Origin of the sequence: Pseudonocardia sp. (assembly GCF_025465255.1) — a bacterium.
Lineage (GTDB): Bacteria > Actinomycetota > Actinomycetes > Mycobacteriales > Pseudonocardiaceae > Pseudonocardia.
Genome location: NZ_JAODNI010000225.1, coordinates 1 through 43,188 on the forward strand (window position 1 = coordinate 1; position 43,188 = coordinate 43,188).

At 72.5% G+C, this 43,188-nt stretch carries 35 protein-coding genes, 1 tRNA gene and 3 pseudogenes; 18 read left to right on the forward strand and 21 right to left on the reverse strand.

Going from position 1 to position 43,188, the window contains the following annotated elements; translation table 11 throughout:
• Positions 1-153 precede the first annotated feature (153 nt).
• The 4 genes from fmt to metK form a co-directional block, all read right to left on the reverse strand.
• Complete coding sequence (gene fmt / locus JWP64_RS28125) at positions 154-1,086, reverse strand: methionyl-tRNA formyltransferase (RefSeq protein WP_297502991.1); 933 nt, start codon at positions 1,084-1,086, stop codon at positions 154-156.
• A complete protein-coding gene (def, locus tag JWP64_RS28130) occupies positions 1,083-1,631 on the reverse strand; it encodes a peptide deformylase (RefSeq protein WP_297502993.1) in 549 nt (182 codons plus the stop codon). The genes fmt and def overlap by 4 nt, the downstream gene beginning before the upstream one ends.
• A gap of 80 nt (positions 1,632-1,711) precedes the next feature.
• Positions 1,712-3,763, reverse strand: a complete 2,052-nt coding sequence (locus tag JWP64_RS28135; RefSeq protein WP_297502995.1) for a primosomal protein N' — start codon at positions 3,761-3,763, stop codon at positions 1,712-1,714.
• Between the two features lie 68 nt (positions 3,764-3,831).
• A complete protein-coding gene (gene metK, locus JWP64_RS28140; RefSeq protein ID WP_297502997.1) occupies positions 3,832-5,034 on the reverse strand; it encodes a methionine adenosyltransferase in 1,203 nt (400 codons plus the stop codon).
• A gap of 292 nt (positions 5,035-5,326) precedes the next feature.
• Between metK and JWP64_RS28145 the strand changes: the two genes are divergently transcribed.
• Positions 5,327-5,800, forward strand: a complete 474-nt coding sequence (locus JWP64_RS28145; protein WP_297502999.1) for an SH3 domain-containing protein — start codon at positions 5,327-5,329, stop codon at positions 5,798-5,800.
• 132 nt (positions 5,801-5,932) lie between these two features.
• Here JWP64_RS28145 and coaBC read toward each other — a convergent pair whose 3' ends face one another.
• The 10 genes from coaBC to pyrR all read right to left on the reverse strand — a co-directional run bounded on the left by coaBC (position 5,933) and on the right by pyrR (position 17,730).
• Positions 5,933-7,150: a bifunctional phosphopantothenoylcysteine decarboxylase/phosphopantothenate--cysteine ligase CoaBC gene (coaBC, locus tag JWP64_RS28150; protein ID WP_297503001.1), complete on the reverse strand. Its 1,218-nt coding sequence runs from the start codon at positions 7,148-7,150 to the stop codon at positions 5,933-5,935.
• Positions 7,151-7,155: 5 nt separating this feature from the next.
• On the reverse strand, positions 7,156-7,431 hold the full coding sequence (gene rpoZ / locus JWP64_RS28155; RefSeq protein ID WP_297503058.1) for a DNA-directed RNA polymerase subunit omega: 276 nt from the start codon (positions 7,429-7,431) through the stop codon (positions 7,156-7,158).
• Between the two features lie 121 nt (positions 7,432-7,552).
• Positions 7,553-8,182 (reverse strand): guanylate kinase, encoded by a 630-nt coding sequence (gene gmk, locus JWP64_RS28160; RefSeq protein WP_297503003.1) that lies wholly within the window; start codon positions 8,180-8,182, stop codon positions 7,553-7,555.
• Between the two features lie 2 nt (positions 8,183-8,184).
• Positions 8,185-8,499 (reverse strand): integration host factor, actinobacterial type, encoded by a 315-nt coding sequence (mihF, locus tag JWP64_RS28165; protein WP_297503005.1) that lies wholly within the window; start codon positions 8,497-8,499, stop codon positions 8,185-8,187.
• Positions 8,500-9,311: 812 nt separating this feature from the next.
• Entirely contained in the window at positions 9,312-10,145 is an 834-nt protein-coding gene (gene pyrF, locus JWP64_RS28170) for an orotidine-5'-phosphate decarboxylase (RefSeq protein WP_297503007.1), read from the reverse strand.
• On the reverse strand, positions 10,142-13,543 hold the full coding sequence (gene carB, locus JWP64_RS28175) for a carbamoyl-phosphate synthase large subunit (RefSeq protein WP_297503009.1): 3,402 nt from the start codon (positions 13,541-13,543) through the stop codon (positions 10,142-10,144). Before carB ends, pyrF begins: the two co-directional genes overlap by 4 nt.
• Positions 13,543-14,847 (reverse strand): glutamine-hydrolyzing carbamoyl-phosphate synthase small subunit, encoded by a 1,305-nt coding sequence (gene carA, locus JWP64_RS28180; RefSeq protein WP_297503011.1) that lies wholly within the window; start codon positions 14,845-14,847, stop codon positions 13,543-13,545. The genes carB and carA overlap by 1 nt, the downstream gene beginning before the upstream one ends.
• Entirely contained in the window at positions 14,844-16,148 is a 1,305-nt protein-coding gene (locus JWP64_RS28185) for a dihydroorotase (protein ID WP_297503013.1), read from the reverse strand. The genes carA and JWP64_RS28185 overlap by 4 nt, the downstream gene beginning before the upstream one ends.
• Entirely contained in the window at positions 16,145-17,089 is a 945-nt protein-coding gene (locus JWP64_RS28190) for an aspartate carbamoyltransferase catalytic subunit (RefSeq protein WP_297503015.1), read from the reverse strand. Before JWP64_RS28190 ends, JWP64_RS28185 begins: the two co-directional genes overlap by 4 nt.
• Positions 17,086-17,730 carry a bifunctional pyr operon transcriptional regulator/uracil phosphoribosyltransferase PyrR gene (gene pyrR / locus JWP64_RS28195; protein WP_297503017.1) on the reverse strand — a complete coding sequence of 215 codons (645 nt, stop codon included), beginning with the start codon at positions 17,728-17,730 and terminating at the stop codon, positions 17,086-17,088. The genes JWP64_RS28190 and pyrR overlap by 4 nt, the downstream gene beginning before the upstream one ends.
• Before the next feature lie 577 nt (positions 17,731-18,307).
• On the opposite strand from pyrR, the gene JWP64_RS28200 reads away from it, so the two are divergent.
• Positions 18,308-18,799, forward strand: a complete 492-nt coding sequence (locus JWP64_RS28200; protein ID WP_297503019.1) for a transcriptional regulator — start codon at positions 18,308-18,310, stop codon at positions 18,797-18,799.
• Between the two features lie 96 nt (positions 18,800-18,895).
• Here the strand turns inward: JWP64_RS28200 and JWP64_RS28205 are convergent, their stop codons facing one another.
• Together JWP64_RS28205 and JWP64_RS28210 are read right to left on the reverse strand one after the other, a co-directional pair.
• A complete protein-coding gene (locus tag JWP64_RS28205) occupies positions 18,896-19,708 on the reverse strand; it encodes an acyl-CoA thioesterase domain-containing protein (RefSeq protein WP_297503021.1) in 813 nt (270 codons plus the stop codon).
• Positions 19,708-20,604 (reverse strand): alpha/beta hydrolase, encoded by an 897-nt coding sequence (locus JWP64_RS28210; RefSeq protein ID WP_297503023.1) that lies wholly within the window; start codon positions 20,602-20,604, stop codon positions 19,708-19,710. The genes JWP64_RS28205 and JWP64_RS28210 overlap by 1 nt, the downstream gene beginning before the upstream one ends.
• Before the next feature lie 189 nt (positions 20,605-20,793).
• Here JWP64_RS28210 and JWP64_RS28215 point away from each other — a divergent pair, with 189 nt between their 5' ends.
• The 8 genes from JWP64_RS28215 (at position 20,794) to JWP64_RS28250 (ending at position 31,527) form a co-directional block, all read left to right on the forward strand.
• A complete protein-coding gene (locus tag JWP64_RS28215; protein ID WP_297503025.1) occupies positions 20,794-21,747 on the forward strand; it encodes an ATP-dependent DNA ligase in 954 nt (317 codons plus the stop codon).
• 247 nt (positions 21,748-21,994) lie between these two features.
• A complete protein-coding gene (locus JWP64_RS28220) occupies positions 21,995-23,917 on the forward strand; it encodes a hypothetical protein (RefSeq protein ID WP_297503027.1) in 1,923 nt (640 codons plus the stop codon).
• 193 nt (positions 23,918-24,110) lie between these two features.
• Positions 24,111-25,937: an NAD(P)/FAD-dependent oxidoreductase gene (locus JWP64_RS28225; RefSeq protein ID WP_297503029.1), complete on the forward strand. Its 1,827-nt coding sequence runs from the start codon at positions 24,111-24,113 to the stop codon at positions 25,935-25,937.
• 147 nt (positions 25,938-26,084) lie between these two features.
• A complete protein-coding gene (locus JWP64_RS28230; protein ID WP_297503031.1) occupies positions 26,085-26,345 on the forward strand; it encodes a DUF3311 domain-containing protein in 261 nt (86 codons plus the stop codon).
• A complete protein-coding gene (locus JWP64_RS28235; protein WP_297503032.1) occupies positions 26,342-27,817 on the forward strand; it encodes a sodium:solute symporter in 1,476 nt (491 codons plus the stop codon). The genes JWP64_RS28230 and JWP64_RS28235 overlap by 4 nt, the downstream gene beginning before the upstream one ends.
• Before the next feature lie 13 nt (positions 27,818-27,830).
• On the forward strand, positions 27,831-29,210 hold the full coding sequence (locus tag JWP64_RS28240; RefSeq protein WP_297503034.1) for an amidase: 1,380 nt from the start codon (positions 27,831-27,833) through the stop codon (positions 29,208-29,210).
• A 227-nt stretch (positions 29,211-29,437) separates the two neighbouring features.
• Positions 29,438-29,511, forward strand: a tRNA-Pro gene (locus tag JWP64_RS28245).
• A gap of 1,062 nt (positions 29,512-30,573) precedes the next feature.
• Positions 30,574-31,527: an MEDS domain-containing protein gene (locus JWP64_RS28250; protein ID WP_297503036.1), complete on the forward strand. Its 954-nt coding sequence runs from the start codon at positions 30,574-30,576 to the stop codon at positions 31,525-31,527.
• Between the two features lie 173 nt (positions 31,528-31,700).
• On the opposite strand, the pseudogene JWP64_RS28255 reads toward JWP64_RS28250, so the two are convergent.
• Both JWP64_RS28255 and JWP64_RS31725 read right to left on the reverse strand, forming a co-directional pair.
• Positions 31,701-31,856 (reverse strand): annotated as a pseudogene (locus JWP64_RS28255) (IS110 family transposase); the annotation flags it as partial.
• 31 nt (positions 31,857-31,887) lie between these two features.
• A pseudogene (locus tag JWP64_RS31725) lies at positions 31,888-32,208 on the reverse strand (transposase); the annotation flags it as partial.
• A 259-nt stretch (positions 32,209-32,467) separates the two neighbouring features.
• Between JWP64_RS31725 and JWP64_RS28260 the strand changes: the two are divergent.
• Both JWP64_RS28260 and JWP64_RS28265 read left to right on the forward strand, forming a co-directional pair.
• A complete protein-coding gene (locus JWP64_RS28260) occupies positions 32,468-33,541 on the forward strand; it encodes a class 1 fructose-bisphosphatase (RefSeq protein ID WP_297503038.1) in 1,074 nt (357 codons plus the stop codon).
• 14 nt (positions 33,542-33,555) lie between these two features.
• A complete protein-coding gene (locus JWP64_RS28265; protein WP_297503040.1) occupies positions 33,556-34,440 on the forward strand; it encodes a phosphoribulokinase in 885 nt (294 codons plus the stop codon).
• 467 nt (positions 34,441-34,907) lie between these two features.
• Here the strand turns inward: JWP64_RS28265 and JWP64_RS31730 are convergent.
• Positions 34,908-35,367: pseudogene (locus tag JWP64_RS31730) on the reverse strand (hypothetical protein).
• Between the two features lie 255 nt (positions 35,368-35,622).
• Here JWP64_RS31730 and JWP64_RS28275 point away from each other — a divergent pair.
• Together JWP64_RS28275 and JWP64_RS28280 are read left to right on the forward strand one after the other, a co-directional pair.
• Positions 35,623-36,291 (forward strand): response regulator transcription factor, encoded by a 669-nt coding sequence (locus tag JWP64_RS28275; protein WP_297503044.1) that lies wholly within the window; start codon positions 35,623-35,625, stop codon positions 36,289-36,291.
• Entirely contained in the window at positions 36,288-37,499 is a 1,212-nt protein-coding gene (locus JWP64_RS28280; RefSeq protein WP_297503045.1) for a GAF domain-containing sensor histidine kinase, read from the forward strand. The genes JWP64_RS28275 and JWP64_RS28280 overlap by 4 nt, the downstream gene beginning before the upstream one ends.
• A 4-nt stretch (positions 37,500-37,503) precedes the next feature.
• Here JWP64_RS28280 and JWP64_RS28285 read toward each other — a convergent pair whose 3' ends face one another.
• Positions 37,504-38,496 carry a class I fructose-bisphosphate aldolase gene (locus tag JWP64_RS28285; RefSeq protein WP_297503047.1) on the reverse strand — a complete coding sequence of 331 codons (993 nt, stop codon included), beginning with the start codon at positions 38,494-38,496 and terminating at the stop codon, positions 37,504-37,506.
• 147 nt (positions 38,497-38,643) lie between these two features.
• Between JWP64_RS28285 and JWP64_RS28290 the strand changes: the two genes are divergently transcribed.
• The 4 genes from JWP64_RS28290 to JWP64_RS28305 are packed head-to-tail and all read left to right on the forward strand — an operon-like array spanning position 38,644 to position 42,392.
• Entirely contained in the window at positions 38,644-40,074 is a 1,431-nt protein-coding gene (locus tag JWP64_RS28290; RefSeq protein ID WP_297503049.1) for a form I ribulose bisphosphate carboxylase large subunit, read from the forward strand.
• 8 nt (positions 40,075-40,082) lie between these two features.
• Positions 40,083-40,499, forward strand: a complete 417-nt coding sequence (locus JWP64_RS28295) for a ribulose bisphosphate carboxylase small subunit (protein WP_297503051.1) — start codon at positions 40,083-40,085, stop codon at positions 40,497-40,499.
• A gap of 1 nt (position 40,500) precedes the next feature.
• The gene (gene cbbX, locus JWP64_RS28300) at positions 40,501-41,511 is read left to right on the forward strand and encodes a CbbX protein (RefSeq protein ID WP_297503053.1); all 1,011 of its coding nucleotides are present in this window, start codon (positions 40,501-40,503) and stop codon (positions 41,509-41,511) included.
• Positions 41,508-42,392, forward strand: a complete 885-nt coding sequence (locus tag JWP64_RS28305; RefSeq protein WP_297503054.1) for a LysR substrate-binding domain-containing protein — start codon at positions 41,508-41,510, stop codon at positions 42,390-42,392. Before cbbX ends, JWP64_RS28305 begins: the two co-directional genes overlap by 4 nt.
• A 332-nt stretch (positions 42,393-42,724) precedes the next feature.
• Here JWP64_RS28305 and shbA read toward each other — a convergent pair.
• Positions 42,725-43,188, reverse strand: a 464-nt coding sequence (gene shbA, locus JWP64_RS28310; RefSeq protein ID WP_297503056.1) for an RNA polymerase sigma factor ShbA, incomplete at its 5' end; no start/stop codon positions are given.

The window sequence follows — 43,188 nt, forward strand, 5'->3', positions numbered from 1 at the left end:
CGGCCCCGCCGCCACGGCCTCCGCCGCTGCCGCCCCGGCGGCCGCCGGCCCCGCCTCCGGGTCCGCCCCCGCTGCTGTCGCCGCGGTTCCGGTCCGGTCGTTCGTCCGCGCTCACGCGGTGTGTCCCTTCGTAGGTCGTGCAGAGGGGGACGCTCAGGCGAGCGTCTCACCCGTCTCGATCCGCATCCCGCGAGCCCAGTCCGCCGCGGGCATCGCGCGCTTCCCGACGGGCCGCACCTCGCCGAGCTCGACGGGCACGGTCGCCGTGCCGGCGAGCACCCGCTTCTTCTCGACGTGCAGGACGCCGGGCTTGAGGTCGAGCTCCCCGGTCCGCACCGGCGTGACCGGCCCGATCCCGAGCCGCGCCTCACGGAAGGTGCACCACGCGCCGGGCTCGGGCGTCACCGCCCGGACCAGCCGATCCAGGGCGACGGCGTTCGCGGACCAGTCCAGCCGCGCGTCGTCGACGGTGATCTTGGGGGCGTGCGAGACGCCGTCCGCCGGCTGCGGGACGGCGCGCAGGGTGCCGTCCTCGATGCCGTCCATGGTCGCCGTGAGCAGCTGCGCCCCGGAGCGCGCGAGCCGCTCCAGCAGCGCGCCCGCGATGTCCCGGGCGCCGATCGGCTCCGTGACGACCCCGTAGGTCGGGCCGGTGTCCAGGCCCTCCTCCAGCAGGAACGTCGTGGCGCCGGTGACGTCGTCGCCGTGCAGGATCGCGGCCTGCACCGGCGCCGCCCCGCGCCAGGCGGGGAGCAGCGAGAAGTGCAGGTTGACCCAGCCGTGCGTGGGAATGTCCAGCGCGACCCGCGGGATCAGCGCCCCGTACGCGACGACGGGCGCGCAGTCCGGCGCCAGCTCCCGCAGCGCGTCGAGGAACTCCGGCTCCTCCGGCCGCCGCGGGGTGAACACCGGGATCCCGGCCTCGGCCGCGAGGGCGCCGACCGGTGAGCGGGCGAGCTTGCGGCCACGCCCGGACGGGGCGTCCGGCCTGGTCAGGACCCCGACGACCTCGTGCCGTGGCGAGTCGAGCAGCGCCTGCAGCGCGGGTACCGCCGGCGCTGGGGTCCCGGCGAAGAGCAGCCTCACCGGGCCTTCCCGAACATGGGGTGCGGGCTGGCCTTGACGATCGGCTCCGGCCGGCCGAACCACTCCGCGGCCCGGATCTCGGCCATCGCCAGCTTGCGGGTCTCGACGTCGAGCCGGTCCACGAACAGCACGCCGTCCAGGTGGTCCGTCTCGTGCTGGATGCAGCGGGCCACCCGCTCGGTGCCCTCGATCGTGACCGGCTCGCCGTGCATGTCCCAGCCGCGCCCGACGACGGCCAGCTTGCGCCGGCAGTCCCAGCCGAGGCCGGGGATGGACAGGCAGCCCTCGGGGCCGAACTGGTCCTCGTCCCCCACCGGCTCCCAGGAGGGGTTGATCAGGTGCCCGGCGGCGCCGTCGACGTCGTAGGTGAAGACCCGCAGGCCCACGCCGATCTGCGGGGCCGCGAGCCCGGCACCGCCCTCGTCGTGCATGGTGTCGGTGAGGTCGGCGACCAGCTTGCGCAGCTCGGCGTCGAACGTGGTGACCTCGGTGGCACGGCTGCGCAGCACCGGGTCTCCGAAGAGCCGGACGGGCTGGACGGACACGGATCTCCCTGGAGCAGTACGGACGGGGACGACCGTCGATTGTGCCACGCGGGTGCCGGGCCTCCCGAGGCGCCGATCCCTCAGCCGATTTCCGAGGGGTCCAGCCGCACGCGCACGGGATCCGGGGCCTTCCGGGACGCCCGCGTGGCCTGTGCCGCCGCGAGGGCGGCGGCAAGCGCGCGGCCCCCGGTGCGCGGCACCCGGAGCAGCGCGCGTTCCTTGACCTCCTTCCCGTCCTCCCCCGGTCCGGGTTCCACCTCCACCGGTCCCAGCAGCTCGACGGCCGACGCGACCCGCTCGTCCGCGAGCACCGCCTCGTACACGTCCGCGACCGCCCCGGGGCTGCCCTCGACCGCCGCCATCCGCACCGCGGGCGGGAACCCGACCTCGGTGCGGGAGGCCAGCTCGTCTGCGGCGAAACCGGCCGGATCCCACCGGACCAGCGCCTGGACCACGGGGATCGCCGAGTCCGCGACGACGACCACGCGCCCGCCGTCGGTGTGCGGCACGACGAGCCCGGCCGCGCCGAGCCAGCGGCGGAAGGCCTCCTCCATCACGCGCAGGTCCGGCCGGGACAGCATCGCCCAGCCGTCGAGCAGCAGTGCCGCGCCGTAGCCGCCCTCCGCGGGGGGTTCGGCGCCCGGCGTGGCGACGACGATCTCCGGTTTGCCGGGCACGGACGCCAGCACCGGCGCTCCCCCGCCGGAGGTCCGCACCGTCGTCCCGGGGAAGGCCCGGCCCAGCTCCTCCGCGGTGCGCCGGGACCCGACGACCCCGGCCCGCAGCCGGCGGGATCCGCAGGCGCCGCAGCGGAACGCCGTCTCCGCACGGCCGCACCACCGGCACGTCGGCAGGCCCGGGTCGTGCTCGGTGCCGCCGCGGGGCAGGCCGAGGGGGCCCGCGCAGTGCCGGCAGCGCGCGGTGTCCCGGCAGGTGGCGCAGGAGAGCCACGGCAGGTAGCCGGACCGCGGCACCTGCACCAGCACCGGTCTGCCCGCGGTCAGCGCGCCCCGGGCGGCCTCGAACGCGACGCCCGGGACGCGGGCGGCGCGGGCGTTCGGGTCCCGGGCCAGTTGGGTGTCCGTCTCCCCGATCGCCGTGACGCGGGGCGCGGCCTCGCGCACGGTCGCCCGTTCGGCCACGATCGCCGCCGCCCAGCGGGACTCGACGAGCAGGTGCGCCTCCGCCGTCCGCGCGTACCCGCCGATCAGCAGCGCCGCCCCGGCGGCGTGCGCCCGGAGCACCAGCACGTCCCGGACCTGCGGATACGGGGAGCGGGGCTCGGAGTGGAGGTCGTCCCCGTCGTCCCAGACCGCGAGCAGGCCGAGATCGGCGACGGGAGCGAAGGACGCCGACCGCGTCCCGACGACCACGGGGACCTGGCCGCGCCGGACCGCCAGCCAGCGCCGGTATCGCTCGGCGGGCCCGAGATCCGCGCTGAGCGCCACGACCGCGTCCGCCCCGAGCCGCCCGACACAGGCCGCGTGCAGGGCGTCGACGTCGCGCTGGTCCGGCAGCACGAGCAGGGCACCGCGGCCCGCGGCGACCGTGGCGGCGGCCGCCTCGGCGAGGCGCTCCGGCCAGTCCTCCCCCGGCAGGGCCTGCCAGACGGCGTGCGCGGCCCGACCGGCCCGCAGCGCCTCCAGGTAGGCGCCGCCGCGGGTGTAGCGCTCCCAGCCGGTGTGCGCGGGCACCTCGGGCGGGACGATCTCGCGGGGCTTCGGTTCCTCGGCCTCGACGCGGGCGTGCCGGCCGGGGATCGCGAGGCGCAGGACGTCCGCCATCACCCCGGCGTAGCGGTCCGCGACCGTCCGGCACAACGTCGCGACCTCGGGGGTGAGGACGGGCTCGGCGGAGACGACCTTCTCGATCCAGGCCAGCTTCCCCACGTGCGCGGTCTCGTCCACGCGCTCGAGGAGATAGCCGTCGACGAGCCGGCCGGCGAAGCGGACGCGCACCCGCACGCCCGGCGCCGCCTGCTCGTCCAGCTGGGCGGGGACGCGATAGTCGAAGGGCCGGTCCAGGTGCGCCAACGGCACGTCGACGGCGACCCGCGCCACCGAGAGCGCGGGCGCCGCCTGCCACTCCCCGCGGGCACCACCGCCCTTCGGGACCGACCTGGACGTCGTCACGCTCTCGTCCTACCAGTCCGCACCGACACTCCCCCGAGCCCCGTGGCCGGGGTGGTCAAAGGTAGGGGTCAGGCGCCGGCGGCGGACTTCAGGTCGGCGGCGCGGGAGGTGTCCTCCCACGGCAGCGTGATGTCCCGGCGGCCGAAGTGGCCGTAGGCCGCGGTCGGCGCGTAGATCGGGCGCAGCAGGTCCAGGTCCCGGATGATCGCGGCCGGGCGCAGGTCGAAGACCTCGGTGATCGCGGTCTGGATCTTGGCCGGGTCCACGTGCTCGGTGCCGAAGGTCTCGACGAACAGGCCGACGGGGGCAGCCTTGCCGATCGCGTACGCGACCTGGACCTCGATGCGCTCGGCCAGGCCGGCGGCGACGGCGGTCTTGGCGACCCACCGCATCGCGTAGGCGGCGGAGCGGTCGACCTTCGACGGGTCCTTGCCGGAGAACGCGCCGCCACCGTGCCGGGCGAAGCCGCCGTAGGTGTCGACGATGATCTTGCGGCCGGTGAGGCCGGCGTCGCCCATCGGGCCGCCGACGACGAAGCGGCCGGTCGGGTTGACCAGCAGGCGCATGTCCGAGGTGTCGATGCCCAGGCCCGCGACCTCGGGCTTCACGACCATCTCGAGCAGGTCCGGGGACAGCATGCCGTCCAGGTCCACGTCCGCCGCGTGCTGCGACGACACCACGACGGTGTCCAGGCGGACCGCCTTGTCCCCGTCGTACTCGATGGTGACCTGGGTCTTGCCGTCCGGACGCAGGTACGGCAGCACGCCGGTCTTGCGGACCTCGGTGAGCCTGCGGGCGAGCCGGTGCGCGAGCGCGATCGGCAGCGGCATCAGCTCGTCGGTGTCCGTGTTCGCGTAGCCGAACATCAGGCCCTGGTCACCGGCACCCTGGCGGGCGATCTCGTCCTCGCTGAGCTCGACCCGGCTCTCGTAGGCGGTGTCCACGCCCTGCGCGATGTCCGCGGACTGCGCCCCGATCGCGACGTTCACGCCGCAGGAGTTGCCGTCGAAGCCCTTGGCCGACGAGTCGTAGCCGATCTCGAGGATCTTCTCCCGCACCAGGGTGGGGATGTCCGCGTACGCGGACGTCGTCACCTCACCGGCGACGTGGACCTGACCGGTGGTGACCATGGTCTCCACCGCGACCCGACTCCGGGGGTCCTGCGCCAGCAGGGCGTCCAGCACGGAGTCGCTGATGGCGTCGCACATCTTGTCCGGGTGACCCTCGGTCACAGACTCGCTGGTGAACAACCGCCGACCCACGTTCGACACGCAGTGCTCCGTCCGCTCTCGGATCCCACGGCCGGCTCGGCGCGAGGGACGTCCCCGGGTGATTGCTGACTTCCGAGACTAGTCGACCAGCAGGTTCGGTCCGTTAGCACGGTGGCGCCGGACCGCATTCTCACGCTCCGTGACGGATTGGAGCGACGCACCGTGTCGCGTCACCGCTTCGGCTGACATTCGCCAGGATTGCGAATCGGTCACGGAACGACTCGTTGGGCCCCATGACGTCCCGCTCACCGCGAGGACCCGAAGAGAGACGTTCCCCACGGAGGTAGCACCCATGACGACGTTGCAACGACCTGGCCGCGCGGCCGCGGTGGTCGGCGGGATGGTCGCGGTCGGCGCGGCCACGATGATGGCCCTGCTGTCCGGCACCGCATCGGCCGCCACCGCCGGTACCTGCACCGACAACGTGAACGTCCGCTCCGAGCCGAGCACCACCTCCGAGATCGTGGCGGTCTGCGACCGCGGCACGACGGTGCAGATGGGCCAGACCCAGAACGGGTTCGTCAAGCTGGAGAACCTCGACGGCTGGGCGTCCGCGGAGTACGTCAAGGCCAACGCGGACGAGGGCACGACCTCGTCCGGCACGGACCGACGCACGCCGTCCACCACCACCAAGCCCGCCCCGGCCGCCGCCGGGGACGAGGACACCGCCGCGACGGCGACGACCACGGCGAAGCCGAGCAACACCGCCGGGGACGAGTCCGGCGCCCCGGCCGAGGAGCCGCAGCCGCGCGGTCTGCTGGGCTGATCGCCGCGCACGCGGGACGCCCCGTGGGGCGCGGACCGCTCCGGGTTCCCCGAGACCCGTCGAGCGCCGGTCCCACGGAGTGAGGAAAGAAGCGAGGGGGACGTGCCACCCGGCACGTCCCCCTCGTGTTTCCTAGAGCCGTTCGGCGACGGCGTCCCAGACGCGGGAGGCGAGCAGCGCCTTGGAGCCGTTCGCCAGCTCCGTCTCGCCGCCGTCCGCGCCGAGCAGCCAGCCCGCGTTGTCCGGGACCTCGAAGGCCTTGCCCTCCCCGACCGCGTTGACGACGAGCAGGTCGCAGCCCTTGCGGGCGAGCTTCTGCCGGCCGAACTCCAGGGCGTCCGTGTGCTCGTCGCCCGTCTCCGCGGCGAACCCGACGACCAGCTGCCCGGGTTTCCGCGCCCCGACGAGCTCGACGAGGATGTCCGGGTTCGTGGTGAGCCGCACCGGCTCGGGCTCGTTCCCGCCCTTCTTGATCTTGTGGGCGGCCAGCGACACGGGGCGGAAGTCCGCCACGGCGGCCGCCATCACCACGGCGTCCGCGTCCGCGACGGCGGTGTGCATCGCGTCCCGCATCTCCAGGGCGGACCCGACCTTCACCACGTCCACGGCGGCGGGGTCCGCCAGGTCCGCGGTGTGCCCGGCGACGAGCGTCACCCGCGCCCCGCGCTGCGCGGCGACCCGGGCGAGCGCATACCCCTGCCGGCCCGACGAACGGTTGCCGAGGTACCGGACGGGGTCCAGCGGCTCCCGGGTCCCGCCCGCGGAGACGACGACCCGGCGTCCCTCGAGGTCCCGGGGCAGCGCGTCCGGCCGTTCGAGCAGGAGCCGGGCGAACTCCGCGATCTCCGCGGGGTCCGGCAGGCGGCCGGGACCGGTGTCCTTGCCGGTGAGCCGCCCGGAGGCGGGTTCGAGCACGACGACGCCGCGGGAGCGCAGCAGCGCCACGTTGTCCCGGGTGGCAGGGTGCTCCCACATCTCGGTGTGCATCGCCGGGGCGAAGAGCACCGGGCACCGCGCCGTGAGCAGCGAGCCGGTGAGCAGGTCGTCCGCCCGGCCCTGGACCGCGCGGGCCAGGAGGTCCGCGGTGGCCGGGGCGACGACGACGAGGTCCGCCTCCTGGCCGAGCTTCACGTGCTGGACCGACGGGACGTCGCTGAACACGCCGACGTTCACCGGCTGCCCGGACAGCGCCTCGAAGGTCGCGGCCCCGACGAAGTTGAGCGCGGAGGCCGTCGGCAGGACCCGGACCGAATGACCGGTCTCGGTGAGCCTGCGCAACAGCTCCGCGCTCTTGTAGGCCGCGATCCCGCCGGCCACTCCCAGCAGGACCTTGGGCCCGGCTGCGTTCATGAGGACTACTGCTCGCCCTCGGTGTGCTCCAGCAGGCCCGCCTGGATCTCGCGCATGGCGATCGAGAGGGGCTTCTCCCGCGGGCCCGGCTCGACCAGCGGCCCGACGTACTCGAGCAGGCCCTCGCCGAGCTGCGAGTAGTAGTCGTTGATCTGCCGTGCGCGCTTGGCGGCGTAGATCACCAGCGCGTACTTGGAACTGACCTTGTCCAGCAGGTCGTCGATGGGCGGGTTGGTGATGCCCTCGGGGATAGATCCGGCGACCGCGCCGGTCAGCGGCATGCTCACTCAGGTACTCCAGTACAGGGTTCGGGGTCCCGCAGTTCGTCGGTGCGGCTCCGGGCCGGCCAGTACGTCAGGGCGTACCAGGGGCTTCAGGGCGTACCAGGTACTCCAGGACGTACTAGGCGCCGGCGGTCACGCCGCGGTCGACACTGCGATCCACCAGCAACTCTACCAACCGCTCGACGGCGGCGTTCACCTCGTCGTTGACCACGGCCACGTCGAACTCGTCGCGAGCCGCCATCTCCTCGACGGCGGTGCGCAGCCGGCGTTCGCGCTGCTCGACCGACTCGGTGCCCCGGTTCGTGAGCCGGCGGACCAGCTCCTCGAACGACGGGGGCTCCAGGAACACGGTGGTCGACTCCGGCATGACGCGCTTGACCTCGCGCGCGCCCTGCAGGTCCACCTCCACGAGCACCGGCCGCCCGAGGGCCAGCGCGTGCTCGACGGGTTCGCGCGGGGTGCCCGACCGTTGCAGGCCGCCGTGCACCTCCGCCCACTCCAGCAGCTCGCCGCGCCCGATCAGCGCGTCGAACTCCGCCGGGGTGACGAAGTGGTAGTCCCGGCCCTCAACCTCGCCCACGCGCGGGGCACGGGTGGTGGCCGAGACGCTGAAGTGGAGCTCGGGGAGCACCTCGCGGAGCCGCTCGACCACCTTGCTCTTGCCCACCCCGGACGGGCCGGCCAGCACGAGCAGCCGGCCGCGGCCGCGATGGCGCGGGGCCGGGGTCGTTCCCCGGCCGCCGCTCATCGTCACGCCTCGAAGTCGGCGAGCAGAGCCTTGCGCTGCCGCTCACCGAGGCCGCGAAGACGCCGGCTCGGGGCGATCTCCAGGCGCTCCATGATCTGGGCGGCGCGAACCTTGCCGACGCCCGGCATGGCCTCGAGCAGCGCCGAGACCTTCATCTTGCCCAGGATCTCGTCGGTGTCCGACTGCTTCAGCACCTCGCCGATCGTCGTACCACCGCGCTTGAGCCGGTCCTTCAGCTCTGCCCGGACCCGGCGGGCGGCCGCGGCCTTCTCCAACGCGGCAGCACGCTGTTCCTCGGTCAGCTGGGGAAGGGCCACGGTCGTCCTCCGTCTTTCTTTTTCTGCAGTTCCGGCAGCGCGCGCGACGTGTGCGAACGCCGTCCCGCGGGCTTGCCCGCGGGGTCGGAAGCGAACGTACCCACGACCGGGTCACGCATGCCAACGGGGGTACCACCTGTGGGTTTGATGCCACAGGCCCTCGACGCGCCACCCGTCCGGGCGATATCACGGACGGCCGCGCGAATGCGTGACCGAACCGCCCGTTCGGCGACGAGTCCTGGCCTGTCGCCCCAATCCGGGCGGGCCCGACGTCCGGCGCGCGGCCGATCGGCGACGGGTGAACGGCCGGTGACGCTCCGCGGTCGGAGCGGCGACGCGACCGAGATCACGGGGGGATCTCCCGGCCGCCGTGCTGATGCCGCAGGTGCGTCGTCCGGGGACGCGAGGGCCCGCAGCCGCGCAGGCGTCAGGTCCTTCCTTGTGGATGTAGGCGGCCGCGCCGCAGTCCGTGGCGTCCGCCGGCAGGTCGTCGACCGCGTAGGTGGACAGCACGACGACCGTGGTGCCCGGTTCGGCGGCGACGCGCTACCCGGCCACCAGCCCGACGACGGTGCGCGGCACCGTCCGGAAGGGGCGCTGGTCGTCCACGATCAGGACGTCCACCACCGGCTCACCTCCCCGACTTCCCGCGGGGCGCCCCCACGGCCGTGCCGTTCAGCGCGCCGGGCCCGGCGCGGGCGACCAGCGTCGCCGCCGGCCGATCCCGTCGCCAGGTGCCACCATCCCCACCGTTCGCGTGAGCGTCCGCGGCCCCGGCGTTGCGCTGAACGGCTCAACGACTCGGGCAGGGCTCAGCGGGCGGCGGAGAAGGCCTGGTCCAGGTCGTCGCGGGTCACGGCCGCGGCCGCCCGGATCGCCGAGGGCTGCGGGCCCGCCTTCAGCAGCGAACGCGAGGCCGCGGGCAGGACGAGCCCGGAGACGCCCGCGAAACACCGCGCGACGTCCTCCGCGGTGGCACCCTGGGCCCCGAGGCCCGGGGCCAGCACCGCGCCGTTCAGGGCCTGCAGGGACAGCCCGTGGTCCGCCGTCGCACCGACCACCACCCCCACGTCGCCGAGCGGCTCGGCACCGGCGTTGCGGGCCGACGCGCCGTCGACCACGGCCTGGGCCACCGAGCGCTCCGCGAGGGTCGCCTGCTGGACCTCCGCGCCCTCGGGGTTCGAGGTGCGGGCGAGCACGAAGACCCCGCGTCCGGCGTCCCGGGCCCGGCGCAGCGCCGGGTCCAGGGAGCCGAAGCCGAGGTACGGCGACAGCGTCACCGCGTCCGCGCCGAGCGGCGCACCGATGCCCAGGTACGCGTCCGCGTAGCCGTCCATCGTCGAGCCGATGTCCCCGCGCTTGACGTCCAGCAGGCTCAGCGTGCGGGTCCCGGCCAGGTCCGCGAGCAGTCGCTCGAGGACCGCGATCCCCCGCGAGCCGTGCCGTTCGAAGAACGCCGACTGCGGCTTCACGATCGCGACGTGCCCGGCGAACGCCTCGACGCAGGCGTCGGCGAAGCGGGCGAGCCCGTCCGCGTCGTCGGTGAGCCCCCACTCGGCCAGCAGGCCGGGGTGCGGGTCGATACCCGCACAGAGGGGCCCGAGCTCCCGGACGGCGGCGGCCAGCCGGGTCCCGAAGGAGCTCACGGCCGGTCCTTCCCGCCCACCGGCGCCGTCCGGCTCTTCTTGGCCACCGGCGACGTCCGGCTCTTCTCGGCCACCGGCGACGTCCGGCTCTTCTGGGCCACCGGCGACGTCCGGCTCTTCTGCAGCGCCGCGTGGGCGTCCTGCAGCGACCGGACCCCGATCGAGCCCTTGATCATCGCCTCGATGCCCTGCACGGCCGCGGCCGCGCCCTGCACCGTCGTGATGCACGGGACACCCCGGGACACCGCGGCGGCGCGGATCTCGTAGCCGTCCACGCGCGGGCCGGAGTTGCCGTACGGGGTGTTCACGATGATGTCGACGTCGCCCGCGAGGATCCGGTCCACGATCGTCGGGCCCTCGCCCCTCTCGCTGTGCTTGCGCACCACCGTCGTCGTGATCCCGTGCCGGCGCAGGACGTCCGCGGTGCCGGCGGTGGCCAGCACCTCGAAGCCGAGGTCCGCGAGCCGGCGCACGGGGAAGACCATGGCCCGCTTGTCCCGGTCCGCCATGGACACGAAGACGCGCCCCTCCTTCGGCAGCGAGCCGTAGGCGGCGGCCTGGGACTTGGCGAAGGCCGGGCCGAACGAGGCGTCGATGCCCATGACCTCGCCGGTGGACTTCATCTCCGGGCCGAGCAGCGGGTCCACGCCGAGGCCGCTCGTGGTGCGGAACCGGTTGAACGGCAGCACCGCCTCCTTGACGGCGACGGGCGCGTCGGTCGGGAACTCCCCGCCGTCCCCGGAGGCGGGCAGCATGCCCTCCTCGCGGAGCTCGGAGATGCTGGTGCCCAACATGATCCGTGCCGCAGCCTTGGCCAGCGGCACCGCCGTCGCCTTGGACACGAACGGCACGGTGCGCGACGCCCGGGGGTTCGCCTCGAGCACGTAGAGCGTCTCGCCGTGCAGGGCGTACTGGACGTTGAGCAGCCCGCGCACCCCGACTCCGTGCGCGATGGCCTCGGTGGACCGCCGCACCTCCTCGAGGACGCTGCGCCCCAACGTGATCGGCGGCAGCGTGCAGGACGAGTCGCCGGAGTGGACGCCCGCCTCCTCGATGTGCTCCATCACACCGCCGAGGTAGACCTCGGTGCCGTCACACAGGGCGTCGACGTCGATCTCGATGGCGTCGTCGAGGAACCGGTCGACGAGCACCGGGCGCTCCTGGCTGATCGCGGTGGCCCGGGCGATGTAGCCGGCCAGCGTCGCGTCGTCGTAGACGATCTCCATACCGCGGCCGCCGAGCACGTAGGACGGCCGGACGAGGACCGGGTAGCCGATCCGCGCGGCGATGTCGCGCGCCTGGTCGAACGACGTGGCCATGCCGAACGCGGGGGCCGGCAGCTTGGCCCTGCGCAGCACCTCGCCGAACGCCCCGCGGTCCTCCGCGAGGTCGATCGCCGCCGCGCTCGTCCCGACGACCGGGACGCCGGCCGCGGTGAGCCGCTGCGCGAGCCCGAGCGGCGTCTGCCCGCCGAGCTGCACGATGACGCCCGCGATGGTGCCGGACTGCTGCTCCGCGTGCACGACCTCGAGGACGTCCTCGAAGGTCAGCGGCTCGAAGTAGAGCCGATCCGCCGTGTCGTAGTCCGTGGAGACCGTCTCCGGGTTGCAGTTGACCATGACGGTCTCGAACCCGGCCTCGCGCAGCGCCATGACGGCGTGCACGCAGGAGTAGTCGAACTCGATGCCCTGCCCGATGCGGTTCGGCCCTGAGCCGAGGATGAGCACCTTCGGCTTCTCGGTCTGCGGGGCGATCTCGGACTCCGCGGCGGGATCGGTCTCGTAGGCGCTGTAGTGGTACGGCGTCCGCGCGGCGAACTCCGCGGCGCAGGTGTCGACGGTCTTGTAGACCGGCCGGATCCCGAGCCGGTGCCGCAGCGCGCGGATGCCGTCCTCGCCGGCGAACTCCGAGCGGATCGCGGCGAGCTGCCGGTCCGACAGGCCCGCCCGCTTCGCCTTGCGCAGCAACGCCGCGTCGAGCACGGGGGCCGCCTCGATCTCGGCGCGCAGCTCGACCAGCGCCTGGATCTGGTCCAGGAACCACGGGTCGATCCCGGACTTCGCCGCGACGTCCTCGATCGAAGCCCCGCGCCGCAGCGCCCGCTCGACGGCCAGGATGCGGCCGTCCGTCGGGGTCGCGACGTCCGGCTCGCCGGCCGGGTCGGGGGTCGTCCAGAAGCCCGTGGAGGTGGTCTCCATGGAGCGCAGCGCCTTGCCGAAGGCCTCGGAGAACGAGCGGCCCATCGCCATGGCCTCGCCGACGCTCTTCATCGTCGTCGTCAGCTCGGTGTCCGCGCCGGGGAACTTCTCGAACGCGAACCGCGGGACCTTGACGACGACGTAGTCCAGCGTCGGCTCGAAGGCCGCCGGGGTCTCGCCGGTGATGTCGTTGCGGATCTCGTCGAGGGTGTAGCCGATGGCGAGCTTCGCCGCGATCTTCGCGATCGGGAAGCCGGTGGCCTTCGACGCCAGCGCCGACGACCGGGAGACGCGCGGGTTCATCTCGATCACGACGAGCCGCCCGGTCTCCGGGTGGATCGCGAACTGGATGTTGCAGCCGCCGGTGTCCACGCCGACCGCGCGGAGCACGGCGATGCCGACGTCCCGCATGTTCTGGTACTCGCGGTCCGTCAACGTCATCGCCGGCGCGACGGTGATCGAGTCCCCGGTGTGCACGCCCATCGGGTCGAGGTTCTCGATGGAGCAGACGACCACGACGTTGTCGTGGTTGTCCCGCATCAACTCGAGCTCGTACTCCTTCCAGCCGAGCACGGACTCCTCGATGAGCACCTCGGTGACCGGGGACGCGGCGAGGCCGGCGCCCGCGAGCCGCTCGAGGTCCTCCGGGTTGTGCGCAATGCCCGAACCGAGTCCGCCCATGGTGAACGACGGCCGGATGACGACCGGGAGCCCGAGCTCGCCGGCGGCGGCCCGGACCTCCTCCATGGAGTGGCACACCGCGCTGCGCGGCACGTCGCCGCCGAGGCCCAGCACGATCTCCTTGAACTTCAGCCGGTCCTCGCCGCGCTGGATGGCGTCGATGTCCGCGCCGATCAGCTCCACGCCGTAGCGCTCGAGCACACCGTTCTCGTGCAGCGCGACCGCCGTGTTGAGGGCGGTCTGCCCGCCGAGGGTGGCCAGGATCGCGTCCGGCCGCTCCGCGGCGATGACCTGCTCGACGTACTCCGGCGTCACCGGCTCGATGTAGGTGGCGTCCGCGAACTCCGGGTCGGTCATGATCGTCGCCGGGTTGGAGTTCACCAGCGAGACGCGCAGGCCCTCGGCCCGCAGCACGCGGCAGGCCTGCGTGCCGGAGTAGTCGAACTCGGCGGCCTGGCCGATGACGATCGGCCCGGAGCCGATCACCATGACGTGCCGGATGTCCTCGCGGCGCGGCATCAGACGTTCTCCCCGGTGCTGTCGGTGCTGGTGGTCTCGGCGCTGGTGTGGGTGCCGGTGTCGGTGTCGGTGTCGGTGTCGGGGATGCTCGACGGGTTCGTGTCGGGCAGCTCGACCACGGCCTCGCCGAGCAGGCGGTGCCGGCCCCCGCCGTCCGGCTCCGGGTCGTGGGTGACCGGGTGGTCCGCCATGAGCTGGACGAACCGGTCGAAGAGGTCCGCGGCGTCGTGCGGGCCCGCGGCGGCCTCGGGGTGGTACTGGACGCTGAACGCCGGGAACTCCAGGCCCGCCAGGCCCTCGACGCAGCCGTCGTTCGGGCAGGTGTGGCTGATCACGGCCCGGCCGTACGGGGTCGCGAACTCCTCCCCCGCCGTGCCCTCGACCGCGAAGCCGTGGTTCTGCGAGGTGATCGCCACCTTGCCGGTGGCGTGCTCGATCACCGGGACGTTGATGCCGCGGTGGCCGTAGCGGAGCTTGTAGGTGCCGCGGCCCAGCGCGCGGCCGAGGATCTGGTTGCCGAAGCAGATGCCGAACAGCGGGATCCGCAGGTTCAGGATCTCCTGGGTCAGCGCGACCGGGACGTCGGCCGTCGCCGGGTCCCCGGGGCCGTTGGAAAGGAACACGCCGTCGGGGCGCACCGCCAGGACGTCGCTCAGCGCGGAGTCCGCGGGCAGCACGTGCACCTCGATGCCGCGGGCCGCGAGCATCCGCGGGGTGTTCGACTTGATCCCGACGTCCAGCGCGGCGACGGTGAACCTCTTGTCCCCCACCGCCTCGATGACGTAGGGCTGCCTCGTGGTGACGGCGCCGTAGAGGTCCGCGCCCTCCATGCCCGGGCTCTCCCGCACCTTCTCGACCAGCACGTCGTCCGCGGCCAGGGCCTCCCCGGAGAACACCCCGGCGCGCATCGCGCCGCGCTCGCGCAGGTGGCGCACCAGCGCGCGGGTGTCGATCCCGGCGACGCCGACCACCCCGTTGTCGCGCAGCGCGTCCTCGAGCGAACCCGTTGCGCGCCAGTTGGAGGAGCGACGGGCGGGGTCCCGCACCGCGTACCCGGCGACCTGGATCCGCCCGGACTCGTCGTCCTCGTCGTTCCAGCCGGTGTTGCCGATCTGCGGCGCCGTCTGCACCACGATCTGGCGGTGGTACGACGGGTCGGTCAGGGTCTCCTGGTATCCGGTCATGCCGGTGGTGAAGACGGCCTCGCCGAGGGTCTCGCCGGTCGCGCCGTACGCCTCGCCCCGGAAGATCCGCCCGTCCTCGAGGACGAGCACCGCCTCGTTGGTCACAGCGTCGCCATTCACAGGGCAACCTTTCCGTCCCGGGCCGTGATCCGGCCACGGAGAATCGTCGCGACCACCGCACCGGGCAGCCGCATTCCTTCGTACGGCGTGTTCGCCGCCTTGCTCGCCAGCGCGGCGCCGCGGACCGTCCACTGCGCGTCCGGGTCCACCAGCGCGAACGTCGCGGGCTCGCCCACCGCGATCGGCCGGCCCTGGTCCGGCAGCGACCCGATCTCCGCGGGCCGCTCGGACAGCACCCGCGCGACGCCGTGCCAGTCCAGCAGGCCCGGCTCGACCATGGTGTGGACCAGGACCGAGAACGCGGTCTGCAGGCCCAGCATGCCCGGCTTGGCCGCGGCCCACTCGGTGTCCTTGTACTGCGACGCGTGCGGCGCGTGGTCCGTGGCGACGACGTCGATCACGCCCTCGGCCAGCGCCTCGCGCATCGCCTGCGTGTCCCCGGCCGTGCGCAGCGGCGGGTTGACCTTGTTGACGGGGTCGTAGCTGGTCAACCGGCCGTCGGTGAGCAGCAGGTGGTGCGGGGTGACCTCGGCGCTGACCCGCACGCCAGCCGCCTTCGCCGCTCGCAGCACCGCGATCGTGTGCGCCGACGAGACGTGGCAGACGTGCAGTGCGGCCCCGGCCTCGCGGGCCAGCGCGCAGTCCCGGGCGACCACGGTCTCCTCGGCGGTCGCGGGCCAGCCGGTCAGGCCCAGCCGGGACGCGACGGCGCCCTCGTGCGCCTGGGCGCCACCGGTCAGCCGGTGGTCCTCGGCGTGCTGCGCGACGACGACGTCCAGCGAGGACGCGTACTCCAACGCGCGCCGCATGATCAGCGGGTCGTTCACGCAGCGGCCGTCGTCGGAGAACATCCGGACCCGGGCGCGGGAGCGGGCCATCGTGCCGAGCTCGGCGAGCTTCTCGCCCTTCAGCCCCACGGTGACGGCGCCGACCGGGTGGACGTCGACGAGGCCGATCTCCTCGCCGCGCCGCCGGACATGCTCGACGACGACCTCGGTGTCCGCCACCGGGTCCGTGTTCGGCATGGCGAAGACGGCGGTGAAACCGCCCAGCGCCGCCGCGTGCGAGCCGGTCTCGATGGTCTCGGACTCCTCGCCGCCCGGCTCGCGCAGGTGCACGTGCAGGTCGACGAAGCCGGGCAGCAGGACGTGCCCGCCGGCGTCGAACGTCTCGGTCCCCGCGGGGGCGGTGAGCCCGGTGCCGATCTCGGTGACGACGCCGTCGGAGACCAGCAGGTCCGTCGCGTCCTCCCCGTACGGCCTGGCATTTCTGATCAACAGGTTGTCGGTGGTCTGGGTCATTCGGGAGCTCCGGCAAGCAGGTGGTAGAGGACGGCCATCCGCACGTGCACGCCGTTGCGCACCTGGGCGAGGACCGCGGAGGACGGCGAGTCCGCCACGGCGGGGGCGATCTCCATGCCGCGCACCATCGGCCCGGGGTGCAGCACGGGGGCGTTCTCCGGCAGCAGCGCCTGGCGCGCCTCGGAGAGCCCGTAGCCCACCGCGTACTCGCGGGCGGAGGGGAAGAAGCCGCCGTGCATGCGCTCGGCCTGCACGCGCAGCATCATCACGGCGTCCAGGGCGGGCAGCTCGGCGTCGAGCTCGTGGGAGACCCGGCAGGGCCATTCGCGCACGCCGACGGGCAGCAGCGTGGGCGGCGCGATCAGCACCACCTCGGCGCCCAGCGTGGCGAGCAGGAGCACGTTGGAGCGGGCGACCCGGCTGTGCAGGACGTCGCCGACGATCCCGATCCGCCGGCCCGCCACCGACCCGAGGCGCTCGCGCAGCGTCGCGGCGTCGAGCAGCGCCTGGGTGGGGTGCTCGTGGGTGCCGTCGCCTGCGTTGACCACCGACGTCGACGTCCCCGTCGTGCCGGCGTCCCGGTCCGCCCAGCCCGCGATCCGGTGCGCCGCACCGGAGGCCGGGTGCCGGACGATCACGCAGTCCGCGCCCATCGAGGACAGGGTGCGGGAGGTGTCCCGCAGCGACTCGCCCTTGGAGACCGACGAGCCCTTGGCGCTGACGTTGATCGTGTCCGCGCTCATCCACTTGCCTGCGATCTCGAAGGAGACGCGGGTGCGGGTGGAGTCCTCGTAGAACAACGTGACGACCGTGCGTCCGCGCAGCGTGGGCAGCTTGCGGACCTCGCGGCCGAGCAGAGCCTGCTTGAGGCGGTCCGCCGTGTCCAGCAGGCCGGTGGCCGCGGCCGCGTCGAGGTCGGCGACGGAGAGCAGATGCCTCACGCCGGGTCGGCTCCTTCCGTGAATTCGGTGTCCCCGACGACCGGGCGCTCCTCGCCCGGGGCCCGCGCGATCTGCACGGCGTCGCGCCCGTCGTGCTCGGCGAGCAGGACGTGGATCGCCTCGGCGCGGGCGGTGGGGACGTTCTTGCCGACGTAGTCCGCCCGGATGGGCAGCTCGCGGTGCCCGCGGTCGACCAGGACGGCGAGCTGGACCGCTCGCGGGCGACCCTCGTCCCGCAGGGCGTCCAGCGCGGCGCGGGTGGTGCGGCCGGACATCAGGACGTCGTCGACGAGCACGACGAGCTTGTCGTCCACCCCGCCCTCGGGCACCGCGGTGTCCTCGAGCGCACGGGCGGGCCGGCGGCGCAGGTCGTCGCGGTAGAGGGTCGCGTCGACGGAGCCGACCGCGGGGGCGGCGCCGCTGAACTCGGTGATCGCTGCCGCGAGACGACGGGCCAGGATGGCGCCGCGGGTGGGGATGCCGAGCAGGACGAGGTCCTCGGCGTTCGCCGGACCGAAGGCCGTCTTCTCGATGATCTGGTGCGCGATCCGCGCGATGGTGCGGGTGACGTCCGCGGCGCTGAGCAGTTCCCGGACGGGAGGCTGCGCGCCCTCGGCGTCCCCGCGGCGGGCTGTCGCCACGAGGTGTGCTCCTTCCCCGCCTCACCGGACGGGCCTTAAAGGATGTGTCTGCCGTGTTTCCGTTCGCGACTCTAGCAAGGCGCCCGACCCGGCCCGGCGCCGGTCCGTGATCACGGGCCCGTCACGATCGGGCAACGCCCGTGCGTCGGTCTGCGGGGGCCCGACGGGGCGGCGAGGCGATGATCACGCCTACGGTGCGGCGTCGGGAGGACGTCCCGGGACTGCGTCACACCCACTCGTGCCCCGTTCGTCACAGCGTTGCCGCAGATAGTCGCGGTTCTCGGCGTAGCGCGTGATCCGTACCGCCGTCGAGGGACAAGGGCTCATCCTTCTGAGTGGAGTACGGCGTGTTGACCCCCGTACGGGGTGGCCCGGCTTGACCTGCGGCGCTGCTGCAGCGGAGGATTACTCTCCGTATTGAAAGCCGGTGACGAGGTGGCCGCGGCAGCGGGGGGCACCGCCTTCGTCGACACCTCTCGCACGGACCGGTCCGCCGCACCGGCGGCCGGTGCCCGCGATTCGCACGACACGGTCCGGTCGGCCCGCGACCGGACGACAAGAATGAGGAGATCGCCAGATGGGCGACTACGCCAAGGCGCTCGGGAGCAAGCTCCGGGCCATCCGGCAGCAGCAGGGGCTGTCGCTGCACGGCGTCGAGCAGAAGTCGGGGGGCCGCTGGAAGGCGGTCGTCGTCGGCTCCTACGAGCGCGGCGACCGGGCAGTCACCGTACAGAAGCTGGCCGAGCTGGCCGACTTCTACGGCGTGCCGGTCGCCGAGCTCCTGCCCGAGGGCCGCGTGCCCTCCGGCTCCGAGCCGGCCACCAAGATCGTGATCAACCTGGAGCGGCTGCAACAGCTCCCCGCCGACAAGGTGGGCCCGCTGGCCCGCTACGCGGCCGCCATCCAGAGCCAGCGCGGCGACTACAACGGCAAGGTCCTGTCCATCAGGGCCGAGGACCTGCGGTCGCTCGCGATCATCTACGACATGACACCCGGTGAGCTTACCGACCAGCTCATCGACTGGGGCGTCCTGCCCCCCGAGGCCCGACCGGTCCACCGGGCCGAGTAGCCACGGAACGGCCGCGCTCCTGGGGAAGGGTGGCGCGACCCGCAGCAGGAATCGACGAACGGCGGTGGTCCCCCGGGACCACCGCCGTTCGTCGTGTCAGCGCTCCTTGCGGAACAACGTCTCCTGGGTGAGGCTCGCGCCGATCCGCCCGCCCCGGTCCCGCACGGTGCCGGTGTACCAGCCGCGGCCCGCGGAGACGGTGTGCGGCACCAGGTCCACCAGCGCCCAGTCGTCGAGCCGGATCGGCCGGTGGAACCAGACGGCGTGGTCCAGGCTCGACCCCGTGCGCCACGTGCCGTCGTGCAGCGGGGCCAGCCCGGTGAGGATGTCCGAGAGGTAGGTCAGCACGCAGGCCTGGGTCAGCGGGTCCGGCGGGAGGTCCTGGGTGCACCGGGCCCAGAACCGCGTCGGCCACTGGACGCCCGGGAACGGCTGCTTCGGCAGCCGGCCCTCCATCGAGAACAGCCGGGGCGGCGTAAAGGCCTGCTGCTCGCGCGGGTCCCCGGCGTCGATCGGGGGGTCGAACTGCCGGTCCAGCCCCTCCTCGGCGACGTGGAACGAGGCGGACATGTTGAAGATGACCTCGCCGTTCTGGATCGCGACCACCCGGCGGGCGGAGAACGACCGGCCGTCCCGGTCCCGGTAGACGCGGAAGAGCGTGGGCCGCGACGCGTCGCCGCCGCGCAGGTAGTAGCCGTGCAGCGAGTGCGGCGACCGGTCCTCGTCGACCGTCCGGCCGGCGGCCAGCAGCGCCTGCGCCGCCACCTGTCCGCCGTAGAGCGCCCACTGCTCCTCGAAGACGGTGGTGGCCCGGAAGAGGTCCCGCTCGAGCGGTTCGAGGGTCAGCAGGTCCAGCAGGGTGGGATCGGCGACCGCCTCCGCGGGCGGGTGCGTCGGTGGGTACGTCATCACCGGGACACCGTCGCATCCGGACGCGCCGCGTGGGAGTGCTGCCAGTCACCCAACAGGGTACGCAGCCCCGTGACCAGCGCGATGGGGTTGTCGATCATCACGTGATGGGCGGCCGTCGGGATCTCCACCACCGGTACCCCGCGGCCCAGCTTGTCCACGATCATCTCGCCCATGTCCGCCGGGACCAGCCCGTGCTCCGCCCGGAAGAGCGCGACCCGGCACCCGGGGACGTCCAGGTCCCCGGGCTCCAGCGGGCGCCGGTTGAAGACCACCGGGTCGAACTTCCAGGCCCAGCCGTCGTCGAGCCGCCGGACGGAGTGCTCGGCGATGTGCGCGGTCACGTACGGCAGCGCGACCTCCTGTGCGGGGACCGCCCGGAACCGCGCGACCGCCTCCTCACGGGTGGCGTACCGCTTCAGCGGACCGAACGCCCGCCGCTCGCGGGCCGCGATGTCCTCGGGCGGCTGGTCCCGCACCGGCGTGTCGATCGCGACCGCACCGGCGAGACGGTCGCCGAACCGCTGTGCGGCGACGAGGGCGACCATCCCGCCCATGCTGTGCCCCACGACCACCGGCCGCGTCCCGGCCCCGGCCGCGTCCGCAGCGGCCAGGGTCTCCTCCGCCCAGACGTCGAGCGTGTAGTGCGGCCGGCGCCCGGAGTCTCCGTGCCCGGTGAGGTCCAGCGCGACGACGCGGCGCCCGGCCGGCTCGGCGAGCAGCGGCGCGACGTGGTCCCACCAGCGTGAATGCGCGGCACCGCCGTGGACCAGCACCAGGCCGTCGCCGGGCGGACCCCACGCGCGGAAGCGCACGGGGGCGCCGGAGACCCGGACCTCGCCGACGTCCGCCTCGGCTTCCAGGGCGGCACGGAACCAGGCGGGGGTGGTGGCCACGGGTGGTGTCCTCCTCGGGAGCGATCACGCGGACGCGTTCGGGCGCGGACGTTACGGCAACGGCGTGCTCCGGCAGGTGCTGACGAACCGTCCTCTCCCGCAGGGTCGGCGTCCGTCCCGCGCGGCGAGAACACGCGGGTCCTTCCGCACGTGTGGCCCACCGGACGGGATCGGTGGTAGGACGTCGCCATGAGCCCCTCGACGGAGTCCCGCGCCGGGGTGCCCCTGAGCAGCCTGGACTCCCCGCTCTTCGACGGCGCGGACGCCACCAAACGGGATCTCGTCAACTATCTGGAGGCGGTCGCGGACCGGATCCTGCCGGGCCTGCGGGACCGCCCGCTGTCGGTGATCCGGGTGCGGCCCGGGCAGCAGCCGTTCATGCAGAAGAACCTGCCGGCGTCCGCGCCGGACTGGATCCGCACGACGACGGTCTGGGCCGAGTCGTCGAAACGGGAGGTCCGCTACGCCCTGTGCGACGACCTGCCGACGCTGCTGTGGTTCGCCAACCAGCGGGCCGTCGAGTACCACCCGGCGCTCGTCCCCCTCGGCCCGCCGCGGGCGACCCAGCTGGTCCTGGACCTCGACCCGCCGGAGGGCGACGCGTTCGGGCACGTGGTGCGCGCCGCCGAACTCGTCCGGCAGGCGCTCGCCGACGCCGGGCTCGCCGGCGCGGTGAAGACCAGCGGCGCGAAGGGCCTCCACGTCGTCGTCCCGCTCGCGGACGGGACCACGATCGAGGACGGGTCCGCCGCGACCCGCGCCCTCGCCGCGCGCGCCGAACGCCTCGGCCCGGACGTCGCCACCACCGCGTTCCTCCGCGACGACCGGGAGGGGAAGGTCTTCCTGGACCCGACCCGGGTGGGCGGCGCGACGATGGCCGCCGTCTACAGCCCGCGGATCCGCCCGGGGGTCCCGGTGTCCTTCCCGGTCTCCTGGGACGAGCTGGACCGGGTGTCGCCCGTGGACTTCACGATCCACACGGCGGTCGGCCTGCTCGGGGACGCCGACCCGTGGCGGGACGCGCTGCCTGCGCCGCAGCGGCTGCCCGCGGACCTGGTCGAGGAGGGGCACGCCATCCCGGTCCCGCGGGTGCAGGCGATGCACGAAGGCAAGCGCCGGGCGCGGGCCCGCCGCGCGCAGTAACGGCGTCCCGCTACCCGGCGGGACGGATCACACCCGTGTGACCGCCCGCGAACGTGCCGTCGGCCGAGACCCGATCGAGTGGCGGCCTCGCTACCAGCGGGCGCGCGCCGAGTGGTCCGTCAGGTCCGGCCAATGGTCGTTGCGCTGTTGGGGTGACGAACGGTGAACGGATGAATGACTCTTGGTGAACGCCCGGTGCCCGGAGTAGGTCTTATGGCTCCACTTCGCACACCGGAGGCGTTCCAACGTGGAACCGATCGATCGCCGTGCCCGAGCAGGCTCCGTCGACGCCGCGACCGCCGCCGGACAGGTCGCCCGCAGCATCCCCTCCCAGCGCGGCAACCCGGCCCGGGGCGCCATCCCGGCCCAACGCGGCCCCGGGGGCCCCCGGCCCGCCCGGCACAGCTCCGCCGAGCCCGGCGGTGGCGAACCGTCCACCGTGGACCGGCAGATGGTGTCGGTCGGAGCCCTGCTGCGCCGCGAGGGTCGCGCCCGGCACGCGGTGGACCGGCCCCTCCGGCCGCGGGCCGCGCACCGGGCGGAGATCGAGGCGGCGCAGGAGGCCGCCGGGGGCGACGCGACCACCTCCGGCGGCGCGCCGCTCGGGGGTGTCCGGCGCAGTGTCGTCGCGGGTGGGGCGTTGCTGATCGCGGGGTCGGTGCTCGGCGTCGCGATCCTCACAAATCCCTCCGGCGGGCCCTCGGACGCCGAGCAGGCTCTCGGCGGCAGCTTCCCCGGGCAGAGCCTCCCCGACGGCGGCCGGGCGTCGCTCGGCGAGGGAGGGACGCTCGACGCGGGACAGGCCGCGCCGTCGTCCTGGATGACGGTCGCGTTCCCGTCCGTGCTGGTCACGGCCGACCCGCATGCCGCCGCCCCGTCGGCCGAGCGGATCCGGTTCGCGTCCACACCGGTCGCCGGCGCGGCCTCGGCCGGGCCGCCGCCCTCCGTGCTGGACCCGACGCCGCCCGCCGGCGCTCCGGGCGGTGTCGTTCCCGGCGGGACGACGCCCGGTGGCCCGATCCCGGTCGTCCCGATCCCGGTCGTCCCGGCCCAGGGAGGCACGGGTACCGGTGGACCGGGGACCGGGACGGGCGGATCCGGCGGGACGTCACCCGTCGTGACCGACCCGGGCAGCGGGGGCGGGATCGGCGGCGGGGGCGTTCTCGCCCAGGTCCTCGAGAACCCCGTGGTCACGCCGATCATGCAACTCCCCGGCGAGGTCGCGCCCGTGCTGGGCCCGGTGCTCGGAACCGTCGTGACCGACGCCTCGACGGTCACCGCGCCGCTGAAGCCGGTCCTCGGGGCGGTCGGGGACACGGTCACCGACACCATCACCCCGCTCGTCCCCGTGACGACCGTCGTGGGTGGCGGGATCACCACCGTGACTGCTCCGCTGGCCCCGGTCGTGGAGGACCTCGGGGACGACGTGACGACGGTGACGGCCCCGCTGGTCCCGCTCGTCGAGCAGGCTGGTGGCGCGGTGTCCGGTGTCGTGACGCCCGTGGTCGACGCCGTCGTCACGCCGGTCGGCGAGGTGGCCACGCCCATCGTCGAGACGGTCGTCCCCCCGGTCACGCAGGGCGTCGTCGGCCCGGTCGCCCGGACCGCCGCCGAGTTCGTGGGCCCGGTTGCGCAGACCGCCGGCGAGGCGCTCGGCGCCGTGGCCGAGCCCGTCGTCGACGACGTGCTGGTCCCCGCCGCGGAGACGATCGTCCCGGCCGTGGGCGCCGTCGCTGCCCCGGTCGTCGAGCCGCTCGCGACCGCGGTCGCGTCGACGGCGGAACCCCTGGTCACCGCGGCCGCGCCCGCCGCCGCGGTCGTCGCGCCGGTCGCGGACGTCGCCGCCCCGGCCCTCGACGTGGCCGGCCCGGTGGTGTCAGCGACCGCCCCGGTCGTCGAGGCGGCCGCGCCGCTGGTGGAGACGGCGGCACCGCTCGTCACGGCGGTGGAGCCCCTCGCGAAGGCGGCGGCACCCGTCGTCGAGGCCGCGAGGCCCGCGGTCGAAGTGGTGGAGCCCGTCGTCGAGGCGGCCGAGCCCGTGGTCTCGGCGGCGGCGCCGGTCGGCGAGAAGGCCGCCGCGCCGGTCCTCGAGGTCGCCGAGCCGGTGCTCGACGTGGCGGTCGCGGACACCACGAGCTCCGCCCTCGGGGGCCTCGTCCGCCGCGGCTGATCCCCGGCCCGGTCACCCGTAGCCCCTCCACACCGGGCGGAGTGCGGTCTGACGACGTTTCCGGGGTGCAACCGTGGTGCAACCCTTCCCGATCGCGCCGGAACCCCGTTGTCTTGTCCCAGGACGCCGTCACCGACGACGGCGTCCCTGTGTTGCCGAGCAAGGCAGGGATCACGGACAGGGAGGTCCTCACATGACCCAGACCCTCGAACCGGTGCCGGGGCAGGAGCGGCCGACGCCGGCGCGCGAGCGGGTCGACACGTGGCTCGCGGACTTCGAGGCGGCGCTGGCCGACCGGGACGCCGAGCGCGCGGCCGGACTGTTCGCGACCACCTCGTTCTGGCGCGATCTCGTGGCGTTCACCTGGAACCTCAAGACCGTGGAGAACCGGGAGGGCGTCGCGGACCTGCTGCGCGCCACCATGGACACGACGGACGCGCGGGGCTTCCACACCACCGAGGAGCCCACCGAGGCGGACGGCGTCGTCGACGCCTGGATCGGGTTCGAGACGGCGGTCGGGCGGGCCCGCGGGCACCTGCGACTCAACGACGAGGGCGCCTGGACCCTCCTCACCACGCTCTACGAGCTCAAGGGGCACGAGGAGCCGCAGGGCGACAACCGCCCGATGGGCGCCGAGCACGGCGCCAACCGCGGCCGGGTGACGTGGAGCGAGGCGCGGGAGGCCGAGCTGACCGAGATGGGCCGGACCCGCCAGCCGTACGTCGTCGTGATCGGCGGCGGCCAGGGCGGCATCGCGCTCGGCGCCCGGCTGAAGCAGCTCGGGGTGCCGCACGTCGTCGTCGACCGGTACGCCCGGCCCGGGGACCAGTGGCGCGGCCGTTACAAGTCGCTGTGCCTGCACGATCCCGTCTGGTACGACCACCTGCCGTACCTGGACTTCCCGCGCAACTGGCCGGTCTTCGCGCCGAAGGACAAGATCGCGGACTGGCTCGAGTTCTACACGAAGGTCATGGAGGTCAACTACTGGCCCTCCACCACCTGCACGTCCGCGACGTACGACGAGACCACCAAGGAGTGGACCGTCGTCCTGGACCGCGACGGCGAGGAGGTCGTCCTCACCCCGAAGCAGCTCGTGCTGGCCACCGGCATGTCCGGCAAGCCGAACGTGCCCGAGCTCCCCGGCCAGGACGTCTTCGAGGGCGAGCAGCACCACAGCTCCGCGCACCCCGGCCCGGACGCCTACAAGGGCAGGAAGGTCGTGGTCGTCGGGTCGAACAACTCGGCGTTCGACATCTGCGGGGCACTCTGGGAGGTGGGCGCGGACGTCACGATGGTGCAGCGCTCGTCGACGCACATCGTGAAGTCGGACTCGCTGATGGACCTCGGGCTCGGCGACCTCTACTCGGAGCGCGCCGTCGCGTCGGGGGTGACGACGCAGAAGGCGGACCTGATCTTCGCGTCGCTGCCGTACCGGATCATGCACACGTTCCAGCAGCCGGTGTACGCGGCGATCAAGGAACGGGACCAGGAGTTCTACGACCGGCTCGAGGGCGCCGGCTTCCGGCACGACTGGGGCGACGACGACTCCGGCCTGTTCATGAAGTACCTGCGCCGCGGCTCGGGCTACTACATCGACGTCGGTGCCGCGGACCTCGTCGCGAACGGGGACGTCCGGCTGATACAGGGTCAGGTCGCCGAGCTGACCCCGCGCACGGTCAGGCTCACCGACGGCACGGAGCTGGAGGCGGACCTCGTCGTCTACGCCACCGGCTACGGGTCCATGAACGGCTGGGCGGCGGACCTGATCAGCCAGGAGGTCGCGGACAAGGTCGGCAAGGTGTGGGGCCTCGGCTCGGACACCACCAAGGACCCGGGCCCCTGGGAGGGCGAACAGCGCAACATGTGGAAGCCCACCCGGCAGGAGGGCCTCTGGTTCCACGGCGGGAACCTGCACCAGTCCCGCCACTACTCGCTCTACCTCGCCCTGCAGCTCAAGGCCCGCGCCGAGGGCATCGACACCCCGGTCTACGGCCTCCAGGAGGTCCACCACACGTCCTGAGGGCACCCGACGCCGCTCACGCACACGTTCGCGGGTCCGCGCACAGGTTCCGACCTGTGCGCCGGCACGTCAGCCCGTGCGTGAGCGGTGGTCCTCGGAGCGGGCACGATTTCCGTGCGCAGGCGCCGAAGGCGCAACCTGGCACGCATGGCAGCCACCCGTGAACGATCCGCGTCGAGACGATCCCTCTGGTGGTTGCTCGGCCCACCCGTGATGTTCTGCGGGCTGCTCCCGTTCACGAACCGCGTCGATCCGGTCGTGCTCGGGATGCCGTTCCTGTTGTTCTGGCTGCTCCTCGCGACGCTGCTGGCGCCGGTGTTCGTCCGGCTGGCGGCGAAGGGCGACCCGGTCTGGGCGGCGGCGCGAAGGCGTGAACAGGGCAGACAGCGGGGGCGGGACGCGCGGTGAACGCCGTTGTCTCCGTCGGGATCCTGGCACTGTTCATGGTCGCCGCCTGCGTGCTCGGCGTCCGGGCCGGCCGCGGCCGGGACAGGAAGGACCTCGCCGAGTGGTCGATCGGCGGCCGGAGCCTCGGGCTCGTCATGACCCTGGTGCTGATGGCCGGCGAGACCTACACGACCTTCAGCTACCTCGGCGCGGCGGGCTGGTCGTATGCGCACGGGGTCTCGGCGCTCTACGTCGTCGCCTACCTGACGATCGGGATGGCGGCGAGCTACGTCGTGGGGCCGCTGCTGTGGAACTACGCGCACCGCCACGGTCTGCACAACATCACCGACATCGTCTCCCACCGGTTCGGCGCGCCCTGGCTGGGCGCGCTGCTCACCGTCGCCGCCACCGTCTTCCTGCTCCCCTACATCCAGCTGCAGATCACCGGCATGGGCACGGTCGTCGCGAGCGTGAGCTACGGAGCCATCGGGCTCGGCGTCGCGTACCTCGTCGCCTTCGTCGTGTCGGAGGTCTTCATCCTGGCCGGCGGGCTGCGCGGGAGCGCCTGGGTGTCCGTGCTCAAGGACGTGACCGTCGGGGTCACGCTCGCCGTCGTCTTCGTCTACGTGCCGCTGCGCTTCTTCGGCGGCTACGGCGGGCTGTTCGCGCGCGTCGCCTCCGAACGCACCGACTGGCTCACGATGCCCGGCCCGAACTCCGCGACCTACGGCCTCGCCTGGTTCATCTCGACCGCGCTCCTCAACGGGGCCGTCTACAGTGTCCTGCCGACGACGGTCGCCGGCTTCCTCGGCGCCCGCTCGGCCCAGACGCTGCGCCGCAACGCCGTCATCCTGCCCGTCTACCAGGTGCTGCTGTTCGTGCCGGTGCTGTTGGGCCTGGCCGCGACGTTCGTCGTCCCGGGCCTGAGGGATTCCAATCTCGCGATGTTCGAGATGATCCGGACGACGATGCCGGCGTGGCTGCTGGGGATCGTCGGGGCCGCCGGCGCGCTGTCCGCGATCGTGCCGATGGCGGTGTTCATGCTGGTGATCGGCACCATGTGGGGCCGCTCGGTGTTCAGCCTGCACCACCGCACCGCGAGCCGGCCCCGGCAGCTCTCGCAGGTCGTCACGCTCGTCGCGGGCGGTCTGGCGCTCGGCATGACCTACCTCTTCCCGAACGCACTGGTCCGCTTGTCGGTGATCTCCTACGAGGGGCTCGCGCAGCTGCTCCCCCTCGTCGTGATTGCACTGGTGTGGCGGCGGATGTCGCTGGTGGGCGGGGTCGCCGGGATGGCCGTCGGGATCCTCGTCGTGGTGGTACTGATGGTCACGGGGAACGACCCGTGGAACGGGATCAACGCCGGAGCGCTCGCGCTGGCGGTGAACCTCGCGCTCACGGGCGTGGTCTCGCTGGCGCGGCCCGGGGACGCCCCGCCGGATCGTCTGGCCGTCTCGGAGCTCGCCGAGCCCGAACCCGTCGCAGCCCGTTGAGCAGGAGGTACCGGTGTCCGTAGCCGCCGATCTCACCGCTCGCGAACTGCTCGACGGCTACCGTGCCCGCACGCTGTCCCCCACCGAGGTGCTCGACTCGGTCCTCGAGCGGATGGCCGCCGACGAGCCGAGGCTGCGCGCGACCTACGCCCCGGATCCGGAGGGTGCCCGAACCGCCGCGCGGGAGTCCGAGAAGCGCTGGGCGGACGGTGCACCGATCGGCGCCCTCGACGGCGTGCCCGTGACGATCAAGGAGAACATCGCCACCCGCGGCACGCCGTCCCCGCTCGGAACCGCCGCCACCGTCCTGCAGCCGGCCGCAGCCGACGCCCCGGCGGCCGCCCGGCTCCGCGAGGCGGGTGCCGTGATCGTGACCAAGACGACCATGCCGGACTACGGCATGCTCGGCTCCAGCCAGTCGTCCTTCCACCCGGTCACCCGCAACCCCTGGGACCTCACCCGCACGCCCGGCGGCTCCAGCTCCGGGGCCGCCGCGGCCGCGGCGGGGTATGGACCGCTGCACCTCGGCACAGACCTCGGCGGCTCGGTCCGGCAGCCGTCAGGATGGAACGGGATCGTCGGGCTGAAGCCGACGTTCGGCCGGGTGCCCGTCGATCCGCCCTACATCGGCCGCGTGATCGGCCCGATGTGCCGGACGGCGGCGGACGCGTCGCTGCTGATGTCCGTGATCGGGGTGCCGGACCCGCGCGACCACACCGCGCTGCCCGCCGCCGAGATCGACTGGCCGGACTCCCCCGGCGACGTCCGCGGCCTGCGGATCGGGCTGCTCTCGTCCGTGGGGACGGCGTTGGACACCGACCCCGAGATTCGCGCCGCCGTCGAGGCCGCCGCCCGCGTGTTCGAGGCCGCGGGCGCCGTCGTCACCCCGGCGGAGCCGTTCATGACCCGCGACATGCTCGACGGGATCGACCGCTTCTGGCGCGCCCGCGCCTTCGCCGACCTGGCGAAGCTCCCCGAGCGCTGCCGCGCCGTCCTGCCCGCGATCACCGAATGGGCCGCGAGCGGCGAGACGATGACCGGCGCCGAGGTCTTCCACGGCTTCGGCCAGATCGACGCGATGGCCGTCGCCGCGAACCGCGCCCTGGCGGAGCTGGATCACCTGCTCCTGCCCACGGCCCCCATCCCGCCGTTCCCGGTGGAGTACGGGTCCGTCTTCGACGACCCGCAGCGCCCCTTCGAGCACATCGCCACCAGCCTGCCGTTCAACATGTCCGGGCAGCCCGCCGTCTCGGTGAACTGTGGCTACACCGCGGGCGGCCTCCCGATCGGCCTGCAGATCGTCGGAAGGCGCTTCGACGACGCCGGCGTGCTGGCTGCCGCCCTGGCCTACGAGAAGCTGCGCCCGGCCCAGCGCGCCTGGCCCTCGGTGTGACACGGGTTACCCGCGGGTACCCACGAAAGTCGCCTCGCGTCGGGCGACCGAGGGTGGTGGCCGCAGACGATCTCCCCCGCGACACTGGGTACGGCCTTCACGGCGGTGCCACGCCGTGATCGCCGCCGGCAGTGCGCTCGCCGACGAGGTGGGGGGCGGCACGAACGGGCCGATGCGGAGCCCGATCAGCAGTGCGGTAAGCTGATCGAGCCCCGCTGGGGGCGGCTCGGGACGTGGCGCAGCTTGGTAGCGCACTTGACTGGGGGTCAAGGGGTCGCAGGTTCAAATCCTGTCGTCCCGACGCAAGTCGGAGGCCGGTACCGTTCGACGGGGTACCGGCCTCCGGCGTTTCTACCAGCGGATACGCCCCGAGCATGCTCCACGGCCAACGATCGAAGTCGATCAAGCCATGATCACGCGCAGAGATCATTTGGGACCGCTTTGGGACCACAACGATCTTCACCTGCCGCCGACGCTCGACCTTCGGATCCAGCGTCGGCACTCGGGCTCAGCCCAGCTGCCCCTCCCCTCAGCTGACGAACACCATCACCGATCGTGGCAAAAGCACTCCCCATCGAGGAGCTCGGAGCGACGCGTTCCCTGTTGTGCAGCACGGCAGGGAACGAACAAGGCGCAAGGATCATCCCCACCCGCCAGCTCAAACCATGGGCGGTGTGGCACAGATGCTCAGCCCTCGCCGCCCTCGAACTCGTCGATCTGAGATGGCGTCCTGCACGGGCCGGCTGGGCGTAGGAACGACCCCGCACCAGAGGTCGCGATCCTGGGATCGAACCAGTGACCGCTTCGGTGTGAACTATGGGCGGCGAGGTTGATGGAGGTATATCAGCAGGTTAGAAGGCTGATCGAGGTTGGTGACGGTAGTCAACAGCAGCTGGCGTAGCTGTACTTCCGAGCTGTACAGCCGCCGAGGGCGCACACCCTGGTCGGTGCGGGTGCCGCCGAGGGCGCGATCGACGCGGCGTCGACCCTGAAGCCGATGCTGGCCCGCGGCGAGCTGCAGACCATCGGCGCGGGCTCGTCCCTGCCGGGCCGAGGGGTGGGGTGCAAGGTACGTCTTCCCGCCTTGTGCCCCACCCCTCGGGCTGGCAGCCGTCTCGGCGCGCGTGAGGAGATCACCACCCACCGCACTCCCCCTGATCTCTGAGCGGTTCCGGGTTCGGGCGGAGCCCGGTTCCTGTTCGGGGCGTTGAGTGGAGGCGCTCCGGAAATCCTGCCGCCCGAGGCTGCAGGGCGCGATGTCTCGCATGGCTGTGGACACGCGGCAGCTGGTGCTGCGGCATCTACGGTTGTGAAGCCGGGGGGACGGCGGACTGTGGCCCGGCGCAATGGAGGGGACGAGCGCATGGCGGATCACGTCAGGTCCGGTGCGGTGTTGCGGGTTGAATCCGGCGACCACATCTGCGCGCTGGTGGACGGCCGAACTCAACGCGATGCCGTGTTGCGGGCCTTCCTCGGCGAGGGGCTGGCCGCCGGCCACAACTGCCTGGTCGGTATGGAGGAGCAAGAGCCCTGGGCGGCTGTGCGTTCGATCCTCCCGACGCTAGATCTGGAGCGCGTGCAGGCGGGGGGCCAGCTGACCGTCCTCGGGGCGGGTGATCCGCAGTTTTCCCCGGACTACTTCTCCGTCCCGGCCATGCTGACGTTCTGGTCCGATGTCATCGCCGAAGCGCACGACCGGGGATACGACTTCTCGCGGCTCGCCGCGGAGGCCCGCTGGTGGAGCCCCCAGCTACCGGGCAGTGACGCGCTGGTCGAGTACGAGATCTCACTCAACGCTTACGCCGAGAGGCGACCTGCGGCGATCTTGTGTGTCTACGACTTCGAGGAGTACGGCTGGATGTTGGTCGACCTCGTGAAGACCCACCCGCGTGTTCTGATCGACGACGTCGAGTTCACCAACCAGTACCCCATCGGCCCGGATAGGGCGGCAACCGACGCTGAGCCCCGGGGACGTACCGACCCAGATGGCGGCACGTTCTCGGGTGTTCGGCCACAGGGGCCTGATGGAGGGACCGGGCTCGCGTCGCGGCCGGACGCCTACATTCAGCGTTGGCTGGGCCCGCTGATCGCCCATGACGTCGAGTATGGTGGGGAGCTGGTGCGCACCCTCGCGACCTACCTGCGCAGCGCCGACGACATGAACATGACCGCGCAGAGGCTCAGTATTCATCCCAGCAGCCTCCGGTACCGGCTCTACAACATCCGTCGGCTCACCGGACTGGACCTGCGCGACCCGGGCAGCCGTCTCGGCTTGATGAGAGCCACCGCGCTGTGGCTGCGCCGTGCCGGCTCCTGAGTTTCGGCGGCATCTGCAGAGGTCTGACGTACGCTCGTGGATCGGCGTCGATCTAGGGTGGCGGCCGGGTAGCTCGACGCCGGCCGCACGCGGGCCGGAGGCAGGAGCGGGCGAGCCGAGCGGGGCCGGCGTGGCCGGCCCGCGCCGCCGGAGGCGGCAGCCCGATGCTCGTGTCAAGCCGCGGCAGCGTGTTCGGAGTCGTTGGGTTGTCGGGTGCGCAGGATGGCGTGCAGGACGTTGATCCGCCGTCGAGCCAGAGCAAAGACGGCCTGGTGGTGGCTCTTCCCCTCGCTGCGTTTGCGCTTGTAGAACGCCTTGCTGGTCGGGTCGAGACGATGACTCGCAGGTCATCACGCATCCGATCTGGTCGGCGATCACCCGCGCATCGCGTGGATCGCTCTTGTTCTCCCCGCCACGTGTCGCCCGCCGGGCCCGGTTGACCGCCAGCCCCGGCACAGGCACGCACCGGAAGCCGGCCGAGGTCAGCATCGCGGTGATTAAGCCTGCGATGCCGCCCAGCACGTCGATCCCGACCGTCACGGCACCATGAACCCTCAACGCCTCCAGCTCCCAGATCAGCTCGGCGATCGCCGGTGCGGAGTTGTCCAGCTTCCGGTTCAGCACGGTGATCCCGTCGGCAGTGCGCGCCACCACCCAGTGCACCTGCTTCGCCAGATCGATACCGTCGCCGGGGCGTGTGCCTCTCCCGTAGACGGGTCGAGCGACTGATGCGCGAGGCCGGGCTGCAGGGCGCGTTCCTGCGCAAGAAGTGGCGGACCTCCTCGACCAGGCAGAACGTGGCCGCAACCCCGGCGCCGGACCTGGTCAACCGGGACTGAGGAACCCCCTCCGGCCCACCCTCCGGGGGGATGGGCCGCGTCCCCCGCGGCGCCAGGCTGGCGGCACGACCCCCCGATGCTCCGACTGCAGGGAGAACGTCATGCTGGCCGACCGGACGACGCTCACACGGTTCCTCATCGAGGAGCGCCGCCGATACCCCTCCATGTGCGGCGACCTGAACTCGCTGATCCTCAACGTGGCGTTGGCCTGTAAGGCAATCGCCCGGCGGGTGTCGTACGGCGCGCTCGACGGCGTGCTCGGCGCCGAGGCGAGCACCAACGTGCAGGGCGAGACCCAGCAGCGGCTCGATGTCATCGCGAACGACCTGTTCTTGCGCGCCAACGAGTGGGGAGGGATGGTCGCGGGGCTGGTCAGCGAGGAGCTGGAGGCCCCGCACCCGATTCCCGCCCGCTTCTCGCGCGGCAAGTACCTGCTGGCCTTCGACCCGCTCGATGGCTCGTCCAACATCGACGTCAATGTCTCGGTCGGCAGCATCTTCTCGATCCTGCGCGCGCCGGATCTCGCCGGGGCGGACCCGACGGAGAAGGCGTTCCTGCAGCCCGGTACCGAGCAGGTCTGCGCCGGGTACGCGATCTACGGCCCGTCGACGATGCTCGTGCTCACCGTGGGTACGGGGGTGCACGGGTTCACCCTCGACCCGCAGCTGGGCGAATTCGTCCTGACCCGGCAGCAGATCCGCATTCCGCCGACAGCGACCGAGTTCGCCATCAACGCATCGAACCGGCGCTTCTGGGAGCCGGCGGTGCGGCGCTACGTCGACGAGTGCCTCGCCGGGCGAGCCGGCCCGCGTGGCACGGACTTCAACATGCGGGGGGTCGCCTCGCTCGTCGCCGAGGCGCACCGCATCCTCACCCGCGGTGGGGTGTTTCTGTACCCGCGGGACTCCGAGGACCCGGCACGGCCCGGCCGGCTGCGACTGCTCTACGAGGCCAACCCGGTGGCGTTGCTGGTCGAGCAGGCCGGTGGGCGTGCCAGCACCGGGCGGGACCGCCTCCTGAAGGTCGTGCCGACCGGCCTTCACCAGCGCGTCCCGTTCATCTTCGGGGCGGCCGACGAGGTCGGACGGATCGAGACCTACCACCGCGAACCGCTCGACGGCGGGCTCGACGCGCCGCTGTACGGCACCCGCGGGCTCTTCCGCGTGTCCGCCTGAGGAGAGGGCCCACGATGTCGACCCAGCACCCGATCATCGCCGTGACCGGTGCCTCCGGCGCCGGGACGACCTCCGTCATGCGCGCCTTCGAGCAGATCTTCCGCCGTGAGAAGATCAACGCCGCGACCGTCGAGGGCGACAGCTTCCACCGCTTCGACCGCATCGAGATGAAGGCCCGCATGGCCGAGGCGGAGGAGCGGGGGGACCATAGCTTCAGCCACTTCGGCCCGGACTCGAACCTGTTCGAGGAGCTCGAGGACCTCTTCCGGACCTACGGCGGGGCCGGTAGCGGACGCGTCCGCAGCTACCTGCACGACGACGCCGAAGCAGCGCCACACGGGCAGCCCGCCGGCACGTTCACCCCGTGGACCGACCTGCCAGCGGGCTCGCACCTGCTGTTTTACGAGGGCCTGCACGGCGCGATCGTCACCGACAAGGTCGACGTCGCCCAGCACGCCGACCTGCTCATCGGCGTCGTCCCGGTGATCAACCTCGAGTGGATCCAGAAGCTGCGCAGGGACCACGCCGAACGGGGGTACAGCCCGGAGGCGGTGACCGAGACCATCCTGCGGCGCATGCCCGACTACGTGAACTACATCTGCCCGCAGTTCTCCCGCACCCATGTCAACTTCCAGCGGGTGCCGATGGTCGACACGTCCAACCCGTTCATAGCCCGCACGATCCCGACCGCTGACGAGTCGATGCTCATCATCCGGTTCGCCGATCCGCGCGGGATCGACTTCTCCTACCTCCTCGCGATGCTGCATGACTCGTTCATGTCCCGGGCGAACACGATCGTGTGCCCCGGCGGCAAGATGGACCTCGCGATGCAGCTGATCTTCACGCCGATGATCTGGCGGTTGATGGAGCGCCGCACGCAGGGCGTCGGCGCCGCCTGACGACCCACATCTGTCCCCGTGAGGACGCTGCCCGGCCTACCGCCTGGTCGGTCGGTCCCAGAATCGCGGCGCCCGGCCACCGATGGCGTCACCGACCCCCGCGACGACGCGGCGGCCGATCCCGTCCGTGGTCAGGTCGGACGTGTCCCACGACGTCATGCGCCAGCGCGGGTCGCCCGTGCGACGGGTCGTGGCGTAGGTGGCGCGACCACAGCACCCGCGCGGCCGGGGCGGCACCCGAGCGGCAGTCCCGAGCGGCAGTCCCGGGTGGCCCCTGTTGGCCGCCTGCACGGCGTCGGCGGCGAGGAAGCGCAGGGGGTGGTGTCAGCAAGCTGGTCGAGGTCGCTGTCGGAGCTCGGCTGCGACGGCGGGCGCGGCGCTCATGCCGCCCTCGGGGTCGCGGCGGCACGCAGTGCCGCGGTCCGGTCGCGCATCGAGCCCGGTCCGGTAAACAGGGCCGAACCCGCTCAGAACACCGTTGCACCGGCCCAGGCGGCCGCCCTGATCGTGGCGGTACCGATTCCGCCGTCGACGTCGAGGCCTCGGCGGTCGATCTCCGCGCGGGGCCGCGATCTTGGGCTGCATGCTCGCGAGGTAGCGCTGCCCACCGAAGCCCGGTCGACCGTCATCACCAGCAGCAGGTCCACGAGGTCCCAGACGTGCTCGATGGCGCAGAGCGGGGTCGCCGTGTTCAGCGGCACCCCGGCACGTACCCCGGCCCCCGGATCCGGTCCAGCGTGCGGTGCAGGTGAGTCGTGGCCTCGGCGTGCACGATGACGATCCCGCAGCCTGCCTCGACCCACCAGGGCAGCACCGGGTCCGGGCGGCGGCCGTCAGGTGCGCCTCGAACCGCATGTCGACCAGCCCGCGGGTGGCGGCGATGATGTCCGGGCCGAAGGTCAGGTTCGGGACGAACCGGCCGTCCATCACGTCCCACTGGACGCGGTCGACCCCGGCCTACTCCGGCTCCTGGACCTGCCTTCCGAGGGCGGCGAAATCAGCGGGCTGCATCGATGCGACCAGCGTCGGATGCGTGGCGACGGGCGGGGGAACGACCACGGCACCTCCTCGACGGATGGTCCGCGACGGTAGGAGCCGGACCCGCGGGTGCGTTCCCCCGCGACGGAGGAAAGAGGGGGTGATCTCCGGGTCGAGGAGGCGTTGCAGCTATATCGTCGGGGCATGACCTCGACGGCTGCGGGACCGATCCGCCTCGTGCTGGTCGATGACCACGAGATGGTGGTCGCGGGGCTCAAGGCCATGCTCGCGCAGTTCCGCGGGCGGGTCCGGGTGGTCGGGGAGGCGATCGGCGCCGAGGAGGCGATGGTGGTGGTCGCCGGGCTCGACCCGGACATCGTGCTCTGCGACATCCGGATGCAGGGCGCCAGCGGGCTGGACCTGTGCCGGGCGCTGCGCGAGCGCCACCCCGCGTGCAAGGTCGTGCTGCTCTCGGTCTATGACGACGAGCAGTACCTGTTCCAGTCGCTACGGGCAGGAGCCTCGGGATACCTGCTGAAGAAGATCAGCGGGGAGCATCTGGTCCGCCAGCTGGAGCTCGCGCAGACCGGGGTGATCGTGATCGACGCGGGGCTGGCGGGGCGGGCCGTGGACACCGCGGCCAGGTTGCAGAGCGACGAGTTCTGGCCCGGTGCCCGCCAGGGCCTCACCCAGCGGGAGAGCGAGGTGCTGTCGCTGATGGTCACCGGCCTGTCGAACCGCGGGATCGCCGGGCGGCTCGTCGTCAGCGACGAGACGGTGAAGAGCCATCTGCGGGCGATCTACCGTAAGCTCGGGGTCAACGACCGGACCGGTGCCGTCGCGACCGCGTTGCGCGAGGGGATCTTCCAGTGACCGAGCGCCAGCCGGTGCTGGAGCCCGCCGACCCGGCGCGGGAGAACGCGTTGCTGCTCGACATCATCGAGGCAGCTTCCAGCGGTCCGTCCGTGGAGCCGCTCGCCGCGGCGGTGGCCCGGCTGATCACCGACTCCACTGCGACGGACGTCTGCTTCGTGCACGTGCTCGACGACACCGAACGCTCGCTCACCCTCGCCGGCGCGACGCCGCCCTTCGACCGGCAGGTCGGGCGTATCCAGCTTCCGATGGGCTCGGGGGTGACCGGCTGGGTCGCCCGCCACCGCGAGCCCGCGGTGATCGTCGAGCACAAGGAGTCCGATCCGCGCTACGTGCAGATCCCGGCACTGCGCGGTATCGACTTCACGTCGATGGCCTCCGTGCCGATGGCGTCGGCGGCCTCGGGGCTGGTCGGCGTGCTCAACGTGCACACCGTCGAGCGGCGTGAGTTCACCGAGCGCGACATCCGGCTGCTCATGGTGATCGGCGGGCTGGTGGCGGGCGCCTTGCACCAGGCCCGTATGCACCGCAGGCTGGCCGCCCGCGAACGCGCCCACGAGCGCTTCGCCGAGCAGGTGATCGGCGCGCAGGAGGCCGAGCGGCGGCGGCTCGCCGGGGACATCCACGACGGCATATCGCAGCGCCTGGTGACGCTGTCCTACCACCTGGACACGGTCGGGAACGTGCTGCGCGCGGACCCCGGCGAGGCGGCCCACCAGCTCGGGCTCGCCCGCGCGCTGGTCGACCTGACCCTGGACGAGGCGCGCGCCGCGATCGGCGGGCTGCGCCCGCCCGTGCTCGACGACCTGGGCCTGGCCGGTGGGCTGGCGAGCCTGGCCAGGTCCGTCCCCCAGCTGGAAATCGAGCTCGATCTGGCCGGCCTCCGGCTGCCCGAGCACATCGAGATCGCCCTCTACCGCATCGCGCAGGAGTGCCTGCAGAACATCATCAAACACGCACGCGCGAGCACGGCGAGCCTGCGGTTCGACCTGCACGGCGCGGCCGCGCGCCTGGAGGTCGCGGACGACGGCGTGGGCTTCGACCCCACGGGGACGGGTGACGAGCAGCCCGGCTACGGCATGCAGTCGATGACTGAGCGGGCCGAGTTGGTCGGCGGGTCGCTGCAGGTGCGGTCGCAGCCGGGTGCGGGCACCACCATCGTCGCGACCGTGCCGGTGCTGGACGCTGCGGCCGCAGGCAACGGTTGACCCTTCACAGCGGCTGCAGCCGCCTGCGGACCGCGTCGGCGTTCGCGGTCACCCGGTGGGCCAGCGCGGCCTGCCCGTCGGCGACGCGCTCCGGGTGGCCCGCCCACGCGAAGAGAGCCGGCTCGACCAGCGCGCGGCCGAACGAGAACGTCAGAGGCCACGGGGTGCGGTGGTCCTGCATCGCGGCCAGGTTCGCGGTGGCCCGTTCGGGGGCCTGCCCACCGGAGAGGAACGCGACTCCGGCGAGGTCGTCCGGCAGCGCGCGCAGCATGTCGGTCGTTGCGGTCGCCACCTCCTCCGGTGGGGACTGCGCCGGGTACTCGGTCCCCTCGATCACCATGTTCGGCTTGAGCACCATCCCGGCCGGGTCGACGGAGAACGCCGCGAGCTCGGCGATCACGGCAGCGTGCACCCGGGCGGTCACCTCCGCGCAGCGCTGCAGCGGGTGTGGACCGTCCATCAGAACCTCGGGCTCGACGATCGGGACGATCCCCGCCTCCTGGCAGGCCGCGGCGTACCGGGCGAGCGCGTGCGCGTTCGCCCGGATCCCCGCCGCGGTGGGCGCGTCGTCTGCGATCCGGAAGACCGCCCGCCATTTCGCGAACGCCGCGCCCATCCCGGCGTAGCCAGCCAGCCGGTCGGCCAGCCCGTCCAGCCCCTCGGTGATCTTCTCTCCGGGGAGACCGGGACAGTCCCGCGCACCCGTGTCGACCTTGATGCCGGGCAGGATGCCCAGCGCCAGCACGGCCTCGGGGAACGGGCGGCCGTCGGCGAACCGCTGGTTCAGCGTCTCGTCGCAGAAGATGATCCCGGACACCCCGGCCGCGAGGTCCGGGGTCGTGGCGAGCAGCTCGCGGTAGGTCCGGCGGTTCTCCGCGGTCGACTCCACTCCCGCCGTCACCAGCCGCGCGGACATCGTCGTGATGCTCTCGTCGGCCGCGAGAACGCCCTTGCCCGGCGCCACCGTCCGCGCCGCGATCTGCCTGCACGTGTTCATGGGCGCCACGCTAGGAAGGGCATCCGGCCGGCCGCCTCACCCGCATGGTGGATCGTCCGGGGGGCTATCGATACTTGGGAAATCTCCCAAGTGAATCCGCATAACTCTTGATAGACATGTTCATTGTTGCGCTGCACGATTGGGCTCATGACCGATCGCTGGAACGCTGGCGTCATCCCCTACGCCGAGATGGGCTACTGGCAGCCGGACTACGTCCCGAAGGACACCGACGTGCTGTGCGCCTTTCGGATCACGCCACAGGACGGGGTCCCGCCCGAGGAGGCGGGTGCCGCGGTCGCGGGCGAGTCCAGCACCGCCACCTGGACGGTCGTCTGGACCGACCGGCTCACCGACTACGCCCACTACCAAGCGAAGTGCTACAAGATCGAGGCGGTAGAACGCACGCCGGGCCAGTACATCGCCTACATCGCCTACGAGCTCGACCTGTTCGAGGAAGGCTCGATCGCCAACCTGACGAGCTCGATCATCGGCAACGTGTTCGGCTTCAAGCCGCTCAAAGCCCTGCGCCTCGAGGACATGCGGATCCCCACGCACTACGTGAAGACCTTCCAGGGCCCGCCACACGGGATCGTCATGGAGCGCGAGCACCTGAACAAGTTCGGCCGCCCGCTGTTGGGAGCCACCACCAAGCCCAAGCTCGGCCTATCGGCCAGCAACTACGGCCGTGTGGTGTACGAGGCGCTCCGCGGCGGACTCGACTTCACCAAGGACGACGAGAACATCAACTCCCAGCCGTTCATGCGCTGGCGCGACCGGTTCCTGTTCTGCATGGAGGCGGTCAACCGGGCGCAGGCCGCAACCGGCGAGATCAAGGGCCACTACCTCAACGTCACCGCGGGCACGATGGAGCAGATGTACGAGCGCGCGGAGTTCGCCCGCGAGCTCGGCAGCGTCGTCGTCATGATCGACCTCACCGTCGGCTACACGGCGATCCAGTCGATGGGCGAGTGGGCCCGGCGCAGCGGCATCCTGCTCCACCTGCACCGGGCGGGCCACGGTACCTACACCCGGCAGAAGACCCACGGCGTGAGCTTTCGGGTGATCTCCAAGTGGATGCGCCTCGCCGGTGTCGACCACATCCACGCCGGCACCGTCGTCGGCAAGCTCGAGGGCGACCCGAACAGCGTGCAGGGCTTCTACGACACGCTGCGGCTGGATTCCGTACCCGCGAACCCGGTGAAGGGCCTGTACTTCGACCAAGAGTGGGCGTCCATGCCCGGCGTCATGCCGGTGGCCTCCGGCGGGATCCACGCCGGGCAGATGCACCAGCTGATCCACTACCTCGGCGAGGACGTCGTCCTGCAGTTCGGCGGCGGCACCATCGGTCACCCCATGGGGATCGCGGCGGGCGCGGAGGCCAACCGCGTCGCCCTCGAAGCCATGATCAAAGCACGCAACGAGGGCGCCGACTACCTCGCCGAGGGCGAGCAGATCCTCCGCCGGGCCGCCCAGCGCAGCCGCGCGCTCGACGTCGCGCTGGCCACCTGGGGTGACATCACCTTCGACTACGAGTCCACCGACACCCCGGACGTCGTCGCGACGCCGACCACCGTCTAGGAGCTGCTATGCGCATCACCCAGGGCACCTTCTCCTACCTGCCCGACCTCACCGACGACGAGATCCTCGCCCAGATCACCTACGCTCTGGGCAACGGCTGGCCGCTGTCGGTGGAGTTCAGCGACGACCCACATCCCCGCAACAGCTTCTGGGAGATGTGGGGCCTGCCGATGTTCGACCTGCGCGACCCGGCGGGCGTCCTGATGGAGGTCAACGCCTGCCGCACCGCGCACCCGAACACCTACGTCAAGCTCAACGCCTACGACGCGCGGCTGGGCCGACAGACCACGGCGCTGTCGTTCATCGTGCAGCGCCCCGCCGACGAGCCGGGCTTCTGGCTCGAGCGCCAGGAGGGCCCCGACCGCACTATTCGCTACACAACGCACGCCTACGCCACGGGGCGCCCGGTCGGGGACCGCTACTGAGATGACGGACGCGCCGCGGACCGGGCGCCGCGCCTTCGGCAGCGGGTCCGTCGCATCGACGCCTCGGGAGGCCGCTGCGCAGGACGCATCGCCTCCGGGTCCACTCCCCGCCAACACGGTCGTCGACCTGGCCGAGGTCCGGCAGAACGCCGGCATCGACGACGTCCTCGCCACCCTGGACCGCGAGCTCGTCGGGCTCGCGCCGGTGAAGACCCGGATCGCCGAGATCGGCGCGCTGCTGCTCGTCGACCGCACCCGGGCTCGGTTCGGCGTCCACGCGCCGCCGCCCACCCTGCACATGAGCTTCACTGGCAGCCCCGGCACGGGGAAGACCACGGTCGCGCAGCGGATGGCTGACCTGCTGCACCGGCTCGGGTACCTCCGCACGGGGCACCTCGTGACGGTCACCCGCGACGACCTCGTCGGGCAGTACGTCGGGCACACCGCACCGAAGACCAAGGACGTGATCAAGCGGGCGATGGGCGGCGTGCTGTTCATCGATGAGGCGTATTACCTCTACAAGGCCGAGAACGAGCGCGACTACGGCGGCGAGTCGATCGAGATCCTGCTCCAGGTGATGGAGAACCATCGCGACGACCTCGTCGTCATCCTCGCCGGTTACGCCGACCGGATGGACGCGTTCTTCGCGGCCAACCCCGGCATGCAGAGCCGGATCGCCCATCACGTCACGTTCCCCGACTTCACCGTGGACGAGCTGGAGAGGATCGGGGTGCTGATGACCGGATCGCTGGGCTACCGCCTCTCGCCCGCGGCCCGGCGGGCACTGCGCGCCTACCTCGACCGGCGGGTCGGCCAGCCCTGGTTCGCGAACGCGCGCAGCGTGCGCAACGCGGTGGAGCGCGCACGGCTGCGCCAGGCGCTACGGCTGGTCGAGCAACCCGATCCACGGGTCGACCTCACTGCTCTGACCACGATCGAGGCGCCGGACCTGCTCGCCAGCCGCGTGTTCGACGCGGCGTCGGCCGGTGCGTCGGGCAGTGTGGGACGGTGACCACCCACGCGCGGCTGCGCGCCTTAGTCGAGCTGGCCGACACAGGCTCGATCCGCGCCGCCGCCAGCAGGTTGGTGGTGACCGAGTCCTCGGTGTCCTCGGCGATCGGCCTCTTGGCTGCGGAGGTCGGGGTGCCGCTCATCGCCCGGGACGGGCGGGGAGTCCGCCTCACGGCCGCGGGCAAGCGGTACGCCGACTACGCCCGTCGCATTCTTGGCTTGCACGCCGAGGCGATCGCCGCCGCCCGCGGCGAGGCGGACCCGGAGCACGGCACGGTCCGGCTCGCCGCCGTGACGACGGCGGGCGAGCACCTGCTTCCCGCGCTGCTCGCGTCGTTCCGCGCAGAGCATCCCGGGGTCGCGCTCGGCCTGGAGGTCGCGCCGCGCGGGCAGGTGTGGCCGATGCTCGCCCACCACGAGGTGGACCTCGTCGTCGCCGGACGACCGCCCATCGAGATGCAGGCACGGGTGCGAGCGCTCAGGCCGAACACGCTGGTGGTGGTCGGGCCGCCGGCGGCCGCGTCAGGCTTCGATCCCGCCCTGGCCACGTGGCTGCTGCGCGAGCCGGACTCGGGGATCCGGGCGACGACCGTGGCCCTGCTGAGCGGTCTGGAGACCGAGCCATCCCGGATGACGCTGGGATCGCACGGTGCCGCGGTGGCTGCGGCCGTGGCGGGCCTGGGCGTCACGGTCGTCCCGCGCCAGGCCGTCGCGACCCACCTCGAGTCCGGTGCGCTCGTCGAACTCCCGGTTCCCGGTACCCCGCTCGACCGGCCGTGGCATGTGGTGAGCCAGCCGGCCGCGGGGCCGAGCACCGAACTGCTGGTCGATCACATGCTGACCCACGACCACCTCGGCTGGCGGGCGCCGCCCGATCGGTAGGGGTTGTCATCGGATCCACACCCGGCCGCAACGCCCGAGCATCAGCGCAACGGCTGGTCAACGCCGCCCGCGTTCGCGAGCCCCGGCCTCGACGCGGCCTCGCACGTCCCGCCCGTGCCGACCCGGACCTGGTTCCGCACCGGCGTCCACGGCGGGGGCGGGCACGTGTCGGACTTCTACGCCGGGCTCCTCGACGAGCACGACTCAGGGGCGTACTACCGCCCGCCGGGCTACTCCGACGCGCAGGCGCGTGCGCAACGGCCTACAACCACTTCCCGACCAAGCACGCGCTGATCGGCGCTGTCTACCAGGCAGCCCGACGAAGCTCGCTCTCACCGTGCGGGTCGCCAGTCGGACCCCGCCGCGGTCTCGAAGCCATTCCCCTTGAAATCCTTGGGCATCTTTCGGCGTAGTCGGGCGAGTGCACGATGCTGGGCGACCCGGACGGCACCCGGGGTGGAACCGACCGCATCCGCCGTCTCCTCCGGGGAAAGGCCGACCACGACCCGCAACACGATGATCTCCCGTTGTTTCTCGGGGAGCTGGCCGAGCAGCCGGGCCATCTGGCCGGAGAGCTCGCCGCGCAGGGCGCGCTGCTCCGGGCCGTCGGAGCCGTCGAGGGCGTCCGGGACGTCCGCGACCGGCTCGGATCTGTCACGGGTCGCCGCCCGGTGCGCGTCGATCACCTTGTGCGACGCGATGCCGTACACGAACGCCAGGAACGGTCGCCCCTGGACGCGGTACCCGGGTAGGGCCGTCAGCACGGCCAGACACACCTCCTGCGCGACGTCGTCCG

Coding starts and splice junctions, on each gene's coding strand:
- JWP64_RS28230 (WP_297503031.1), top strand. CDS start 26,085: ATGGCAGCCACCCGTGAACGATCCGCGTCGAGACGATCCCTCTGGTGG.
- JWP64_RS28260 (WP_297503038.1), top strand. CDS start 32,468: ATGCTGGCCGACCGGACGACGCTCACACGGTTCCTCATCGAGGAGCGC.
- coaBC (WP_297503001.1), bottom strand. CDS start 7,150: ATGAACGCAGCCGGGCCCAAGGTCCTGCTGGGAGTGGCCGGCGGGATC.
- cbbX (WP_297503053.1), top strand. CDS start 40,501: ATGACGGACGCGCCGCGGACCGGGCGCCGCGCCTTCGGCAGCGGGTCC.
- JWP64_RS28275 (WP_297503044.1), top strand. CDS start 35,623: ATGACCTCGACGGCTGCGGGACCGATCCGCCTCGTGCTGGTCGATGAC.
- carB (WP_297503009.1), bottom strand. CDS start 13,543: ATGCCGCGCCGCGAGGACATCCGGCACGTCATGGTGATCGGCTCCGGG.
- JWP64_RS28285 (WP_297503047.1), bottom strand. CDS start 38,496: ATGAACACGTGCAGGCAGATCGCGGCGCGGACGGTGGCGCCGGGCAAG.
- JWP64_RS28200 (WP_297503019.1), top strand. CDS start 18,308: ATGGGCGACTACGCCAAGGCGCTCGGGAGCAAGCTCCGGGCCATCCGG.
- JWP64_RS28215 (WP_297503025.1), top strand. CDS start 20,794: ATGAGCCCCTCGACGGAGTCCCGCGCCGGGGTGCCCCTGAGCAGCCTG.
- JWP64_RS28290 (WP_297503049.1), top strand. CDS start 38,644: ATGACCGATCGCTGGAACGCTGGCGTCATCCCCTACGCCGAGATGGGC.
- JWP64_RS28225 (WP_297503029.1), top strand. CDS start 24,111: ATGACCCAGACCCTCGAACCGGTGCCGGGGCAGGAGCGGCCGACGCCG.
- JWP64_RS28145 (WP_297502999.1), top strand. CDS start 5,327: ATGACGACGTTGCAACGACCTGGCCGCGCGGCCGCGGTGGTCGGCGGG.
- JWP64_RS28265 (WP_297503040.1), top strand. CDS start 33,556: ATGTCGACCCAGCACCCGATCATCGCCGTGACCGGTGCCTCCGGCGCC.
- rpoZ (WP_297503058.1), bottom strand. CDS start 7,431: ATGCCGCTGACCGGCGCGGTCGCCGGATCTATCCCCGAGGGCATCACC.
- JWP64_RS28205 (WP_297503021.1), bottom strand. CDS start 19,708: ATGACGTACCCACCGACGCACCCGCCCGCGGAGGCGGTCGCCGATCCC.
- gmk (WP_297503003.1), bottom strand. CDS start 8,182: ATGAGCGGCGGCCGGGGAACGACCCCGGCCCCGCGCCATCGCGGCCGC.
- JWP64_RS28250 (WP_297503036.1), top strand. CDS start 30,574: ATGGCGGATCACGTCAGGTCCGGTGCGGTGTTGCGGGTTGAATCCGGC.
- JWP64_RS28185 (WP_297503013.1), bottom strand. CDS start 16,148: ATGACCCAGACCACCGACAACCTGTTGATCAGAAATGCCAGGCCGTAC.
- JWP64_RS28295 (WP_297503051.1), top strand. CDS start 40,083: ATGCGCATCACCCAGGGCACCTTCTCCTACCTGCCCGACCTCACCGAC.